Annotated in this window: 50 protein-coding genes and 1 pseudogene (2 of these 51 cut by a window edge); 25 read left to right on the forward strand and 26 right to left on the reverse strand. The window is 72.2% G+C overall.

Annotated elements, in window-relative coordinates; genetic code table 11:
- From ABKA17_RS06140 to ABKA17_RS06150, 3 genes are all read left to right on the forward strand, one after another.
- On the forward strand, positions 1-405 hold the 3' portion of the coding sequence (locus tag ABKA17_RS06140) for a purine-cytosine permease family protein (RefSeq protein WP_353690829.1). The gene continues 1,179 nt to the left of window position 1, outside the view; 405 of the gene's 1,584 nt are visible here — the last part of the coding sequence; its start codon lies beyond the left edge, outside the window; its stop codon occupies positions 403-405.
- Positions 406-486: 81 nt separating this feature from the next.
- On the forward strand, positions 487-1,656 hold the full coding sequence (locus ABKA17_RS06145; RefSeq protein ID WP_353690830.1) for a lactate 2-monooxygenase: 1,170 nt from the start codon (positions 487-489) through the stop codon (positions 1,654-1,656).
- The gene (locus ABKA17_RS06150; protein ID WP_353690831.1) at positions 1,653-2,630 is read left to right on the forward strand and encodes a 2-hydroxyacid dehydrogenase; all 978 of its coding nucleotides are present in this window, start codon (positions 1,653-1,655) and stop codon (positions 2,628-2,630) included. The genes ABKA17_RS06145 and ABKA17_RS06150 overlap by 4 nt, the downstream gene beginning before the upstream one ends.
- Here ABKA17_RS06150 and ABKA17_RS06155 read toward each other — a convergent pair.
- The 3 genes from ABKA17_RS06155 to ABKA17_RS06165 all read right to left on the reverse strand — a co-directional run bounded on the left by ABKA17_RS06155 (position 2,627) and on the right by ABKA17_RS06165 (position 5,358).
- Positions 2,627-4,228 (reverse strand): RICIN domain-containing protein, encoded by a 1,602-nt coding sequence (locus ABKA17_RS06155; RefSeq protein ID WP_353690832.1) that lies wholly within the window; start codon positions 4,226-4,228, stop codon positions 2,627-2,629. The two genes, ABKA17_RS06150 and ABKA17_RS06155, sit on opposite strands and share 4 nt — an antisense overlap.
- A gap of 503 nt (positions 4,229-4,731) precedes the next feature.
- On the reverse strand, positions 4,732-5,109 hold the full coding sequence (locus tag ABKA17_RS06160) for a toxin Doc (protein ID WP_353690833.1): 378 nt from the start codon (positions 5,107-5,109) through the stop codon (positions 4,732-4,734).
- 3 nt (positions 5,110-5,112) lie between these two features.
- Positions 5,113-5,358 (reverse strand): hypothetical protein, encoded by a 246-nt coding sequence (locus ABKA17_RS06165; protein ID WP_353690834.1) that lies wholly within the window; start codon positions 5,356-5,358, stop codon positions 5,113-5,115.
- Positions 5,359-5,515: 157 nt separating this feature from the next.
- Here ABKA17_RS06165 and ABKA17_RS06170 point away from each other — a divergent pair.
- Together ABKA17_RS06170 and ABKA17_RS06175 are read left to right on the forward strand one after the other, a co-directional pair.
- A pseudogene (locus ABKA17_RS06170) lies at positions 5,516-6,026 on the forward strand (methylated-DNA--[protein]-cysteine S-methyltransferase).
- A 23-nt stretch (positions 6,027-6,049) separates the two neighbouring features.
- Positions 6,050-6,772, forward strand: coding sequence for a 2OG-Fe(II) oxygenase (locus ABKA17_RS06175; RefSeq protein WP_353690835.1), 723 nt, complete (start codon positions 6,050-6,052; stop codon positions 6,770-6,772).
- Positions 6,773-6,855: 83 nt separating this feature from the next.
- Here ABKA17_RS06175 and ABKA17_RS06180 read toward each other — a convergent pair whose 3' ends face one another.
- Together ABKA17_RS06180 and ABKA17_RS06185 are read right to left on the reverse strand one after the other, a co-directional pair.
- Positions 6,856-9,099 (reverse strand): glycoside hydrolase family 9 protein, encoded by a 2,244-nt coding sequence (locus ABKA17_RS06180; protein WP_353690836.1) that lies wholly within the window; start codon positions 9,097-9,099, stop codon positions 6,856-6,858.
- 138 nt (positions 9,100-9,237) lie between these two features.
- Entirely contained in the window at positions 9,238-12,345 is a 3,108-nt protein-coding gene (locus ABKA17_RS06185) for a glycoside hydrolase family 2 TIM barrel-domain containing protein (protein WP_353690837.1), read from the reverse strand.
- Between the two features lie 263 nt (positions 12,346-12,608).
- On the opposite strand from ABKA17_RS06185, the gene ABKA17_RS06190 reads away from it, so the two are divergent.
- Complete coding sequence (locus ABKA17_RS06190) at positions 12,609-14,993, forward strand: SpoIIE family protein phosphatase (protein ID WP_353690838.1); 2,385 nt, start codon at positions 12,609-12,611, stop codon at positions 14,991-14,993.
- Between the two features lie 10 nt (positions 14,994-15,003).
- On the opposite strand, the gene ABKA17_RS06195 is transcribed toward ABKA17_RS06190, so the two are convergent.
- On the reverse strand, positions 15,004-15,615 hold the full coding sequence (locus tag ABKA17_RS06195; RefSeq protein ID WP_502994151.1) for an RNA polymerase sigma factor: 612 nt from the start codon (positions 15,613-15,615) through the stop codon (positions 15,004-15,006).
- Between ABKA17_RS06195 and ABKA17_RS06200 the strand changes: the two genes are divergently transcribed.
- The 3 genes from ABKA17_RS06200 (at position 15,596) to ABKA17_RS06210 (ending at position 19,033) form a co-directional block, all read left to right on the forward strand.
- Entirely contained in the window at positions 15,596-16,969 is a 1,374-nt protein-coding gene (locus tag ABKA17_RS06200; protein WP_353690840.1) for a serine/threonine-protein kinase, read from the forward strand. The genes ABKA17_RS06195 and ABKA17_RS06200 overlap by 20 nt on opposite strands.
- An 81-nt stretch (positions 16,970-17,050) precedes the next feature.
- The gene (locus ABKA17_RS06205) at positions 17,051-17,701 is read left to right on the forward strand and encodes a DUF4232 domain-containing protein (protein ID WP_353690841.1); all 651 of its coding nucleotides are present in this window, start codon (positions 17,051-17,053) and stop codon (positions 17,699-17,701) included.
- 75 nt (positions 17,702-17,776) lie between these two features.
- Positions 17,777-19,033, forward strand: a complete 1,257-nt coding sequence (locus ABKA17_RS06210; protein WP_353691600.1) for an arsenic transporter — start codon at positions 17,777-17,779, stop codon at positions 19,031-19,033.
- A 9-nt stretch (positions 19,034-19,042) separates the two neighbouring features.
- Here ABKA17_RS06210 and ABKA17_RS06215 read toward each other — a convergent pair whose 3' ends face one another.
- Together ABKA17_RS06215 and ABKA17_RS06220 are read right to left on the reverse strand one after the other, a co-directional pair.
- The gene (locus tag ABKA17_RS06215) at positions 19,043-20,887 is read right to left on the reverse strand and encodes a ricin-type beta-trefoil lectin domain protein (RefSeq protein WP_353690842.1); all 1,845 of its coding nucleotides are present in this window, start codon (positions 20,885-20,887) and stop codon (positions 19,043-19,045) included.
- A 353-nt stretch (positions 20,888-21,240) separates the two neighbouring features.
- The gene (locus ABKA17_RS06220; protein ID WP_353690843.1) at positions 21,241-22,155 is read right to left on the reverse strand and encodes a helix-turn-helix domain-containing protein; all 915 of its coding nucleotides are present in this window, start codon (positions 22,153-22,155) and stop codon (positions 21,241-21,243) included.
- Positions 22,156-22,218: 63 nt separating this feature from the next.
- Between ABKA17_RS06220 and ABKA17_RS06225 the strand changes: the two genes are divergently transcribed.
- A complete protein-coding gene (locus tag ABKA17_RS06225) occupies positions 22,219-23,025 on the forward strand; it encodes a phytanoyl-CoA dioxygenase family protein (protein WP_353690844.1) in 807 nt (268 codons plus the stop codon).
- 25 nt (positions 23,026-23,050) lie between these two features.
- On the opposite strand, the gene ABKA17_RS06230 is transcribed toward ABKA17_RS06225, so the two are convergent.
- Positions 23,051-24,019, reverse strand: coding sequence for an aldo/keto reductase (locus ABKA17_RS06230; protein ID WP_353691601.1), 969 nt, complete (start codon positions 24,017-24,019; stop codon positions 23,051-23,053).
- Between the two features lie 236 nt (positions 24,020-24,255).
- On the opposite strand from ABKA17_RS06230, the gene ABKA17_RS06235 reads away from it, so the two are divergent.
- From ABKA17_RS06235 to ABKA17_RS06255, 5 genes are all read left to right on the forward strand, one after another.
- Positions 24,256-27,003 carry a helix-turn-helix transcriptional regulator gene (locus tag ABKA17_RS06235; RefSeq protein WP_353690845.1) on the forward strand — a complete coding sequence of 916 codons (2,748 nt, stop codon included), beginning with the start codon at positions 24,256-24,258 and terminating at the stop codon, positions 27,001-27,003.
- Between the two features lie 97 nt (positions 27,004-27,100).
- Positions 27,101-27,925, forward strand: coding sequence for an alpha/beta fold hydrolase (locus tag ABKA17_RS06240; protein WP_353690846.1), 825 nt, complete (start codon positions 27,101-27,103; stop codon positions 27,923-27,925).
- 22 nt (positions 27,926-27,947) lie between these two features.
- Positions 27,948-28,781 carry an alpha/beta fold hydrolase gene (locus ABKA17_RS06245; RefSeq protein ID WP_353690847.1) on the forward strand — a complete coding sequence of 278 codons (834 nt, stop codon included), beginning with the start codon at positions 27,948-27,950 and terminating at the stop codon, positions 28,779-28,781.
- Between the two features lie 20 nt (positions 28,782-28,801).
- Entirely contained in the window at positions 28,802-29,599 is a 798-nt protein-coding gene (locus ABKA17_RS06250; RefSeq protein WP_353690848.1) for an alpha/beta hydrolase, read from the forward strand.
- A gap of 60 nt (positions 29,600-29,659) precedes the next feature.
- Positions 29,660-30,436, forward strand: coding sequence for an MBL fold metallo-hydrolase (locus tag ABKA17_RS06255; RefSeq protein WP_353690849.1), 777 nt, complete (start codon positions 29,660-29,662; stop codon positions 30,434-30,436).
- Here ABKA17_RS06255 and ABKA17_RS06260 read toward each other — a convergent pair.
- Together ABKA17_RS06260 and ABKA17_RS06265 are read right to left on the reverse strand one after the other, a co-directional pair.
- Positions 30,426-30,941 carry a flavoprotein gene (locus ABKA17_RS06260; protein WP_353690850.1) on the reverse strand — a complete coding sequence of 172 codons (516 nt, stop codon included), beginning with the start codon at positions 30,939-30,941 and terminating at the stop codon, positions 30,426-30,428. The two genes, ABKA17_RS06255 and ABKA17_RS06260, sit on opposite strands and share 11 nt — an antisense overlap.
- A 9-nt stretch (positions 30,942-30,950) precedes the next feature.
- Positions 30,951-31,409: a nuclear transport factor 2 family protein gene (locus tag ABKA17_RS06265; RefSeq protein ID WP_353690851.1), complete on the reverse strand. Its 459-nt coding sequence runs from the start codon at positions 31,407-31,409 to the stop codon at positions 30,951-30,953.
- A 95-nt stretch (positions 31,410-31,504) separates the two neighbouring features.
- Between ABKA17_RS06265 and ABKA17_RS06270 the strand changes: the two genes are divergently transcribed.
- Entirely contained in the window at positions 31,505-32,062 is a 558-nt protein-coding gene (locus ABKA17_RS06270; RefSeq protein ID WP_353690852.1) for a TetR/AcrR family transcriptional regulator, read from the forward strand.
- 29 nt (positions 32,063-32,091) lie between these two features.
- Here the strand turns inward: ABKA17_RS06270 and ABKA17_RS06275 are convergent, their stop codons facing one another.
- Both ABKA17_RS06275 and ABKA17_RS06280 read right to left on the reverse strand, forming a co-directional pair.
- Positions 32,092-32,283, reverse strand: a complete 192-nt coding sequence (locus tag ABKA17_RS06275; RefSeq protein ID WP_353690853.1) for a ferredoxin — start codon at positions 32,281-32,283, stop codon at positions 32,092-32,094.
- 12 nt (positions 32,284-32,295) lie between these two features.
- Entirely contained in the window at positions 32,296-33,483 is a 1,188-nt protein-coding gene (locus tag ABKA17_RS06280; RefSeq protein WP_353690854.1) for a cytochrome P450, read from the reverse strand.
- 302 nt (positions 33,484-33,785) lie between these two features.
- Here ABKA17_RS06280 and ABKA17_RS06285 point away from each other — a divergent pair, with 302 nt between their 5' ends.
- Positions 33,786-34,415 (forward strand): LysE family transporter, encoded by a 630-nt coding sequence (locus tag ABKA17_RS06285; RefSeq protein WP_353690855.1) that lies wholly within the window; start codon positions 33,786-33,788, stop codon positions 34,413-34,415.
- Here ABKA17_RS06285 and ABKA17_RS06290 read toward each other — a convergent pair.
- Complete coding sequence (locus tag ABKA17_RS06290) at positions 34,378-34,842, reverse strand: nuclear transport factor 2 family protein (protein WP_353690856.1); 465 nt, start codon at positions 34,840-34,842, stop codon at positions 34,378-34,380. The two genes, ABKA17_RS06285 and ABKA17_RS06290, sit on opposite strands and share 38 nt — an antisense overlap.
- A gap of 178 nt (positions 34,843-35,020) precedes the next feature.
- On the opposite strand from ABKA17_RS06290, the gene ABKA17_RS06295 reads away from it, so the two are divergent.
- Complete coding sequence (locus ABKA17_RS06295; protein ID WP_353690857.1) at positions 35,021-35,470, forward strand: nitroreductase family deazaflavin-dependent oxidoreductase; 450 nt, start codon at positions 35,021-35,023, stop codon at positions 35,468-35,470.
- A 78-nt stretch (positions 35,471-35,548) separates the two neighbouring features.
- On the opposite strand, the gene ABKA17_RS06300 is transcribed toward ABKA17_RS06295, so the two are convergent.
- The gene (locus tag ABKA17_RS06300) at positions 35,549-36,520 is read right to left on the reverse strand and encodes a cation diffusion facilitator family transporter (RefSeq protein WP_353690858.1); all 972 of its coding nucleotides are present in this window, start codon (positions 36,518-36,520) and stop codon (positions 35,549-35,551) included.
- A gap of 85 nt (positions 36,521-36,605) precedes the next feature.
- Between ABKA17_RS06300 and ABKA17_RS06305 the strand changes: the two genes are divergently transcribed.
- Both ABKA17_RS06305 and ABKA17_RS06310 read left to right on the forward strand, forming a co-directional pair.
- The gene (locus tag ABKA17_RS06305) at positions 36,606-37,613 is read left to right on the forward strand and encodes a glutathione S-transferase family protein (protein ID WP_353690859.1); all 1,008 of its coding nucleotides are present in this window, start codon (positions 36,606-36,608) and stop codon (positions 37,611-37,613) included.
- A gap of 18 nt (positions 37,614-37,631) precedes the next feature.
- Positions 37,632-37,934 carry a DUF4235 domain-containing protein gene (locus ABKA17_RS06310; RefSeq protein ID WP_353690860.1) on the forward strand — a complete coding sequence of 101 codons (303 nt, stop codon included), beginning with the start codon at positions 37,632-37,634 and terminating at the stop codon, positions 37,932-37,934.
- 75 nt (positions 37,935-38,009) lie between these two features.
- Here ABKA17_RS06310 and ABKA17_RS06315 read toward each other — a convergent pair whose 3' ends face one another.
- The 3 genes from ABKA17_RS06315 to ABKA17_RS06325 all read right to left on the reverse strand — a co-directional run bounded on the left by ABKA17_RS06315 (position 38,010) and on the right by ABKA17_RS06325 (position 39,721).
- Positions 38,010-38,402, reverse strand: a complete 393-nt coding sequence (locus ABKA17_RS06315; RefSeq protein ID WP_353690861.1) for a VOC family protein — start codon at positions 38,400-38,402, stop codon at positions 38,010-38,012.
- 80 nt (positions 38,403-38,482) lie between these two features.
- Complete coding sequence (locus ABKA17_RS06320) at positions 38,483-38,947, reverse strand: pyridoxamine 5'-phosphate oxidase family protein (RefSeq protein ID WP_353690862.1); 465 nt, start codon at positions 38,945-38,947, stop codon at positions 38,483-38,485.
- 66 nt (positions 38,948-39,013) lie between these two features.
- Entirely contained in the window at positions 39,014-39,721 is a 708-nt protein-coding gene (locus ABKA17_RS06325; protein WP_353690863.1) for a TetR/AcrR family transcriptional regulator, read from the reverse strand.
- A 165-nt stretch (positions 39,722-39,886) separates the two neighbouring features.
- On the opposite strand from ABKA17_RS06325, the gene ABKA17_RS06330 reads away from it, so the two are divergent.
- From ABKA17_RS06330 to ABKA17_RS06340, 3 genes are all read left to right on the forward strand, one after another.
- Complete coding sequence (locus ABKA17_RS06330) at positions 39,887-41,377, forward strand: APC family permease (RefSeq protein WP_353690864.1); 1,491 nt, start codon at positions 39,887-39,889, stop codon at positions 41,375-41,377.
- 18 nt (positions 41,378-41,395) lie between these two features.
- Positions 41,396-43,036 (forward strand): amidohydrolase, encoded by a 1,641-nt coding sequence (locus ABKA17_RS06335; RefSeq protein ID WP_353690865.1) that lies wholly within the window; start codon positions 41,396-41,398, stop codon positions 43,034-43,036.
- Between the two features lie 179 nt (positions 43,037-43,215).
- Positions 43,216-44,934: a hypothetical protein gene (locus ABKA17_RS06340; RefSeq protein WP_353690866.1), complete on the forward strand. Its 1,719-nt coding sequence runs from the start codon at positions 43,216-43,218 to the stop codon at positions 44,932-44,934.
- A gap of 70 nt (positions 44,935-45,004) precedes the next feature.
- On the opposite strand, the gene ABKA17_RS06345 is transcribed toward ABKA17_RS06340, so the two are convergent.
- The 5 genes from ABKA17_RS06345 to ABKA17_RS06365 are packed head-to-tail and all read right to left on the reverse strand — an operon-like array spanning position 45,005 to position 49,301.
- The gene (locus ABKA17_RS06345) at positions 45,005-46,255 is read right to left on the reverse strand and encodes a cytochrome P450 (protein ID WP_353690867.1); all 1,251 of its coding nucleotides are present in this window, start codon (positions 46,253-46,255) and stop codon (positions 45,005-45,007) included.
- Positions 46,252-46,857, reverse strand: coding sequence for a GTP-binding protein (locus ABKA17_RS06350; RefSeq protein ID WP_502994152.1), 606 nt, complete (start codon positions 46,855-46,857; stop codon positions 46,252-46,254). Before ABKA17_RS06350 ends, ABKA17_RS06345 begins: the two co-directional genes overlap by 4 nt.
- On the reverse strand, positions 46,838-47,209 hold the full coding sequence (locus tag ABKA17_RS06355; protein ID WP_353690868.1) for a DUF742 domain-containing protein: 372 nt from the start codon (positions 47,207-47,209) through the stop codon (positions 46,838-46,840). Before ABKA17_RS06355 ends, ABKA17_RS06350 begins: the two co-directional genes overlap by 20 nt.
- Positions 47,206-47,625 (reverse strand): roadblock/LC7 domain-containing protein, encoded by a 420-nt coding sequence (locus ABKA17_RS06360; protein WP_353690869.1) that lies wholly within the window; start codon positions 47,623-47,625, stop codon positions 47,206-47,208. Before ABKA17_RS06360 ends, ABKA17_RS06355 begins: the two co-directional genes overlap by 4 nt.
- Positions 47,626-47,630: 5 nt before the next feature.
- Positions 47,631-49,301, reverse strand: coding sequence for an ATP-binding protein (locus tag ABKA17_RS06365; protein WP_353690870.1), 1,671 nt, complete (start codon positions 49,299-49,301; stop codon positions 47,631-47,633).
- 330 nt (positions 49,302-49,631) lie between these two features.
- Between ABKA17_RS06365 and ABKA17_RS06370 the strand changes: the two genes are divergently transcribed.
- The gene (locus ABKA17_RS06370; RefSeq protein ID WP_353690871.1) at positions 49,632-51,200 is read left to right on the forward strand and encodes a PucR family transcriptional regulator; all 1,569 of its coding nucleotides are present in this window, start codon (positions 49,632-49,634) and stop codon (positions 51,198-51,200) included.
- Positions 51,201-51,222: 22 nt separating this feature from the next.
- On the opposite strand, the gene helR is transcribed toward ABKA17_RS06370, so the two are convergent.
- The 3 genes from helR to ABKA17_RS06385 form a co-directional block, all read right to left on the reverse strand.
- Positions 51,223-53,388, reverse strand: coding sequence for an RNA polymerase recycling motor ATPase HelR (gene helR, locus ABKA17_RS06375; RefSeq protein ID WP_353690872.1), 2,166 nt, complete (start codon positions 53,386-53,388; stop codon positions 51,223-51,225).
- An 81-nt stretch (positions 53,389-53,469) separates the two neighbouring features.
- The gene (locus ABKA17_RS06380) at positions 53,470-54,708 is read right to left on the reverse strand and encodes a glycosyltransferase (protein ID WP_353690873.1); all 1,239 of its coding nucleotides are present in this window, start codon (positions 54,706-54,708) and stop codon (positions 53,470-53,472) included.
- A gap of 143 nt (positions 54,709-54,851) precedes the next feature.
- On the reverse strand, positions 54,852-55,328 hold the full coding sequence (locus ABKA17_RS06385; protein ID WP_353690874.1) for a GNAT family N-acetyltransferase: 477 nt from the start codon (positions 55,326-55,328) through the stop codon (positions 54,852-54,854).
- Positions 55,329-55,412: 84 nt separating this feature from the next.
- Between ABKA17_RS06385 and ABKA17_RS06390 the strand changes: the two genes are divergently transcribed.
- Positions 55,413-55,732, forward strand: partial view of a DUF1304 domain-containing protein gene (locus ABKA17_RS06390; protein WP_353690875.1) — the 5' portion only. The gene runs 43 nt beyond the window's last position; 320 of the gene's 363 nt are visible here — the first part of the coding sequence; it begins with the start codon at positions 55,413-55,415; the stop codon falls past the right edge of the window.

Consider the following 55,732-nt stretch of genomic DNA (forward strand, 5'->3'; position numbering starts at 1 on the left):
GGCTTCTGGACCCGCCGCGGCTGGTACGACCCCGACGCCCTCCAGGTCTTCAACCGCCGTCAGCGCGGCGGCCGTTACTGGTTCGCGCACGGCTGGAACTGGCGGGGCATGACCGCCTGGTGGGTGTCGGCGCTGATCGGTGTGCTGTTCACCAACATCCCGGGCCAGTTCGTCGGACCGCTGGGCGATCTCGCGAGCGGCGTCGACATCAGCCTGCCGCTGTCGCTGGTGGTGGCCGCGGTCCTGTTCCTGACACTGCTCAGGCTCTTCCCCGAACCCCGGGCCGTGTACGGGCCCGAGGGCGCGCGCCTCGCCCGTACCGTCGACGTGCCGGTGCCGCCGATCACCGGACCGGGCGCGGAGTCGGGCGAGCCGGAGCCCGTCGCGGTGGCGAACGGGAGCTGACCCCGGTGTTCTGACCGGCGTTTACTCGCCAGTATCGTCGGAGCGCAACGCGTTCTCAGCGACGAGAGGCGGGACGTACGGATGGCGAAGCACTGGGCCGACTTCCAGTACGAGATCTATCTGAACGGCATGTCGGGCGCCGTCCCGCGGCTGCCCACGGATCTGACCCGGCTGGAGGAGCTCACCGAGCAGCGCCTCGGCCCCGGCCCGGTCGGGTACGTGGCGGGCAGCGCGGGCGACGGAAGCACCGCCCGAGCCAACCGGGCCGCGCTCCAGCGGCGTCGGATCGTGCCGCGGATGCTGCGGGACGTCCATGAGCGCGATCTGTCGGTCGAGGTGCTCGGCCGCGCCCTGCCCGCCCCGCTGGCCCTGGCGCCGGTCGGCGTGCTCTCGATCATGCACCCCGGTGCCGAGCCGGCCGCCGCCCGGGCCGCCGCCGCGCAGGGTGTGCCGTACATCCTGTCCTCGGCGTCCAGCACACCGATGGAGCAGGTCGCGGAGGCGATGGGGGACGCCGAGCGCTGGTTCCAGCTGTACTGGCCGAAGGACCCCGAGGTGGGCCTGAGCTTCCTGCGCCGGGCGAAGGCGGCGGGGTTCACCGCGCTCGTCGTCACCCTCGACACTCCCCTGCTCGCCTGGCGGCCGCGCGATCTGGACCAGGCCTACCTGCCGTTCCTGCACGGGGTGGGCACCGCCAACTACTTCTCCGACCCGGCGTTCCGGGCGGGCCTGGCCAAACCGGTGACCGAGGACCCGAACGCGGCCGTGATGCACTTCGTGGGGATGTTCGCGGACCCCGGCAAGACCTGGCCGGACCTCGCGTTCCTGCGCGAGAACTGGGACGGTCCGATCGTCCTCAAGGGCGTCCTGCACCCGGACGACGCCCGGGCGGCCGCGGACGCCGGGATGGACGGCGTGGTGGTCTCCAACCACGGCGGCCGTCAGGTCGCCGGGTCCGTGGCGGCGGCCGACGCGCTGCCGCGGGTCGCCGAGGCGGTCGGAGACCGGCTGACGGTCCTCTTCGACAGCGGGATCCGCACCGGCGACGACATCTTCAAGGCACTCGCGCTGGGCGCCAGAACGGTGCTCGTCGGGCGGCCGTACGTGTACGGCCTGGGCCTGGACGGACAGCCCGGCGTCGAGCACGTCATCCGCTGTCTGCTCGCGGAACTGGACCTCACCCTCGCCCTGTCCGGGCACGCCTGCCCGACCACCGTCGGGCCCGCCGACCTCATCGAGGACCCCGTATGACCGCCACGAAGAACGTGCTCGTCGTCGTCGCGCCCCACGTGGGCGGCCGACGTCCGGGTGCCGGGCTCGCCACGCTGTTCCCGGGCGAGGCGGACGTCACCGTCGTGGAGTCGGTCGACGAGGACCCGGCGGCGCTCCGGGCGGCCCGGGTGATCATCACGGCGCTCGCGCCGGTCACGGCCGAACACCTCGCCGACGCGGCGGCGTTGGAGCTGGTGCAGTGCGCGAGCCACGGGTTCGACTACGTGGACGTGGCGGCCGCGCGGGCCCGGGGCGTGGCCGTGTGCACCATCGGCTCCAGCGGCGCCGAGGCGCAGAACGTGGCCGAGCAGACCTTCGCCCTCATGCTGGCGCTGGCCAAGCAGTTGGTCCCGGCGCACACCGCGCTCGTCGAGGCCGACTGGGCGCTGCCCCGCCTCCAGCGCTCCCTGACCGAACTGTCGGGCAAGACGCTCGGCATAGTGGGGCTCGGGCAGATCGGGCGGGAAGTGGCCCGGCGGGCGGTCGCGTTCGACATGTCCGTCGTCTACGCCGGGCGGCGCCGGGTGCCGGAGGAGACCGAGGCACGCCTCGGCGGCGCCCGCCATGTCCCGCTCGAGGAACTGCTGCGGACTTCCGACTACGTCTCCCTGCACACGCCGTTGACCGACGGGACCCGCCATCTCCTGGACGCGGAGCGGCTCGCGCTGCTGAAGCCGACCGCGTTCGTGGTCAACACCGCGCGGGGCGCCCTGATCGACCAGGACGCCCTCGCCGACGCCCTGGAGAAGGGCGCCCTGGCCGGTGCGGGCATCGACGTCTTCGACCCCGAGCCGCCCACCCCGGCCCTGCGGTTGCTGCGCGCCCCGAACGTGGTGCTGTCGCCGCACGTCGGGGGCGTCACCCGCGAGACGGTGGGGCGGATCGCCCTGGCCGCCGTCCGCAACGCGACCGGCCACCTGGCGGGCGAACCGCCCCGCGACGTCGTGAACTAGACGGGCCCCCCGACGGACCGGGCGGACGGGGCGCCGGTGTCCGGGATCGAGAGCGCGCCGGCGCTGGGCGACACGGGGTCCGTCACCCAGCGCTGTCCGTCGGAACCGTCACGCACCTTGACGACGATGTCGGCGTCCGCCGCCCCGGTGGTGGAGGTCAGGGCGAGCTGCTCGTCCCAGCGGGTGAGGAACTCGCCCTGCACGGTGATGTCGTAGCGCACGTCGTCCACACGCCTGCTCTTGTCGTCCGCGCACGTCCCGAGGACGACCACACCGGCGTCCACGTGCGAGTCGAGGCAGAGATCGGGGTCCGCGGCGCTGCGCAACCGCCCGTCGGTCTCGTACGTCCACTTCTGGGTCTCCGCGTCCGAGCAGGTCTCCAGTTCGGTGCCGGCTCCCTTGCGCACCTCGCCGCGGATGTCGAGACAGAGGTCCGCGCCGACGTTCCGCAGCCGGGACTGCCTCGGCACGATCGGGAGTTGCGCGGTGCCGGGCGGTGAGGTGGACACGCCGCCCGAGGCCGACTCGCGGCCTCCGGACGCGCTCGTGGAGGCGGCCGGCTCGGTGCTGCCGTCGTCCGACCACACGTTCGCCGCCAGCATGCTGGCGAGGAGTCCCGCGGACGCGAGACCCACTCCGGTGAGCAGTACCCGTGAGGGCCTCGGACCCTCCGGAGGACGGCGGCCGGGAGTGGGGATACGGGACAGCAGGCGACGGCGGCCGGCGCCGTGCCGGGCGCCGCCCCGGCCGCGCGGGCCGGTCTCGGAGCGGCCGGGCCGGGAGTCGAGGTAGCGGCGGGCGCCCCAGCCGAGCACGGCCTCGGCGAGCAGCACCCCGAGGCCGCCCTCGAAATGGCTCAGTTGCTCGGCGGCGAAACGGCAGTAGCGGCACTCCGTCAGATGCTGCTGCACATCCGGCAGCAGGGCTCCGCCCCGGCGAATCGGGACATCAAGGAGGCGGTTGTAGAACCGGCAGTCCTTGGTCGGCGCGAGTTCCCGATGGGCATGTACACAACCCTCGCGGAATTTTTCCCGCGCCTGTTCGAGAGCGGCCGACGCGGTGTCGGTATCCATCGCCAGCAGCCCGGCGGGGACGGCAATGGACTCGGCCTCGACCTCGGTGTGCCAGAGCAGACAGCGGGCGAGTCCGGGCAGGGCCTGGAAAGAGCGCTCGGCGAGTTTCCGGTTTTCGGGCGTCATGGACTTCGCGGCCCGCATACCGCGGCCGCCGGCCGGTTTCCCGAGATCCGGCAGAACACCGGATATTCGCTCCTCGGCCGACCACTCGCGGACCGTGTCACGCGCCCGCACCAGAAGGCGCGGGCGCAGGGCGGTGGCCTGCTCGCCGAGCGCCAGCCGGTCCAGGACCTGGTGGAAGGCGGCGGCGGTCACCATGGCGGCGACGTCCGACCGGGCGGCGAGGCAGATCACGACGTATTCATGAACCGGCTGCCAGTGGCGCGCCATCAACAGCGCGGCCGCCTGGGCCGCCTCGCCGTCCGTACGACCCCTGAGCAGAGAGGCGAGGTCGTCGTCGGATTCCCCTGTAGCCCCGCCGGGCGGCGGGTAAGGAGGGCGAGGGGGGTGGGGGGTGGGCACTGAGCGGTTTCCTTCCCACGCGCAGGTGACTCTGAGAAGTTCTGCTCGCCGAAAAAGTCGGGGATTGGTGCATACCTTTTTGGCGAGGCGCGAGGAGTACGAATTCACCAACGACCCATCCGCCCGGGTTCCCCACCGGACGAAAGAAGACCCGGCCATTACCCCCCGCACGGGTAGTTCACCTTTGCACAAGCAGGTCATGACCAACAAGGCACTTGAGCAACATCCGTTTCGTTGAAAGATAGTCAGAAACGGTCGCGACGCAGGTCGCCCACCACGGCCCGCGGCATTTCAGGCGCCCCGTGTGAAACACGCGCACGCGCCGGAGCGACGCGCACGCTCCCGGCGCGCACCACCCCGTAGTGCACTGGTACCGGCCCCTCCAAGGCCACGCGCGGGACGGCGGCTCTCCTGCGCGAAACGGCCGCCGACCCCGATCCTCCCGCCCTCGGTCGGCGGCCCCGAGGGTGGGACGGGGTCGGCCCCGGCCCCTGTCTCTGCCCCTATATCTGCCAGGAGCGCAGCCGGTCGGCCGCGCCGTAGACGTCGGCCTTGCCGGAGATCAGATCGCGGGCCAGGTCCACGATTGCACCGTAGGGCGGGTCGATGCCGACGCCGCTGACGAACATGTACGCCACCGCCGTCGCACAGGCGAAGCGGGCGTTGGCGGACGGCAGGGGCTTGAGCAGGGCGAGGGTGTGCAGCAGGGCGGCGGCACGCCAGGCCGGGTCGGAGTCCACGCCGAGGCGGGGCGGGTCGACGCGGTGCCGGGCGACGGCTGCCACCAACGCGGAGAAGTCGTTGATCGTGGGCTGCTCGGGCAGGACCTCTTCATGCCGCTGGAGCAGCCAGGGCACGTCGATGTGGACGACGGGAGCCATGGGTCAGCCGACCCGCCCCTCGTCCTTGACGGCCGGTTCGTCGTCGGGGAAGGCGGCGGCGAACTCGTCGGCGTGGGACGCGAAGAACCTCCGGAAGGCCTCCGCGCCCTCCTGGAGCGCCCGGTGCCGCGCGATGTCCGCCGCGGCGGCCTCCCGCACGAGGGCCTTCATCGACGTACCGCGTTCCTTGGCGATCTGCCGCAGGTCCTCTAGCTCACGGTCACTGAACTCCACATTGAGAGCTGGCATGCCCTTCACGGTACCGCCGAGGTACTTACCCGTAAATACCTCCAGCTCAGAGCCGATGAACCCAGGTACCGAACCCTCCCAGCGCCATGTCCGATTCCCGCCAGCACGGACTCCTTCCGCGCAGCAGACTCGTCACGGACAGGAAGGGAACGGATCCATGACGACGTACACGACGCTTCAGAGCCCGCTCGGCGAACTGCTGCTGGTGGGCGGGGAGTCGGGGCTGGTCTCGGTGTCGCTGCCGGGGCAGCGCAGCGCGCCGCGCGTCGGCCCTCGGTGGCGGCGCGACGACGCGTCCTTCAGCGCGGCCGAGGAGCAGCTGACCGCCTACTTCGCGGGTCGGCTCACCCGATTCGAGCTACGGCTCGCGCCCGGCGGCACCGACTTCCAGCTGGGGGTACCCCCTCCGGGGGAGGGTGTGGCGGGCGCTCGACACCGTCCCGTACGGCACCACGACCACGTACGGCGCGCTCGCCGAGCGGCTCGGCGTGGCTCGGGCGGACACCCCGGCGGTGGGCGCCGCGCTGGGCGCCAATCCGCTCCTGATCGTGCGGCCCTGTCACCGGGTGATCGGCGCCGACGGCTCGATGCGCGGGTACGCGGGCGGGGTGGAGCGCAAGGTACGGCTGCTCACGCACGAGGGTGCCCTCCAACCGATGCTCGGATGATGACGACGACGGGAGGCACCGCCATGACACCCACCCTCACGCGGGCCCGGCAGCGCGTCGACCGGACCGACTGGGACGGGCTCGCCGCCGAACTCGACGAGCACGGCAGCGCGCCCACCGAGCAGCTGCTGACGCCCGCCGAGTGCCGTGACCTGGCCGCGCTCTACGAGAAACCGGAGCTGTTCCGGACCACCGTCGACCTGGCCCGGCACCGGTTCGGCTCGGGCGAGTACCGCTACTTCACCCACGATCTGCCCGCCCCGGTGGCCGCCCTGCGGGCCGCGCTCTATCCGCGCCTGCTGCCCGTCGCCCGGGACTGGGCGGCCCGGCTCGGCCGCCCGGCGCCCTGGCCGGACTCCCTCGAGGAGTGGCTGGAGCGGTGTCACACCGCCGGTCAGGACCGCTCGGCGCAGATCCTGCTGCGCTACGGCGCCGGCGACTGGAACGCCCTGCACCGTGACGTGTTCGGCGAGCTGGTCTTCCCGCTCCAGGTGGTGGTCGGACTCGACACCCACGGCACCGACTACACGGGCGGGGAGTTCCTGATGGTCGAACAGCGGCCCAGGGCCCAGTCCCGGGGCACCTCGACGGTGCTGCGCCAGGGCCACGGCCTGGTCTTCACCACCCGGGACCGCCCGGTGCGCACCAGTCGCGGCTGGTCGGCCGGCCCGATGCGGCACGGCGTGAGCACGGTCCGCTCGGGCCGGCGGCGGGCCTTGGGACTCGTCTTCCACGACGCGGCCTAGCGACACGTCCCGGAGCTCCCGGTGACGCGAAGGGGCTCCACGACCCCTTGGGAGGTCGTGGAGCCCCTGTCGACCGGTTCCGTCTACGCCTGGTCCGCCACGAAGGAGGCCATGCGGGTCAGGGCGGAGTTCCAGTTGATGGTGTGCTCGTTGGTCGACCAGGACTGGATGTCGTCGATGTAGCAGAACTGCCCGACGCAGCCCTGGAGTTTGCTCTGTGCGTAGGGGTCCTGGATGCTCGAGTTCGGGCCGCCGGCCAGGGTGCCCTTCGGCGGGTTCGGCTGGCTGGGGTCGAGCTGGTGGGCGTACCAACGGGCGTGCTGGTTGTGGGAGTTGACCTCGCCGTAGCCCGTCACGTACGACATGTTCAGCGTGTTGCGGCCGAACATGTAGTCCATGGTCTGCACGGCGCCGTCACGGTACTTGGCGCCGCCGGTGATGTCGTAGGCGGTGGCGATGACGATGCCGTTGTGCAGGATCTGATGGTTGGAGCCCCAGTCGTAGAGGTTGTCGGCGGGGGCGTACGGCATGCCGTAGGCCTGGGACTTCAGCGTGGCCAGGTAGCGGTCGGCGCCCTTGACGACCGACTGGCGCACCTTGTCGCGGCCGGGGAGTTTGCTGGGCACGGTGGCCAGGTCCAGTCGGGCCGCGGCGGCGGTGCGGGCCCAGTCGTAGCCGAGCGGGCCGAAGATGTCGGCGGTGTGCACGGGCGAGCCCAGCACGCGGTCCGCGTACGTCTTCTCCCCCGTCGTGAGATACAGCTCGGCCGCCGCCCAGTAGAACTCGTCGGTCACGTCGCTGTCGGGATAGGCGCCGCCGCCGGTGCCGTCGTTGGGGTCGGCGTAGATGTCCGGGTGGGCGAGGGCCGCGGTCCAGGCCTTGCGGGCGGCGGTGAGGGCCTTGGCCGCGAACGCCTTGTCGTAGGGCCGGTAGAGCCGGGCCGCCTGCGCGGCCGTCGCCGCCAGGTTCAGGGTCGCCGCGGTGTTCGCCGGATGCAGCTCGCGCTTCTGCGGGTCCTCGCTCGGCAGCAGGGGCAGGCCCGTCCATGCCTCGTCGTGGACCTTGTGGTGGGCCATGCCGGCCAGCGGCTGCCCGTCCGGCACCTGCATCTTCAGCAGGAACTCCAGCTCCCAGCGGGTCTCGTCGAGGATGTCCGGCACCTTGTTGCCGCTCTCCGGGATGGCGAGGGTGCCGTCGCCGAGCTTCGCGGGCTGTCCGGTGCGGGCGTGCAGGGAGCGTTCGTAGGTGCTCAGCAGCTCCCAGGTGGAGATGCCGCCGTTGACGACGTACTTGCCGTGGTCGCCGGCGTCGTACCAGCCGCCGGTGACGTCGAGGGTGTAGTCGCAGACGCCGGGCTGGCAGGGCACGTTCCCGTCGCCCTGGTTGGGCGCGACGTCGACATGGCCGGCGGCGCGGCCATAGCCCGGGCGCAGGTCGTCGCGGATCGCGATGCCGCTGCGCTGGGTGTAGTAGTACTTCGCCGCGTCCGTGCGCAGCTGCTCGTAGGCGCTCGCGCCGATGTCGAAGGGGCGGCTGGTCTCGCCGTCGGCGACCAGGGTGAAGCCCTTGCCCCGCTTCTTGTAGGCGCTGAAGTCGATCGAGTGGACGTTCTGCGCGGAGGACACGTCGGTGCCGCGCGGGGTGGTCGAGCCCTGGGCGACGACGGTGCCGGCGGCGTTCTTCAGCTGCCAGGGCAGCTTCGCGGTCGCGTCGGTGACCAGCGTGGCGTTCTTCGGCCCGGAGGGCAGATAGGCGACCTGGTTGACGCGTACCCGGGGCCCGGTGTCCGGCTCGTACACCTCGGGCGGCACCCCGCCCAGCAGCGAGGCGTCGTCCACGCAGAACCGCCAGGGGTCCGCGCTGCCGCCGATCTGGAAGCCGACCTGTGCCTGGGTGGCGTCGACGGGCGAGGTGAAGGTGTACGCGTAGGAGTCGCCCGAGACACTGAGCTGCGGACTGACCTCGAAGTAGGTGTCGTACGGCGCCACTTGGAGGCCCACGATCGCGCGGACCACATGGTCGGCGGGCGAACCATTCGCCTTGAAGGCGAACTTGTACGACTCCCCCTTGACCAGGGTGACGTCGTTCTGGCCGACGGCGGCGTCCCAGCGGTTGGTCGTGCCCCCCGGCACGTCCGCGCACAGCTGCCCGTCGGACAGGCCCGCGGTGACGTTGCTGGTCGCCCACCACGGTTCGGTGGTGGTGTCGAAGGTGCCGTTCTTGAGCTGTTCGACCTCCTCGGCGGCGGCCGGGGACAAGGGAGTGGCCACAAGTGCCGCTCCCAGCAGGGCCGTCAGGGACAACAGGGCGGTTCTGCGTCTTTTCACGTCCGGGCTCCTCGGTGAGCTGTGGGTGGCGCTCCCGATGGGAGCGCTCCCAATAGACGGTCGACCGCCATGCTTGTTGCAGGCATGACACCGCGTCAACGGTCCGGACGGGAACGGTTCCCGTCCGGACCGCGTGGCTCAGGCGGCCGGGACCTCCAGCCTGCTGATGCGGATCCCGCCCTGGACCTCGCCGGGACGGCCACTGGTCAGGGTCAGTCGCAGCCGGGAACCGCGGATCGCGTCGAAGGTGAGCACGGTGGGCTCGTCCGAAGCCGTCGCCCACTCGACGGCCGCACCTTGGACCTTCACATGGCGCTCGCCGTCCCAGACCTCGGCCTCGACCGAAGCCGGGAGGCTGTGCGTCGCGCTCAGCGTGAACGAGACCTCGACGCGGTCGAAGGTCCGGGTCCGGCCGAAGTCCACGGAGACCCAGTCCTCGGCCCTGGCCCCGTTGAACAGCGGCAGGAGGGCGGTGGCCGACTTGCTGAAGGCGTTGGACCACCCGGTGGCCGCGTCCCCGTCGAGCATGGCGGCGGGGAGGGTGTCGGGACGACCGGAGTAACTGGCGTCCGCGTGGGGGTGGTCGGGCGGCGCCGGGTGGTCCGGGGCGAACGCGGCCGGTGGGGTGGTCGCCGCCGACCGGGCCGGCTTGGCCCGCACGGTGACGGTGTCCCCCCTGAGGCCCTCCGCGCGGGCGGTCACCTTCAGCGCGCCCGGCTCCGCGCCCGACCGCACGATCGCGAGGGCCTTGCCGTGGAAGGCGGTCCGGGTGCTTGCCTGGTAGCGCTCGGCGCTCTCCTCGCGGCCGTTGTCGAGTCCGGCGAGCGAGCCGCCCTTCACCTCGAAGGAGATCAGGTTCTCGGCGTCGGGCACGACGACGCCGCGGGCATCGACGATGTCCGCGGTGACGAAGACCAGCGAACGCCCGTCCGCGGCGACGGACTTGCGGTCCGCGCTCAGCCGTACGGCGCGCGCCGGTCCGGCCGTGCGCAGCACGTCGGTGGCGACCACCTTGCCGCCCCGCCGGGCCACCGCCTTCAACTCGCCCGGCGCGAACGGCACTTTCCACGTCAGATGGAGCTTGCCCGCGCTGCCGTTGGGGCTGGTGTAACTGCCGGGGTAGGGACCGTCGGTGAAGGTCTTGTCGTCGCCGGTCGCCTCGGTGGTCTCCAGGTAGGGCCGGCCGTCGACGGTCTTCTTCGTGTCGAACTCCCTTGTTCCCAGGGACTTTCCGTTGAGGAACAGCTCGACGGCGGCGACGTTGGAGTAGGCCCACACCTCGACGGTGTCGCCCCGCGCGTGGTTCCAGGTCATCGGCAGCAGATGGACCATCGGCTCGTCGGTCCACTGGCTCCGGAAGAGGTGGTACATGTCCTTCGGGAAGCCCGCCGTGTCGACCGCGCCGAAGAAGGAGGCCTTGACCGGGAAGACGTCGTACGGCGTCGGCTCCCCGATGTAGTCGATGCCCGACCACAGGAACTGCCCCGTGAACCACTTGCGGTCCCGGTCCTTCTTGTGCCCGTACTCGCCGCTCATCGTCCAGGAGGCGAGGTTGTTGTCGTACGAGGACGTCGACCGCTTGCCGGGGGTGTGGTTCTCGCCGGTGTTGAGGTGTTCAGGCTCCTGGTAGGCGCCGCGGGTGGAGGTCTCCGAGGACGACTCCGACTCGAAGAGGAACAGGTGCGGGTAGCGGGCGTGCAGCGCGTCCACCGACTTGGCGGTGTTGTAGTTGAGGCCGAGGCCGTCGAGCTTGGCGAGGATCAGGTCGGCCGGGGTGCCGGGCGCGGGGACGCTGCGGTGCCGGTGGGAGCCGATGACGATCGGGCGGGTGGCGTCGAGCGCCTTGATGCCGGCGAGGAGACGGTCGGCGATGGTCAGGCCCGCGGTGGACGTGAACTCGGAGATCTCGTTGCCGATCGACCACATGATGACGGCCGGCGAGTTGCGGGCGGCCCGCACCATCTCCGCGATGTCCCGGTCTGACCACTCGTCGAAGAACCGGCCGTAGTCGTAGCGGGTCTTGGGGCTGCGCCAGCAGTCGAACGCCTCCACCATCATCACGATCCCCAGTTCCTCGCAGACCCGGATCATCTCCGGCGAGGGCGGGTTGTGGGAGGTACGGAAGGCGTTGACGCCCATCGACTTCATGATGGTCATCTGGCGGCGGATCGCGTCGACGCTGACGGCGGCACCGAGGGCGCCGAGGTCGTGGTGGAGGTCGACGCCCTTGAACTTGGCGTGGGCGCCGTTGAGGTGGAAGCCCTCGTCGGGGTCGATGCGGAAGGTGCGGATGCCGAAGGGGGTGCGGTAGGTGTCGACCGTCCGGCCGTCGCGGCGGACCTCGGTCAGCAGGGTGTAGCGGTACGGATCGTCGAAGTCCCACAGCCTGGGTTCCGGGACGGTCAGCTCGTGGGTCTCGGTGGCCTCGGTCGCCTGGTCGGTGAGGTCGACCGTGGTCGAGGCGCGGGTCACCGTACGGCCGCGGTCGTCCTTGACGGTCGACCTGATCTCGAGGGGGCTCGCGGTGCCGGACTCGTTCACCACCGTGGTCTCCACCCGGACCACGGCCCGTTCCTCGGTGACCTCGGGTGTGGTGACGTACGTGCCCCAGCGCTTCACGTGGACCGGCTCGGTGATCACGAGGCGGGCCTCGCGGTAGATGCCGCTGCCCGAGTACCAGCGGCTGCTCGGGAGCCGGTTCTGCACCTTGACCGCGATCACGTTCTCGGTGGTGCCGTCGGTGTGGAGCAGGTCGGTGACGTCGAGGGCGAAGCCGGTGTAGCCGTAGGGGTGGCGGCCCACCTCGGTGCCGTTGCAGTGGACGGAGGAGTCCATGTAGACGCCGTCGAACTCCACCGAGATCCGCTTGCCGGCGTAGGCGGGCGGCAGGGTGAAGGCGATGCGGTACCAGCCGAGGCCGCCCGGGAAGAAGCCGGTGCCGCTGGTGGTGCCGTTCTGGGTGGTGGGAGCGAGCTCGATGCTCCAGTCGTGCGGGACGGCGACCCGGCGCCACGCCGAGTCGTCGTAGGCGGGGTCGGCGGCACCGGCGTAGGCGCCGGTCGGGTCGGTGATCCCGCCCGGGTTGACCAGCGCGAAGCGCCAGCCGTCGCGCAGGGCGACCGTGGCGCGGCCCGCGGCACCCCCGGCGGCGGCCTCGGCGGCCAGGGCGGCCGAGGGGCTCAGGAACGCTCCGGACGCGGGCGCGGCGGCGGTGGCGATCAGGACAGATCTGCGAGTGACCGTCATGGTGTGCGGCTCTCTCCCTCATCGGGGCCCAGAAGTACTCACAACTGATCGTGAACACACAGATTCTGACGCCGCGCCACACAGGACCGTCAAGAGTGCGATCGCCTCCGTCCGTCCCGCGCGTCACAACGGCCGGTTGTCCCCTCTTGACCCGTGCCGCCCGGTGCCCGGGGGGTTCCCGTCCGCGCGCGAGCGTGACGGACTAGGCTGGAACTCAAGTGACGTGCCTGTTCACTGTGAGTGTCCGCGATGGAGTGGCGACGATGAGCCCGGACTACCCGTTCGACGATGCCGCGACGGCACGGGCTGTCATCGACGACCTCGGCACGGTCCGCGAGTGGAACGCCGGCGCCGAGCGTCTGCTCGGCCACCCCGCTCTCGAGGTGGTGGGCCGCCCCGCCACAGACCTGCTGGTCAGCGACGGTCCGGACACCGTCTTCACACCCGAGGGACCGCGCTGGGACGGCACCGTCACGCTCCGCCACCGCGGCGGCGGCACCGTGTCCGTCTGGCTGCTCGCCCACCACAGGCGCTCCCAGGACGGCGACCCCGGTCACTGGCTGGTGGTGACCCCGCTGGAGGGCGGCGGCCTGCGCTCCCCCGGCGACCCGCTGGCCACGGCCGCGCTCGTCCAGTCGCCCTGTGCCGTCGCGGTCTACGACGAGCGGCTGCGGCTGAGCCGCGTCAACGACGCCATGGCCGAGGTGATCGGGCTGCCCGAGGACCGCATCCGGGGTCTCAGACTCTCCGAGATCGGTGGCAAGCCGCAGAGCGCGGAGCTGGAACGGCACCTGCTGCGGGTGCTCACCTCGGGGCGGGCCGAGGACATCCAGACCTACATGCGCACCGGCGGCGAGGACCGGGCGCACGCCTGGCTGGCCCGGATGGCGCCGGTCACCGACGGCACCGGACGGGTGCGCGGGGTGTGCCTGGCGGCCCACGACTTCACCGAGAACTACCTGGCCCGCGAGCGGCTCCAACTGGTCAACGAGGCCAGCGTGCGCATCGGCTCCACCCTCGACGTCACCCGGACGGCGCAGGAGCTCGCGGACGTCTGTGTGCCCGCGCTGGCCGACTTCGTCAGCATCGACCTGCTGGACCCCCAGGAGAACGGCGACCCGCCCCCGGCGCTCACCGCACCGGTCGGACTGCGGCGTGCCGCACACCAGTCGATCAACCCCGGCTGCCCCGAGGCCGTCGTCAAGCCCGGCCAGCTGGAGCCGTACCCGGCCGGCTCGCCGCAGGCCGACTCCCTGGTGGCGGGGCGCACCATCGTCGCCACGGTGTCCTCCGGCGAGCTCGACCAGTGGCTGTCCTGGGACCAGGCGCGCGGCGAGCGGGTGCGGGAGTACGGCATCCACTCGACGATGTCGGTGCCGATCCAGGCCCGCGGCCTGACCCTCGGGGTGGCGGTGCTGACCCGGTTCCGGCGGCCGGACCCGTTCACGGCCGACGACGTGCTGCTGGCGGAGGAGGTGACGACCCGGGCGGCCGTCTGCGTCGACAACGCCCGCCGCTTCTCCCGGGAGCGGGAGACGGCACTCGCCCTCCAGCGCAGCCTGCTGCCGCGCAAGCTGCCGCGCACCGCCGCCGTGGACGCGGCCTCGCGCTATCTGCCGGCGGCGCGGGCCGGGGTGGGCGGCGACTGGTTCGACGTGATCCCGCTGTCCGGGATGCGGGTCGCGATGGTCGTCGGGGACGTCGTCGGGCACGGCATCCAGGCCTCGGCCACGATGGGCCGGCTGCGCACCGCGGTACGCACTCTCGCCGACATCGACCTCGCCCCCGACGAGCTGCTCACCCACCTCGACGACCTGGTGGTACGGCTGTCCGCGGAGGCAGGCGGCGAGGGCAGCCCCGGGGAGGTCGGCGCGACCTGTCTGTACGCGGTCTACGACCCGGTGTCACGGCGCTGCACGCTGGCCCGGGCCGGGCACCCGGCGCCGTTGATGATCGCGCCCGGGGGCACGCCCGAACTCGTCGACCTGCCGTCCGGTCCGCCCCTGGGCGTGGGCGGGCTGCCCTTCGAGTCCGCCGAGCTGGACCTGCGCGAGGGCACGGTGCTGTCGTTCTTCACCGACGGCCTGATCGAGTCCCGGGACCGGGACGCGGACGCTGGTCACACGCTGCTGCGCGAGGCCCTGTCGGGCTACTCCGAGTCGCTGGAGGAGACCTGCGACCGGGTTCTGCACGCGCTGCTCCCGGCGGGCGGCTCCGCCGACGACGTGGCGCTGCTGCTGGCCCGCACCCGGGGGCTGCCCGCCTCCCAGGTCGCCACCTGGCACATCCCCGCCGACCCGGCGCTCGTCGGCCCGATCCGCAAGCAGGTCGTCGACCAGCTCGGCACCTGGGAGCTCCTGGAGGCCTCGTTCACGGCGGAGCTGGTGGTGAGCGAGCTCGTCACCAACGCCATCCGGTACGGCGCGCACCCCATCCGGCTCCGGCTGATCCACGACGCGACCACGCTGATCTGCGAGGTCTCCGACACCAACCACACCGCCCCGCATCTGCGCCGCGCCAAGACCTGGGACGAGGGCGGCCGCGGGCTGCTCCTGGTCGCCCAGCTCACCCAGCGGTGGGGCAGCCGGCACACCACCGAGGGCAAGACCATCTGGGCCGAGATCGGTCTGCTCGAAGGGGACGACTGAGGTCTCGGGATCAGCTCCGGTCGGCCAGCCACGGTCGCACCCGCCTGCGTGCCTCGTGCAGCCGTGACTTGAGCGTGCCGAGCGGGACGCCGACCCGTTCGGCGGCCTCGGCGTACTCCAGCCGGCAGATGTCCCGGTAGACCAACGGGGCGACCAGGTGCGGGTGTTCGCGCTCCAGCCGCTCCAGCGCCTCCAGGAGGTCGACACGGGAGCCGGCGATGACACTGGTGGTGCGGGGGTCGACGTACCGAGCGGCCTCGACGGGGGCCGGCTGTTCGGCCGAACGGCGTTTCAGCTCGCGGTACTTCTGCCGGGCGCAGTTGGCGACGACCGTGTGCAGCCAGGTGCTGAAGCGGCTGCGGCCCTCGAACGTGCCGATCTTCCGGGCGACTTGGAGCAGCACGTCCTGCGCGGCCTCCTCCGCGTCCTCCCGGCAGGGCAGGAACCGGCCGCAGCGCCGGACGACTTCGGGCCGGATCGCCGCCAGCAGTTCGTCCAGAGCGGCTTTGTCACCGGCCGCGGCGCGCGGGGCGAGGTCTTCGGTCGAGGACGGCACGATGCGCTCCCCTCGGTGTGGATCGCGGGGCAGGCATGATAGTCGTATGCACTCCGTCGAGCGCATCGGCCGCTACCGGATCGAACGCCCCCTGGGCACGGGCGCGTTCGGGACCGTGTGGCTCGCGCACGACGACACCCTAGAAGCGCCGGTGGCCGTGAAGGTCCTGGCGGACAACTGGTCGCACCGGCTGGACGTCCGCGAACGCTTCCTGTCCGAGGCGCGGTTGCTGCGCCGGGCCGCCTCACGGCTGGTGGTTCAGGTCCACGACATCGGTGAACTCCCCGACGGACGGCCGTACTTCGTGATGGAGTACGCCGACGGCGGCACCGTCGCCGAGCTGCTCGACGACGGCCCGCTCCCGGTCCGGGAGGCGCTGCGGCTCACCGCGCTCGCGGCGCGTGGCGCGGCCGCGCTGCACGAGGCGGGGATCGTGCACCGGGACATCAAGCCGTCCAACCTGCTGCTGCGCACCGGCCCCGACGGCACCCGGCAGGTGCTGCTCGCCGACCTCGGGCTGGCCAAGACCCTGGCCGAGGCGTCCGGGCTCACGCTGGCCGCCGGTTCGGCGGGTTACCGGCCGCCGGAGCAGGCCGAGCCGGGCGCGGGCATCGACGCGCGGGCCGACGTCTACGGCCTGGGCGCGGTCGGCTACCACCTGGTCACCGGGACGGTGCCGGGCGCGCCGGGCAGGGTGATCCGCCCCGACCGGCTGCGCGCGGGCCTGGATCCGGGCGTACGGCGGGCCCTGATGCGGGCGCTGCGGCCGGACCGGGAGCGCCGCTGGCCCGGTGCTGCGGCCTTCGCCGAGGAGCTGGAGCGGCTGGTGTCAAAGCCGCGGCGCCGGTGGCGCCGGCGCGGGCGGCTGATCGGGCTGGGCGTGGGGGTGGCCGTGGCCGCGGCGCTGGCCGCCCTCGCCGCGGCCTTCGCGCCGACCGGCCACGGGTCCGCGCCGACCGCATTGCGGGTCCAGGACGCCACCGGCCGGGTGAGCGCCGAGGTACCCGTGGCGTGGAGCGGTCAGCTGCGTGACTCGGGGTGGGACCCGGGGACGCTCGGCCTGCCGGCGGGGCACCAGCCGGGGTTCGGTGTCGCGGACCACCTGGCCCGCTGGCAGGATCTCGGCGCGGATGTCGACGGCATGTTCGCCGGCCTGGTCGGGCCGGGCGACGTCACGGCGCTGGTGAACGCCCTCGCCCATCCCGGCTGTCACTACGCCGGTGCCCGCGACCACACCCTGTCCGGGTGGCACGGCAGGGTCCGCACCTGGACCGACTGCCCCGGCGGCGGTTCCGTGGTCGAGGCCGGGCTGACTCCGCCGGACGGCGGCGGGCAGCCGCAGGTGTATGTGCAGATCCGGCAGAACGGTGAGCCCTCGGACATCCGGCGCGTGCTGAGCTCGGTCCGGGTCCGGGGCTGATCGACACGAACTTTTCCGGCCGTGCGCGCATCGGACCTTCGTGACGGGGCACACCGCGCCGTACAAGGAGTGTGGACAGTCATGGCGAACACCTACCGGCCTGCCCTGCTGGTGAGCGCGGCCGCACTGCTGGGGCTGCTGACGGCCTGCGGCGACGGCGGCGACTCCGCGTCCGCCCCGCGGACCCTGCCCGGCACGGCCGCTCCGGCGACCAGTGACGGGACGACGGCCACGCTCTCGGCGGAGCCGACCGGCACGCCCTCGACGCCCTCCCCCCGCGGCGGCACGCCGGGCACCTCCGGCACCGGCGGCGGCACCCGCTGTCACAGCTCCGAGCTGGAGGCCACGCTCGGCCGCAACGACCCGGGGGCCGGACAGGAGAACTTCCCGGTGATCCTGACCAACACCTCCTCCCGTACCTGCACCCTCCACGGCTATCCGGGCGCCGCGTTCGTGGACGCCGCCGGCAAGCAGCTCGGGCCGGACCCCGAGCGCACCCCGGGCACGGCCACCACCGTGAAGCTGGCACCGGGCCAGAACGCCTGGTCGGGGATCACCTTCGCCAATCCGGAGATCAGCGGGGCGCGCACCGCCAACCCGGACGCGCTGCTGGTGACCCCGCCCGACGAGCGGGATCCGTTGAAGGTGGCCTGGTCGGCGGGTGAGGTGCCGGTGTCCGGCAACGAGTCCACGGTGTTCATCACGCTGTTCGACCGGGGGCCCGGCGCCTGACCCCGCACACAGGTTTCTTACCCGGGCCTGTTTTCATATCGGGGCACGGCACGACCACGCCCCGAAGGATCCCCGCTGAACACCCCGCTCGCCGAAACGCTGTCCATCACCCTCCTCGTCGCCGTACTCGGCTGGGCCGTCGTCCGCCCCAAGGGCCTGCCGGAGGCCGTTCTGGCGGTCCCGGCGGCGGGCCTCGCCGTCGCGACGGGGGCGATCTCGCCCGACCACGCGTGGGCGGAGATCGAACGGCTGGCCCCAGTGGTCGGCTTTCTCGCCGCGGTGCTGGTGCTCGCGCACTTCTGCGATGTCGAGGGGCTGTTCCGGGCCTGCGGGGCCTGGATGGCCCGTAGCTCCGCGGGGCGCCCCACCCGGCTGCTGACCGCGGTGTTCGCACTGGCCTCGGCGATCACGGCCGTGCTCAGCCTGGACGCGACGGTGGTACTGCTGACGCCGGTGGTGCTGGCCACCGCGGCGCGCGGCGGCGTCCGGGCGAAACCGCATCTCTACGCCTGCGCGCATCTGTCGAACACGGCGTCGCTGCTGCTGCCGGTGTCCAACCTCACCAATCTGCTGGCGTTCGAGGCGAGCGGGCTGAGCTTCATCCGGTTCGCGGCGCTGATGGCGCTGCCGTGGCTGGTGGCGATCGGCGCCGAGTACCTGATCTTCCGGCGGTTCTTCGAGGGCGACCTCAAGGCCGCCGTGGCCGAGCCCGATGCCGGGGAGGCGCCCGAGCTGCCGGTGTTCGCGCTCGTCACGGTGGGCTGCACGCTGGCCGGGTTCGTCGTGGCGTCCGCGGTCGGCGTGGAGCCCGCCTGGGTGGCCCTGGTGGGTGCGCTGGTGCTGGCCGGGCGCGCCCTGGTCCGCCGCCAGGCCACCCCGGTCACGGTGGTGCGGTCCGCCGCGCCGGGGTTCCTGGCGTTCGTGCTGGCGCTCGGCGTCGTGGTGCGCGCGGTCGTCGACAACGGTCTCGCCGACGCGCTGCGGCACGTCCTGCCCGACGGCTCGGGCCTGGTGGCCCTGCTCGGCATCGCCGTACTGGCCGCCGTACTGGCCAACCTGATCAACAACCTGCCCGCCGTGCTGGTGCTGCTGCCGCTCACCGCCGCGGCCGGTCCCGGGGCGGTGCTCGCGGTGCTGATCGGGGTGAACATCGGCCCGAACCTGACGTACGCGGGATCGCTCGCCACTCTGCTGTGGCGGCGGATCGTGCAGCGGCACGGGCACGAGGTCGGGCTCGGCGAGTTCACCCGGCTCGGTCTGCTCGCCGTCCCGGCCGCGCTGGTCCCGGCCACCCTGGCGCTCTGGGCGTCGCTCCAGGTCGTCGGGGGCTGACCCGCGCGGTCAGCGCCCGCCGTATCCGCCGTAACCACCGCCATAGCCGTAGCCACCGCCGTAGCCGTAACCACCGCCGTTGCCGTACTGGCCGTTCCACGAGCAGTTGTACGAGTACGGGTAGCAGGGCGTGCCGCTGGGGTACGGGCTCGTCGGGGTCGGTGAGGCGGTCGACGCGCTCGGGGTCGGGGTCGGGGTCGGCGAGGGCTGCTTCGACGGGGTGGGCGAGGGCGTCACGGCGGGCGCCTTCTTGGTGTTGTCGGCCTGCGCGTCCCAGTTGACCACCTTCATCTGGAGGTCGGTCCTGGAGGTGTCGAACACCCAGCGCTGGACGGCGATGTCGTCGCGGGTCTTCAGGACCACGGCGCCGGTGCCGTCGGTGGCGGCGGGCGCGAGGGCCAGGTCCTGGTTCCAGCGCGGCACCAGGTTGCCCTGGAGCGTGAAGTCGTAGCGGATGCTCTTGGCCTCCGCCTTGTCGCTGCCGGTGCAGGGCGCCAGCCGCACCGAGTAGCCGAGGTGGGAGTCGAGGCAGAGGTCCGGGTCCGCGACGCTGCGCAGCACGCCGTCGGTCTCGTAGGTCCACAGCTGGTCGGACTTCGAGGAGCACTTGGTGACCTCGCTCTCCGCGCCGTCGACGGCCTTCTCGCCGACGACGCCGACGCAGAGCCCGGAGTCGACGTTGTGCAGCCGGCCGCGCAGCGTGCCCTGTCCCTCCTCGCCCGAGCCGACCCACGACGAGTCGGACGTGGACTTGCCCGCTCCGGTGCCGGGCGACTCGGAGGCCTCGGTGCCGCCGGCCCGGGCGCTGTCGTCGCCGCTGTCGTGGGTGGACCACAGGATGAGCGGAAGCACGACCAGGCCGCTCACGGTGAGGACCGCCGCGGCGAGGTTGCGGCGCCTGGCGGCGGCGCGGCGGGCGGCCTTGCGGGCCGTGCGGGAGGGGCACGATCTTCGGGCGGCGGGCGAGGCGGGCTGGGCGGTGGGGGTCACGTCGAAGAACGGCTCGCCGGGGACGGCGACGGGCAGCGGCGGCGGAGGTGTCTCCTGCGCGGGCTCCTCGCGAGGGGCGCGGCGGGAGTCGGTGTAGGCGCGTCCGCCCCAGCCGAGCACCGCCTCGGCGAGGGCGACGCCGAGGCCGTCGGTGAACTGGTGCAGCTGGTCGGCGGTGTCCCGGCAGTGCTTGCAGCGGTCCAGGTGGGCGCGCAGGTCGGGGTCGACGTCGACGCCGCCGCGGCGGTAGGTGACGTCGAGCATCCGGACGTAGCTGCGGCACTCCTGTTCCGGGGCGAGCTCGCGGTGCACGTGGAGGCACTCCTCGCGCAACCGCTCGCGGGCCCGGCGCAGTTCGACGCCGGCGTCCTCCTCGTCCAGGCCCAGCAGGGCGGCCGGTGACCGCAGCGGCTCGGCCTCGACCTCGCAGTGCCACAGCAGGCAGCGGGCCGACTGGGGCAGCCGCTGGAAGGCGCCGGACAGCAGCCGTCGCTCCGCCGGCGGCAGCAGCCGGGCCGCGGCCCGCTCGCCGTCCTCGGACCCGGAGCGCAGTTCGGGGTGCAGCTGTTCGCGTCTGCGATCGGTGTCCCACTCGGCGGCTATTCGGCGCACGGTGACCAGCAGTTGGGGGCGCCAGGCGGCCGTCGGCCCGTTCTGGCGCAGCGTTTCCCCGAAAAGCCGGGTGAAAGCCGCGGTCGTGAGCATACCGGCGGAACGTGTTCCGTCCGTGCACAGCCGGGCATAGGCGAAGGCCGCTTCCCAGTGCCGGTCGAGGAGTTCGCCGACGGGATGGAGCGCGGGCGTGGCTCCGGTCCACTTCTTCAGCTCGGCGCTGAGTTGTTCGTCCGTGGCGTCGGCATTCACGCGTGCATTCCTCTCGGGGGCATACAAAAGCAAAGTCCATACCAAGGGGTATGCGGTCCCGACGGCGACGGCTCTTGTGAAGCGGGGGGACGTACGGGAGCGGTCAGGGGCGCGCGGGGACAATAATGTCTGCGCGCCGACAAGGCGTAACCTTTGCACAGGTCAGCGAGATGTAACAAGAGATCATTCAGTTTTGCGCATTGAGTGACTAGCGGTCCATATTGACGCCACGTCAATACCTGGATCTCGTCCAAGACGCCTTATCGACACGGTTATTGGGAACGAGTTTCAGCAGGGTTCGGCCCAAACCATTGAACAGCCACTCCACCGCGCGTACGGCTGGTCCAGGCACGTCACGCTCCAACCATTGGGCCGCCCGCACGGTACGCGCCGGGCGTCATACCGAATCGCTCGCGGAAGACACGGTGGAAATGGAAGGGGCTCACGAAGCCCGCTGCCGCCGTGACACGTTCCACAGACAGATCGGTGCCCTCGAGCAGCCGCGCGGCATGTTGCAGCCGCGCCTCGCGCAGGGCCCGCATCGGGGACTGACCGGTCTGCCGGGTGAACAGATGGGCCAGCCTGGAGGGCGACAGCGCGACGTGCGCGGCCAGTGAGTCGACGGTGTGCGGGGCGCCCGGATCGGCGACGAAGAGCTCCTGGATCCGGCGGACGCGGGGATCGAGGCCGGTCCGGGACACCGGTCGCCGCGCGCCGGCGGCGGTCAGCAGGACCACCTCCTCCAGCGCGCACAGGGCGAGTTCGCGGGCGGCGGTGTCGTGCGCCACCGTGATCCGGTCGTCCGGGGCGGACCTGGGCTCGGCCGCGTCGGGCCCCCGGGCGTCGGCGAGCATCCGGTGGAACGCGTCCCCGACCCGGTCGCGCGGCGTGGCCGGCCCCGCGGGGACGACGTACATGCCGTCGCCGGTGCCGTACGGGCTCAGCCAGGGCAGCCACGAGGGGCGGGCCTGGCAGTGCGCCCACCAGAACCGCCAGTGCCGCGCGCCCGGTTCGACGCCGTAGCCGTGCCCGACACCCGGCGCGAGCACGATCAGGTCCCCCGCGGCGGCCCGGGCGGTGGTCGTCCCCTGCCGCAGCCGCCCGCGGCCCGCGGTGGTCCAGGTGAACAGCCAACTCGCCGAGCCCTGCGGCCGGTTGACGTCGTACCCCGGCGCCTCGTCGAACTGGCCGAGCACCACCAGGCCCGGGGGTGGCGCGGGGTCGCCGGGCGCAGCGGTCTCGGGCAGTCCGGCAGCGGTCACGGGCATCCTCCTGAAGTGCGGGGCGGCCTAGCGTGACATGCCGAAGGCGTCTGAGCGAGGAGTGGACCGATGACAGTCACAGGCAGTACGCCCGTCCTGAGCGAGGCCGGGCTGCGGCAGTTCGGGGAGGACGGGTTCACCGTCGTGCGGGGGTTGTTCGGACACGACGAGATCGACCGGCTGTGCGGGGAGTTCACGGCCCTGCACGCGGCCGGGGCGGTGCCGGGGCACTTCGAGCCGCGGGGCGGCACGGACCCGCTGGGGGTGTACCCGCGCGTGATGCAGCCGCACGAGATCAACCCGCTTGCGCGGGACGTGCTGCTGGACGCGCGGCTGCGGGAGGTGCTGGAGACGCTGCTCGGCGAGGAGGCGCTGGCCGCGCAGAGCATGTTCTACTTCAAGCCGCCGGGCGCCCGGGGGCAGGCGCTGCACCAGGACAACTTCTATCTGCGGGTCGAGCCGGGGACGTGTGTCGCGGCCTGGGTGGCCTGCGATGTGATCGACCGGGAGAACGGCGGTCTGGAGGTCGTGCCCGGGACGCACCGGATGGAGCTGTTCTGTCCCGAGGAGGCCGACGAGGGCGTGTCGTTCGCGCGGGAGTACGTGCCGCCGCCGGCGGGGCTGGCCGCGGTGCCGGTGGACATGGCGCCGGGGGACGTCCTGTTCTTCAACGGGAGCCTGGTGCACGGGTCGAGTCCCAACCGGAGCGAGGAGCGGTTCCGGCGGTCGTTCATCGGGCATTACGTGGGGCGGTCGGCGGAGCGGATCGGGGCGTACTACCGGACGGTGTCCATGCGCGGGGAGCGGGTGGCACTGGCCGAGAGCGAGGGGGCCGGTCCGTGCGGCACGGAGTTCGCACCGCACGGACCCCACTGACCCCGATCGACCGTCCCACCGGCAATCAGTGGCCGACGATCGGGCGGGCCGTGTAAGGGCTCTCCAGCTCCTCGATCTCCTTCTCGCTGAGCTCCAGTTCCACCGCGGCCACCGCGTCCTCGATGTGGTGCGGTTTGGCGGCGCCGACGATCGGTGCCGCCACCGTGTCCTGGTGCAGCAGCCACGCCAGGGCCACCTGGGCGCGCGGCACGCCCCGGTCGTTGGCGATGCGGGTGACCGCCTCGACGATGGTGCGGTCGCTCTCCAGGTAGAGGCGGCCGCCGAAGTTGTCGCCCGCGCTGCGTTCGGTGACGGTGCCCCAGTCGCGGGTCAGGCGGCCGCGGGCGAGGGGGCTCCAGGGCAGTGCGCTCACGCCCTGGTCCGCGCACAGGGGCAGCATCTCGCGCTCCTCCTCCCGGTAGAGGAGGTTGTAGTGGTTCTGCATCGAGACGAACCTGGTCCAGCCGTGCCGCTCGGCCGTGTACTGCATCTTGGAGAACTGCCAGGCGTACATCGAACTCGCCCCGAGGTAACGGACCTTGCCCGCCTTGACCAGGTCGTGCAGGGCCTCCATCGTCTCCTCGACCGGGGTGTGCGGGTCGTAGCGGTGGATCTGGTAGAGGTCGACGTAGTCGGTGCCCAGGCGGCTCAGACTGTGGTCGATCTCCGTCATGATCGCCTTGCGGGACAGTCCGGCGGCGTTCGGCCCGGTCCGCATCCGGCCGTTCACCTTGGTCGCCAGGACGATCTCGTCACGGTTGGCGGACTCCCGCAGCACCTTGCCGACGATCTCCTCGCTGGTCCCGTCGGAGTACACGTTCGCCGTGTCGAAGAAGTTGATGCCGGCGTCCAGCGCCTGCCGGATCAGCGGCCGCGAGGCCTCATCGTCGAGGGTCCACTCGTGGACGCCCCGGTCGGGCAGGCCGTAGGTCATGCACCCCAGACTGATCCGCGACACGTCCAGGCCGGTCGAACCGAGCTTCACGTACTGCATCGTTGCTGCTCCCGCCTTCCGGATGGTCATGGAGGGGAGCGTACGGCGTGCGGTGCGCGCGGGGTCCGATGTGCTGCGAGTGCCTCGTCGGATTGCGCCACCGAGCCGCCGGATGACGGACGCGTCAACTCCCGTACCGTTCCCGGGACATGACTCGCCCCTAATTGGTTGAATGACCGAGCTTCACAAAAACTCCAGAGCACCCACACATCCGGGCCTTCCTGAAGGGCGTTCACATGATCCTCAAGGGGCGGGTCAGGGAACGGCGAGAACTCGAAGGCCTGGTGTCGGCGCTGCGGGACGGGCTGAGCCGGGTGCTGCTGCTGCGCGGTGACGCCGGCATCGGGAAGACCGCGCTGCTCGACCACGCGGCCGCGGCGGGCGCCGATCTGCGGGTGCTCGGGGTCGCGGGCGTGGAGGCGGAGGCCGGTTTCCCGTTCGCCGCGCTGCACCGGCTGCTGGTGCCGGTGCTGGAGGGGCTCAAGGAACCGGGGGCGCTGCCCGCCACCCAGCACGAGGCACTGCGGGTGGCGTGCGGGCTGGCCGACGGGCCGGCGCCGGACCGCTTCCTGGTGGGGCTCGCCACGCTCACCCTCCTCGCGGAGGCGGCGAAGCGGCGGCCGGTGCTGGCCTGCGTGGACGACGCCCAGTGGCTGGACGAGGAGTCCCTGGCGGTGCTCGCGTTCGTGGGCCGCCGGGTGCACGCGGAGGGCGTAGGGCTGCTGTTCGCCGCACGTACCGGGTTCGAGGCGCCCGCGGGGCTGCCCGTCACCGAGGTCGCCGGTCTGGAGGAGCCGTTCGCCCTGGAGCTGCTGCGGGAGACGGTCGACGGGCCGCTGGACGCACGGGTCGCCGCGCGCATCGTCACGGCGACGGCGGGCAACCCGCTCGCGCTCGCCGACCTCGGGCGGGAGCTCACCGCCGACCAGCTCTCCGGGTCGTTCGCACTGCCCGAACCGCTCCCGGTGGGCGCCCGGTTGGAGGCGCACTACCAACGGCAGGTGCGCGCGCTGCCGGTGCCCACGCAGACCTGGCTGCTGCTCTCCGCCGCCGAGCCGAGCGGCGACCTCGCCTACCTCACGGCCGCCGCGCGCCTGCTCGGGATCGGCCCCGAGGCGTCCGAGCCGGCGGAGGCCGCGCGGCTGGTGGTGCTGCGCTCCACCGCCGAGTTCCGGCATCCGCTGGTGCGGTCTGCGGTGTACGGCGGAGCCACCAGCGTCGAGCGCACCCGGGTCCACCACGCGCTGGCCGAGGTCATCGACCGGCCGGCCGACACGGACCGGCGGGCCTGGCACCTCGCCGCGGCCACGAGGGGGCCGGCCCCCGCCGTGGCCGCGGAGGTGGAGCGCGCCGCCGACCGGGCGGGCGCCCGGGGCGGAGTCGCGGCCCGCGCCACCTTCCTGACCCGGGCGGCGGAGCTCACGACGGAGGCCGGCCCGCGCGCCCTGCGGCTGCTCGCCGCGGCGGAGGCCGCGCTGGCCGCGGGAGCGCCCCTCCAGGCGGAGTCGCTCCTCGACGCGATCGACATCGCCCTCCTCGGCGACACCGAGCGGGGTCGGGCCCTGCTGGTCCGCTCCCACACGGTGTTCGCGCTCGGCGACGCCGGCTCCTTCGCCCGGGTCTCGGCACTGTGTCTGCGCGCCGCACGTCTCTTCGCCGGCCGGGCCCCCGAGCTCGCCCACGAAGCCCTGCTGCGTGCCGCCGACCGCTCCATCACCGCGGAGCACCTCATGAAGGACGCCACCCTGGACGACATCGCCCGCGCCATCGACGAGCTGCTGCCGCCCTCCACCGCCGTCACCGGACCCGATCTCGTGCTGCGGGCGTTCGCCGTCCTCGTCAGCGACGGCTACGAGGAGGCGGTGCCGCACATGCGGCGCGCGCACGCGTACGTGACGGACCCCCGCCGCACGGACGAGGAGGTGCTGCGCACCTATCAGCCGACCGTCACGCTGGCGATGATGCTGTGGGACGAGCAGGCGCAGAGCGCGGTCATGGCGCGGGCCGTGGACGCCGCCCGCCGCACCGGCGCACTGTTCCAGCTGGACAGCGCGCTGTACTGCACGGTGATGCACGAGACGGTCCTCGGCCAACTCGCCGTGGCCGACGACCTGTTCGCGCAGGGCAACCAGATCCGCGCGGCGATCGGCGCCAACGACGACATGTGGGCCCTGTACCGGCACCCGGAGCTGCTCGCCTGGCACGCCGACGCGGAGGACCTGGAGGCGGTCCTGCGCGGGTCGATGGAGTCCGGCACCTGGCTGGGCATCGGCGCGGTCGAGTCGATCGCCCGGATCGCCATGGCGATCCTCGCCCTGGGAAAGGGTGACTACGCCCGGGCCCGCACCCTCACACATGAACTGACCGAGCACGACGTGCTCGGCGTCCACACCCGGCTGCTCCCCCTGCTGGTCGAGGCGGCCGTCCGCTGCGGCGACCGGGTTCTGGCGGCGTCGGCTCTGCGCACGCTGAGCTCCCGGGCGACGGCCACCGGCACCCCGTGGAGCCTGGGTCTGCTGGCCCGCTGCGAGGCCCTGCTCGCCACCGCCGCCGACGCCGAGCCCCTGTACCGCAGGTCGATCTCCCTGCTGTCCGGCACCCGCGCCCGCTCCGACCTCGCCATGACCCACCTCCACTACGGCGAGTGGCTGCGCCGCCGCAAGCGCCGCAAGGACGCCCGTGAACAGCTGCGCACCGCCTGGGAGTCGTTCGACGGGATGCGGGCCACGGCATACGCGTCCCGGGCCGCCCAGGAGCTGGCCGCGACCGGGGAGAGCCCGGCCCACGCGAGCTCCGGGGAGACCAGCGCCCTCACCTCGCAGGAGCTGACCATCGCCCGGCTCGCCCGCGGCGGCGCGACCAACGCCGAGATCGCCGCGCAGCTGTTCATCAGCGCGAGCACCGTCGACTACCACCTGCGGAAGATCTTCCGGAAGCTCGACGTGCGCTCCCGGCGGCAGCTGAGGGAGACGCCGGGACTCTGAGGCCGGTCACGACTACGCGTTTCACGGGGTTCGGGAACACGGCGGACCGGACGAGGATCGGGGCGTCGGACAACGACTCACAGACGGGAGCGCTCCCATGCCGTATGTCACCGCAGCCGACGGAGCCGAGATCTTCTACAAGGACTGGGGGCAGGGCCGCCCGGTCGTCCTCAGTCACGGCTGGCCGCTGAACTCCGACAGCTGGGAGGCACAGCAACTGCACCTCGCCTCCCACGGTTTCCGTGTCATCGCGCACGACCGGCGCGGCCACGGCCGCTCCACGCAGACCTGGCACGGCAACGAGATGAACACCTACGCCGACGACCTCGCCACCCTGATCGACACCCTCGACCTGCGGGACGCCACGCTCGTCGGCTTCTCCACGGGCGGCGGCGAGGTGGCGCGCTACGTGGGCCGGCACGGCACCAGCCGCCTCGCCCAGCTGGTGCTGGTCTCCGCTGTGCCGCCGTTCATGCTCAAGACCGACGACAACCCCGGCGGGGTGCCCGTCGAGGTGTTCGACGGGATCCGCGCCGGTTCGCTCGCCGACCGCTCCCAGCTGTACCGGGATCTGGCCGACGGGCCGTTCTTCGGCAACAACCGGCCCGGCGCCGATGTCTCCCAGGGCGCTCGGGACGCCTTCTGGCGGCAGGGGCTCCAGGCCGGACACCGGGGTGCCTACGAGTGCGTCGCGGCCTTCTCCGCCACCGACTTCCGCCCCGACCTCGACGCCTTCGACGTACCGACGCTGGTCATCCACGGCGACGACGACCAGGTGGTGCCCTTCGAGGTGGGCGGCAAGGCGTCGGCGGCACGCATCAAGAACGCCACGCTGAAGGTCTACCCGGGCGCCCCGCACGGCATCACCGACACGCACAAGGACCAGTTGAACGCCGACCTGCTGGACTTCCTCAACTCCTGACACCGGAAGGAACTCCCCGCGCATGGTCTCCGAAAGCCAGTCCCGCCGTCGCGTCCTCGGCGGTCTCGTCGCAGCCGGCGGCGCGCTCACCGTCGGCACCGCGGCGACGCCCGCCTCGGCCGCGCCGGCCGCCTCCGGCAAAAGACCGACCGTCGTCCTCGTGCACGGTGTGTTCGCCGACGCCTCCGGCTGGAACGAGGTCAGTACCCGTCTGCTGAAGGCGGGTTACGACGTCATCGCCCCGGCCAACCCCCTGCGTGACCTCGCCGGTGACGCGGCGTACGTCTCGAGCGTCGTCGCCACGTTCCCCGGCCCGGTCATCCTGGTGGGCCACTCCTACGGCGGCGTGGTCATCACCAACGCCGCGCTCGCCAACCCGAACGTCAAGGCGCTCGTGTACGTGGCCGCGTTCGCGCCCGACCAGGGCGAGACCGCGCTGCAACTGGCGGGCCGGTTCACCGGCAGCCAGTTGCCGGGCGCGCTGCTCACCCGGCCGTACCCGGTCCCCGGCAGTACCGAGCCCGGCATCGACGGCTACATCGATCCGGCGAAGTTCCACGACGTGTTCGCCCAGGACCTGCCGCGCTCGCTGACCCGGGCGATGGCGGTGGCCCAACGCCCAGGCAGCCTGCGCGGGTTGGACTCCGGCAGCGGCGTACCGGCGTGGCGGTCCCTGCCGTCGTGGTACGTCGTCGCAGGCAGCGACCGGGTCATCCCGCCCGCCGCGCAGCGGTTCATGGCCGAGCGCGCCGGCAGCAAGGTCGTCGAGGCCAAGGGGGCCTCGCACGTCGTGATGATGTCCCGTCCGGACACCGTCGTCCGGCACATCGAGGCCGCGTACCGCGCCACCCGCTGACACCTCCGGAAGGAGGAGCCATGAGCACACCCGACACCATCGTCCTCATCCACGGCTTCTGGGTCACCCCACGGAGTTGGGAGCAGTGGGCGGCCCACTACGAGAAACGCGGCTACCGCGTGCTCACCCCCGCCTATCCCGGCTTCGAGGTGGAGGTCGAGTCGCTCAACGCCGATCCGACGCCGATCGAGAAGGTCACGGTCCAGCAGATCATCGACAGCCTGGAGACCCTGGTCCGCGGCCTGGACAAGCCGCCCGTCCTGATCGGTCACTCCGCCGGGGGCGTCTTCGTCCAGCTCCTGCTCGACCGGGGGCTCGGGGCAGCGGGCGTGGCCATCAACTCGGCGCCCACGGAAGGCGTCGCGGTGGTACCGCTGACCCAGATCAAGGCGGCCTTCCCGGTGCTGAAGAACCCGGCCAACCGGCACCGCGCGGTCGGGCTGACCTTCGAGCAGTGGCACTACGCCTTCACGAATACGTTCCCGGAGGAGGAGTCCCGGGCGCTGTACCAGCGCTACGCGGTCCCCGCGTCGGGGAGCATCTTCTGGGACAGCGCCCTGGCGACGCTGCGGCCCGGTCACCAGAGCACGTACGTGAACTACCACAACGACGACCGGGCGCCCCTGTTGTTCGTCTCGGGCGAGCTGGACCATCTGATGCCGCCCAAGGTGCAGCAGTCCAACGCCCGGCACTACAAGTCGAACACGGTCACCGAGGTCAGGGAGTTCGCGGGCCGTCCGCATCTGCTGCCCGCCGCGCCCGGCTGGGAGGAGGTCGCCGACCACGCCCTGGACTGGGCCGTCTCGAACGCCAAGTAGGCCACTGTCCGGGGCGGTCGACACCGTCGCCGCCCCGGACGTCCGGAAGGGGATCGTCGTATGACCGAGATCCGCGTCACGCACATCGGCGGTCCGACCACGCTGATCGAGGTCGCCGGCTGGCGGCTGCTGACCGACCCGACGTTCGACCCGCCGGGGCGCCGCTACTCCTTCGGCTGGGGCACCTCCTCGCGCAAGACCGTGGGGCCGGCCGTGACGGCAGCCGAACTCCCGCCCCCGGACGCGGTGTTGCTGACCCACGACCACCACGCCGACAACCTCGACACGGCCGGCCGCGCCCTGCTGCCGTGGGCGGGCACCGTCCTGACGACGCCCTCCGGGGCGCGCAGGCTCGGCGGCAACGCCCGCGGACTCGACCCGTGGACGACCTGGCGCCTCCAGGCCCCGGCCCGCCCCACCATCGAGGTCACGGCGACCCCGGCCCGCCACGGCCCCCGCTTCTCCCGCCCGATCGTCGGCGAGGTGACGGGCTTCGCGCTGACCTGGCCCGGCCAGGAACACGGGGCGTTGTGGATCTCGGGCGACACGGTCCTCTACGACGGGGTCCGCGAGGTCGCCCGCCGGGTGGACGTGGGGACGGCGCTGCTGCACCTGGGCGGTGTGCGCTTCCCGGTCACGGGCCCGGTGCGGTACACGATGACCGCGGCCCGCGCGGTGGAACTGTGCGACCTGCTGCGGCCGCACACCGTGCTGCCCGTCCACTACGAGGGCTGGTCGCACTTCCAGGAGGGCCGCCAGTCCGCCGAGAGGCTGCTCGCCGATGGCCCGCGCGTGCACTGGCTGCCCATCGGCGCCCCCTGGCAGCTCACCGTCTGAGCAGGTCCAGGGCCTGCCCCCAGCCGAAGTCCGCCCCCGGCTCCCCCGCGAAGGACGGACCGAACCGCACACCCATCCCCCGCAGCCGCGTCAGGCTGTCCTGGTACGCGGGATGGGCGGCCAACGCGTCGGCCACACACGGCAGTACGGCGATGGGGACCCCGAGGCCCGCCGCCTCGCACAGGGTGCCCACGGCGAGGGTGTCGGCCAGGCCGGCCGCCCACTTGTTGACGGTGTTGAAGGTGGCGGGCGCGACCACGACCGCGTCCGGCGGCGGGAAGGGGCGCGGGTCGGCGGGGGTGCGCCAGGCGGAGCGGATCGGACGGCCGGTCCGCGCCTCCACGGCGGCGGTGTCGAAGAAGCCGTTCATCGCGACGGGTGTGGCGATGACCCCGACCTCCCAGCCCTGTTCCTGGGCTGCGGTGAGGAGTTGACCGACGTCCGCGGCGATCCCGGCGGCGCAGACGACGACGTAGAGGAAGGGTTTCTCGGCCTGTGCGGTCATCCGGTGACCCTACTGAAGCGGGAAGGTCGCGCCCCGCTCGGTCTCGGGGCGCGGGCCGAGGACGCGGCGCTCCTTCTCCTCGATCGGTACGTCGTTGATGCTGGCCTCGCGGCGGGTCATCAGGCCGTGCTCGTCGAACTCCCAGAGCTCGTTGCCGTACGCGCGCCACCACTGGCCGTCGGCGTCCTGGCACTCGTACTGGAAGCGGACGGCGATGCGGTTGCCGTCGAAGGCCCACAGGTCCTTGCGCAGGGCGTACTCGCGCTCGCGTGCCCACTTCGCGGTGAGGAACGCGACGATCTGCGCGCGGCCGGTGACGAAGGTGTCGCGGTTGCGCCAGACCGAGTCCTCGGAGTAGGCGAGCGCGACCTTGTGCGGGTCGCGGGTGTTCCAGGCGTCCTCGGCGGCCTGCACCTTCTGGGCCGCGCTCTCGCGGGTGAACGGGGGCAGGGGCGGGCGGTCGGTCATGTCGTCCTCCGTGACCAGAAAGGGAGAACCAGCGTTCTCCCGGCTGCCTGCTACCGTAGGAGAACGTACGTTCTCGCGTCAAGGAGTGAGCCTGCATGGACAGCGCGACCGCCCGGGAGCAGGCACTGGACGCCGCCGAGGAGCTGTTCTACGGCCGGGGCGTGCAGTCCGTCGGCATGGACGACATCCGTGGCGCCTCGGGGGTCTCGCTCAAGCGGCTCTACCAACTCTTCCCCGCCAAGGAGCAGTTGGTGGAGGCCTATCTTGAGCGGCGCGACGTGCGCTGGCGGCGACGGCTCGCGGAGCACGTGGAGCGGAGCGCGGATCCCGGGGAGCGGATCCTCGCGGTCTTCGACTGGCTGGAGCGGTGGTTCGGCGAGGACGGGTTCCGCGGGTGCGCGTGGATCAACTCCTACGGCGAGCTGGGCGCGACCTCGGACCGGGTGGCCGCCCAAGTACGGGCGCACAAGCGGGCGTTCGGGGACTACCTCGACGCTCTCGTGGCCGAGGCGGGGCTGCCGGACGCGCTGGCCGGACAGCTGTTCCTGCTCGCCGAGGGGGCCATGGTCACCGCGGGCATCACCGGCGAGACCCGGCCGGCGGCCCAGGCGCGGGAGGCCGCCCGGACGCTGATGGCGGCCACCCGGCCGTGACGCCGGGCGGCCGCTCGCACCCTCGGTGATCAGCCGGAGGCCGTGATGGCTCCCACGGGACAGGCCCTGGCCGCCTCGCGGACCATCGGGTCACCGGCGCCGTCCTCCCGGCCCGGCAGCAGCTCGCTGAAGCCGTCGTCGTCCTGGGTGAACACGCCGGGGGCGGCCAGCGCGCACTGACCGGCGCCGATACAGACGTCCTTGTCGATGTCGATGTGCATGGGCGGAGCCTCTTACCAGGTCACGGGGAGTTCCAGCATCCCCTGGACGGTGTCGCCGGGCTTGAAGGGGATCTCGTCCGCCGGCGCGGCGAGGCGCAGCGCGGGCAGCCGGTCCAGGAGGGCGCGCAGGGCGATCTCCATCTCGGCGCGGGCCAGGTTCTGGCCGAGGCACTGGTGGATGCCGAAGCCGAAACCGACGTGGTGGCGGGCGGAGCGGTGCCAGTCGAGGGTGTCCGGGGCGGGGTAGACGCTCTCGTCGCGGTTGATGACCGAGGTCGAGAACACCACGCCGTCACCGGCCCGGATCGTCGTCCCCGCCAGCTCGATGTCCTCCACCGCCATCCGCAGCAGCCCGTCCGCGATCGACAGCAGTCGCATCAACTCCTCGACGGCGGCGGGCAGCAGCGCCGGATCGGCCCGCAACTCGGCCAGTCGGTCCGGGTGTTGGAGCAGGGTGTAGGTGCCCAGGGAGATCATGTTCGCGGTGGTCTCGTGACCGGCGACCAGCAGGATGGTCGCGAGGGCGATCAACTCCTCACGGTCCACCCCGCCCTCGTGGACGAGGTCGTCCAGCACCCCGTCGCCGGGCTCCCGGTCCCGCCGCTTGCGCTCGATCAGCTCGTCGAAGTAGGCGTCCAGCCGGTCGCGCGCGTCCAGGGTGTCTGCGGCCGTCGGCCCGCGCAGCAGCCGGCGCGACTGGCCCTCGAAGAAGTCGTGGTCGGCGTACGGGACGCCGAGCAGGGCGCAGATCACCATCGAGGGCACGGGCAGCGCGAAGGCGCTCACCAGCTCGGCAGGCGGCCCCTGTTCGATCATCGCGTCGAGCCGCTCGTCCACGATCCGCTGGATCTGCGGACGCAGTCCGGCGGCCCGTTTGAGGGTGAAGCCGGGGATCATCCGGCGACGCTGGGTGTGGTGTTCGGGGTCGTCGTAGCCCAGCAGCGCGGCCTTCCGGTCCTTGACCGCCGCGAAGCGTTCGGTGGGTGCCGGGAAGTCGGGGTGGGTGCGGTCGCTGGACAGGCGCTGGTCGGCCAGCAGGGCGCGGGCGAGCGCGTGTCCGGTCACCAGCCAGGCGGGACGGCCGTCGTAGAGCCGGATCCGGGCCAGCGGCCGGGACTCCCGCAGGGGGGTGTAGGCGGCGGGCGGGTGGTAGGGGCAGGTCCGGTCCTGGGGGAACGCGACGGGTTCCGTTTCCGTCATGGAAGACCTCGCAGACGAAGGGTGCCTCGTACTTGCCCTTATTCGATGCCCCGGGCATCTAGTTCTGGGACGGCAAGTTCGGCCAGATCCCCCGGATGCCCGATCTGGCCGGGGATCGACCCCGCGACACGGAGGGGGGCGGACCCGGCGCACCCCGTAATTCGGTTGTCGGTCTCCCCCGGCCGCGCCCACAATCCGGCCATGGCTACCTTCCTCGCCCCGCTGCCGCTGACCGCCGCCGTTCGTCCGGCGCGGTTCCAGCAGCAGTCCGGCCGACCGTGGGGGCCGACGCTTCGCAGGTCGTGACCGCCGCGCTCGTCGCGGGCCTGCTCGCGGGATACGGCATCGCCGTGCCCGTCGGGGCCGTCGCGACCTACCTCGTCTCCCTCACCGCCCGTACGTCCCTGCGCACCGGTGTCTGCGCCGCCCTCGGCATCGCGACCGCCGACGGCCTCTACGCCCTGCTGGCCGCACTCGGCGGTTCCGCCCTCGCCACCGCGCTGCGCCCGGTGTTCGGACCGCTGCGCTGGGCCTCCGCCGTGCTGCTGCTCGCGCTGGCGGCACGCGGCGCGGTCACGGCCGTACGCCAGTACCGCGGCCGCCGGTCCACCGCGCGCACCGAGCCGCCGCCACCCAGTCCCACGCGGGCCTATCTGGGGCTGCTCGGGATCACCCTGCTCAACCCGATCACCGTGATCTACTTCACGGCCCTGGTTCTCGGCACCCGTGCCACCGACCCGGTCCGCCCGCTGGAACAGGGCGTGTTCGTCGTGGCGGCCTTCCTGGCCTCCGCGAGCTGGCAGTTGCTGCTGGCCGGGGGCGGCGCGCTGCTCGGCCGGGCGCTGACCGGCGGACGGGGGCGGCTGGTGACGGCCGTGGTGTCTAGTGGGGTGATCACGGTCCTGGCGGTACGGATGATGCTGCCGGCGTGAAGGCTCGGGCGACGGCGAGGCTGTCCTCGTACACGTGGTGACGGATGATCAGGCCGCCCTCGACGGTCAGATGCAGGGCGAACCTGGCGCGATAGGGCCGCCCGGTCGCCCGCGCGGTCTGCCGGATCTCGCCGAGCACCACCGCGTCGGCGCCGTCGACGAGGACGCGCTCGATCTGTGTGGCCGCCTGTCCGGGGAGGTGATGGGCGGCCAGTTCGCGGTAGTGGGCGGCGGCGTCGGCCCGGGTGGAGCGGTGCCGGATCCAGGGGGTGGCGGGCCGGTCGTGCTCCTCCCGCGGCCAGTTCAGCTTCCAGTCGCCCTGGTCGGCGTAGAGCTCGGCGATCCGCTCCGGGTCGCCGGCGCCGATCCGCCGGAGCAGTTCCTCGGTCACGGCACGGGTCGTCGTCGCGGCGGTGGGGGTGGTCATCGGTGGTCCTCTCCTCGGGGCGCTCCCACTGTGCCCGCGCGGACCGGACGGGGGCGATTACCTCCGAGGTCATGGACCCGGCCGATCCGGCGCTCCGGAATGGATGAATCCTGAACGTCGCGGTGTTGAAGGACGGTGTCAGTCAGCCGCAGTACACGACGACGATGGGACGGATGTCATGCCACTTGAGGGCGAGTACGAGCCGAGTCCGACGGGGTGGGTGCGCGACCAGGTGGAGCTGTACGAGAGCTCCGGCGGCACCGAGGGGAACACGCTGATGGACACGGGGATGCCCGTCATCCTCCTGACCACCCGGGGTGTCAGGAGCGGCAAGATCCGCAAGACGCCGCTGATGCGGGTCGAGCACGAAGGCCGGTACGCCGCGGTCGCCTCGCTGGGCGGCGCGCCGAAGCACCCGGTCTGGTACCACAACGTCAAGGCCGATCCGCGGGTGGAGCTCCAGGACGGGCCGCAGAAGCGGGACATGACCGCCCGTGAGGTCACCGGCGAGGAGAAGGCCGCCTGGTGGGAGCGTGCGGTGGCGGCCTATCCGCCGTACGCCGAGTACCAGGAGAAGACGGACCGGGTGATCCCGGTCTTCGTGCTGGAGCCGGCCGACAAGGACTGATCCGGCGTCGCGTCCCCGGCCGGAGAAGAAATCTTCGGCCGGGGACGCATGAAGCTCCGTACGCCGGGCACCTGAGGCTCAGGCCCCGCCGCGTTCCCCCGTCGCGGCGGGGCTTTCTCCTGCCTCGCGGGCGGGCCGGTCGGTGATGTCGAGGAAGATCTGGTCCGCGTCCGGGAAGGTGCCGGCGACGGACCGTTTGATCCGGACGGCGACCTCCTCGACCCGTTCGCTGTCGATGCCCGGCACCAGATCGACCCGGGCCGCCACCAGGCACGACTCAAGCCCCGTCTGCATCGTGAACAGTGCCTCCACGCTGTCGATCTCGGGCTGTGCCGCCAGCAGCGCGCGGATCCGTCCGCTGGTCTCCGGGTCGGCGGCCGCGCCGATCAGCTGGTCACGTGCCTCGCGGCCCAGTCGGTAGGCGACGAAGACCAGGAGCCCCCCGATCGCCAGGGACGCGGACGCCTCCCACACGACCTGCCCGGTGACCATGTGCAGGGCCATGCCGACCATGGCGAGGGTGACGCCGAGCACCGCCGTGCCGTCCTCGGCGATCACCGTGCGCAGGGCGGGGTCGCGCAGACCGTCACCGGTGCCGCCCTGCCGGCGCATCTGGTACAGCGCGCGCACCAGGGAGGCGCCCTCGGCGAGGAGGGCGACGGCGAGCACGACCAGGCCCGCGACGTATCCGCCGAGTTCCTCCTCGGCGCCGCCCTTCAGGGCCTCGAAGCCCTGGAAGAAGGAGAAGCAGCCGCCCATGACGAAGATGCCGACGGCGGCCAGCAGCGACCAGAAGTAGCGCTCCTTGCCGTAGCCGAAGGGATGGCGCTGGTCGGCGGGGCGGCGACTGCGGCGCAGCGCGGCCAGGAGGAAGACCTCGTTGAGGCTGTCGGCCACGGAGTGCGCCGCCTCCGACAGCAGGGCCGGCGAGTGCGCGATCAGGCCGCCGACCGCCTTGGCGACCGCGATCACCAGGTTGGCCGCCAGTGCCACCAGCACGGTGATCCGTGTCCGTCGATCCGCCTTGTTCTCGTTGGATGTCCCACTCACCACCGCCGACTGCCCTGGGCGGGACGGCTCACACGCCGAAATCTGGGAACGCGGTCAGCAGCACATCCCGAAGGCAGGAGGCAGCATGCCGGGCAACCGCGCGTACGGCACCAAGACGTTCAAACGGTCCAAGGCCCATTTCGCCGACCGCATCACCGCGGACGGCCGCGACGGCTGGCCGGTGGAGGCCGGCCGCTACCGGCTGGTCGTCAGCCGGGCCTGTCCATGGGCGAGCCGGTCCCTGGTGTCCCGGCGGCTGCTCGGCCTGGAGAGCGCCCTGTCGCTGGCCGTCGCGGACCCGATCCAGGACGACCGGAGCTGGCGCTTCACCCTCGATCCGGACGACCGCGACCCGGTCCTCGGCATCCGCTACCTCAGCGAGGCCTACGAACGGCGCGAACCCGGCCACCCGGGCGGGGTGAGCGTGCCGGCGGTCGTGGACGTGCCGAGCGGCGAGCTGGTCACCAACGACTACCAGCGCATCACCCTGGACCTGGCCACCGAGTGGACCGCGCTGCACCGCGACGGCGCCCCGGACCTGTACCCGCAGCCGCTGCGCGACGAGATCGACTCGGTGATGGCGGACGTCTACGAGGACGTCAACAACGGGGTGTACCGGGCGGGCTTCGCCACCGAGCAGAAGGAGTACGAGGAGGCGTGCGCCGGTGTCTTCCGGCGTCTGGAGCTGCTGACGCCGCGACTGTCCCGGCAGCGCTATCTGGTCGGCGACACGATCACCGAGGCGGACATCCGGCTGTTCACCACGCTGGTCCGCTTCGACGCCGTCTACCACGGCCACTTCAAGTGCAACCGCTGGAAGCTGACGGAGAACCCGGTGCTGTGGGCCTACGTCCGCGACCTCTACCAGACGCCCGGCTTCGGTGACACGGTCGACTTCGACCACATCAAACGCCACTACTACCGGGTGCACTCCGGCATCAATCCGACCGGCATCGTGCCGCTCGGCCCGGACCCGGCGGGCTGGCTCACCGCGCACCACCGTGAGGAGCTGGGCGGCCGGCCGTTCGGCGACGGGACTCCTCCGGGGCCGCCGCCCGCCGACGAACGCGTACCGGCCCAGGAACAGTCGTAGCGAACAAAGGAGATCTACATGGCCAAGAAGAAGAAGCTCAAGCTGCCCCTCGCCTACAAGCCCGTCGGCTTCCTGCTGGGCTGGTCGAGCGGATGGCTGGCGGGGCAGGCCTTCCAGAAGACGTGGAAGGTGGTCCGGCACGAGGACGACGCGCCCGACGCCCTGGACCGGGATCGCGGCTGGGGGGAGATCCTGATCGCCGCGGCCGTCCAGGGGGCCATCTTCGCGGTCGTGCGCAGCGCGGTGGACCGCACGGGCGCGAAGGCCATCGAGCGGTCCACCGGGGTCTGGCCGACCGACGACAAGAGCGGCCGGGACTGACCGGACGCGACTGAGCGGACCAGAATGAGCGGACGGGCCGGCGGTAAGGGTCCGCCGGCCCGCTCGGTCGCGGTCTCAGCCTTGTTTGGGCGCCGTCGGCGGGACACAGCGCAGGGTGAAGGAGTGTCCCGCCGGGTCGGCGTACCCGCGCTCCTCGAACGGGCCCGAGGCGTCCTTGGTGTCCAGCGGGCGCCCGCCCAGTCCGACGATCCTGCGCTCCACCTCGTCCAGGTCCTCCACGACGAAGTCGAGGTGGGCCTGGAGGGAGTTCTCGGGGCGCGGCCAGCTCGGCGGCGTGGCGTTCACGTCCCGGCGGAACGCCAGCCGGGTCCCCTCGGCGCCCTGGATCTCCACGCGGTTGGCGGTCGCGTGGGTCTCCTCGCCCTCCAGCAGCTCCTTGTAGAACCCGGCGAGCTTTTCCGGCTCGGCGCAGTCGAGGACCACGAGGCCCGCTTTCACCAGTGCCATGTCTCCTCCGAACGGTCCGGGGCGCGGGACGTTCCGCCGCCCGCCGCCCTGTAACCCCCGGATATCCCGAACCGCCCGCTTCAGTCGGCGACCAGCCACTCCCCGTCCCGCATCAGCTCCCGCCCGGCGAGTTCGTTCACCTCCCGCCAGGCCTGCACCCTCGTCGGCCGGACCCGGAAGTACAGGTAGGGCGTGGTGAGTTCACGCGGCTCGAAGCCGGTCGCGGCCGCGAACCGGTCGCCCTCCTCCGCGCCGAGTTCGGCGGGGGTGTACGTGTCGACCGTGCCCTCGATCATCACGACGTCCCGGGTGGGCCCGAGGCCGAGGCGGGTCCTGCCGGTCGCCTTCAGGTTCCGGCCGGTCGGGCTGGTGGCCGGGGTGGCCAGCAGCAGGGTCGAGCCGTCCCAGGCGAAGGACAGCGGTACCAGGAACGGCACTCCTCCCTCGGCGTTCGCGGTGGCGACCCACACGTCCTCGTCGTGCTCCAGACGGTTCAGGGTGTCCTGCTTGCGCTGCTTGGCGGAGCGGGCGGGCGGATTGGTCATCGGTGAACGGCCTCCTGCCGGGGCGGTGTTGACGGACGTGGCCAGTGTGACCCGTAGGGCGGCCGGTCAGCCATGGATCTCCGCGAGCCGGGATGCCGCCGCGGTGAGCAGCATGTCCAGGGCGGCCGGATAGGAGCTGCGCGGCATGTCGGCGACGAGGTGGCGGGCGGTCGCGGCGATGTGCGGGTGGGTGTCGGCGGGCAGTGTGGCGTACGTGGCCCGCCAGACGCCCGCCTCCGCGTCCCGGGCCGCCTTGGGCAGCGCGGTGCTCGCCGAGTCGAGGGCGGCGAAGGCGAGGGCCTGGTCGACGAAGGCGTGGTAGATCCGCACCGCGTCGGGGTCGGGGAAGCCCGCGTCGCGGAGCACGCCGAGGATGGTCTCCACGGCGTGGATCTCGTGCCCGCGGCCGGTGACGCGATGCGAGCTGAGCACCGCGGCCCGGGGGTGGGCGAGCGCGCCGGCGTGCATCCGCAGGCCGAGGTCGCGCAGGTCGGCGCGCCAGTCGCCGGTCGGGCGCCAGACGCGCAGTGTCCGCCCGATGAGCTCGTCGGCGACGGCGAGCATCAGGTCGTCGGTGTGCCGGAAGTACCGGTACAGCGAGCTGGGGTCGGCGCCGAGGGCCAGGCCCAGGCGGCGCACCGAGAGGGCCTCGGCGCCGTGCTCCTCGATCAGTCTGAGGGCGGTCTCGACGATCAGCTCCTCGGACAGGACGACGCCGTGCTTGGTGGGGCGTCTGCGCCGCCGGGCGGCGGGCGGGACGACACGGTCGCTCATGGGTGCCTCCGTGGGGTGCCTCTGAGGAGGGCCTTCGAGGGGGACTGCGAGGGGGGCCGGTGGCCGCACCTTATGACAACACCGTTGACCTGTTAACCCCCGGGACAGTTTCATGTCGGCTCACCGGGGCCTGCCAGGCCCCCCGGTGCGAGCGGAGAACCGGCCATGCCCGACCACGCCCCCTCCTCAGGGCCCACCCTGCGCAAGTCCCTCGGCGTCCTCGACGGCGTCGCCATCGCCGCCTCCAGCACGGCCGCGACCACCAGCATCGGCATCGGGCTCGGTGTGACGGCCGGGGTCGTGGGCCTGCATCTGCCGGCGATCATGCTGCTGGCGTTCCTGCCGGTGCTCGGTATCGCCGGCGCCTACTCGCGGCTCAACCGCGTCGAGCCGAACGCGGGCAACGGCTATGTGTGGGTGGGGCGTTCGCTCAGCCCCTGGCTCGGCTTCATGGTCGGTTGGGTGAACATCGTGGCGACCGTGGCGTTCCTCGCCTACACCACGGCGGTCACCGGCTCGGCCCTGATCCAGCTGGCCGGGGACGCCGGAGTGCACCGGCTGGGCGGTCTCACGCTGGACCCCGGGTCCACGGCGCAGACGACGGCGATCGGCATCCTCGTCCTGGTGGCGGTCACGCTCACCGCCGTCACGGGGGTGCGGACCGCGGCCCGGCTCCAGGGCGGCCTGCTGGTCTTCGAGTACGTCGTGCTGCTGGGCTTCTGCGGATACGGCATCGTCACCGGCCCGCACCCCTTCAGCCTGAGCTGGTTCGACCCGTTCGCGATCCCGACGCCGACCACGCTGGCGCAGGGCATGCTGCTGTCGGTGTTCTGCTACTGGGGGTTCGAGAGCGCCTTCAGCGTCTCGGAGGAGGTGCGCGACCCACGGGACGCGTCCCGGGCGGGCCTGACCACCCTGGTCACCATGCTGGTGCTGTTCCTGATCGGCTCGGTCGCCTTCCAGCGCGTGCTGTCGGAGCAGGAGCTGGCCGGGCACGGCGCCGAGGGGCTGGCCTTCTTCGGCGACCGGCTGGCCTCGATGCCGCTGGCCGCGCTGCCCCTGGTGGCGCTCATGTTCTCCGCGGTCGCCTCGCTCCAGGCCGGGGTGATCCCGACGGCCCGGTCGATGTTCGCGATGAGCCGGGACCGTACGCTCGGCCCGGTGTGGTCCAAGGTCAGCCCCCGGTACGGCACTCCGGCCGCCGGCACCGTGCTGATCGGCGCGGTGGCGGCGGGGGTCGCGGCGCTCGCCCTGGCCATCCCCCGGCTGGCCGACATGATCATGGCGACGGTGAGCGCGGTCGGCATCGTGGTCGCCCTGTCCTACGCGCTGACGGCCCTCGCGGCGGCGGTGCGCTTCCGGGCGCTGCTGCGCGAGGACTGGCGGCAGGGCGTCCGGGCCGTGGTGCTGCCCACGCTGAGCGCGCTGGCCCTGCTCGGCCTCGGCGGCTATCTCGGCTGGTCCTTCTACACCTCCACCGACCACTTCGCACTCCGCGCGGACAACGGCTGGTTCCTGCTCAGCACCCCCGTGGTGATGATCGCGTCGGGCTTCGTCGCCGCCGCGTGGGCCAAGTGGGTACGCAAGTCCCCGTACTTCCGCACCGGTACGGGCACCGACGCCGACGCGCCCCAGCTGCTCGTCACTTCTCGATAACCCGTCAGGAAGCAGAACATGCACGCAGATCTCCTCTTCACCAACGGCCCCGTCCTCACCCCCGAGGGCCGCACCGCGACCACCGTCGCCGTCACCGGCGACCGCATCACCGCCGTGGGTCGCGACGAGGTGCTGGACCTCAGGGGGCCACGGACCGAAGTGGTCGACCTGGCGGGGCGGTTGCTGCTGCCCGGCTTCCAGGACGCGCACATCCACCCGGTGCCGGCCGGCCTCGAACTCACCCAGTGCGACCTGACCCGGGCCAAGACGGCCAAGCAGACGGTCGACGCCGTGCGCGCCTACGCCGCCGCGCATCCTGAGCGGGAGTGGATCACCGGCGGCGGCTGGTCGATGGAGGCCTTCGAGGGCGGTACGCCGACCAAGGAGCTGCTGGACGCCATCGTCCCGGACCGGCCGGTCTATCTGCCCAACCGCGACCATCACGGCGCCTGGGTCAACAGCCGCGCCCTGGAACTCGCCGGCGTCACGCGTGACACCCCGGACCCGGCCGACGGGCGCATCGACCGCCACCCCTCGGGCTCGGGCGAGCCGAGCGGCACCCTCCAGGAGGGCGCGATGCAGCTCGTCGGGCGCCTCACTCCCCCGGCCACCCCGGCCGACCGGCTCGCCGCCCTGCTGCACGCCCAGCGGCATCTGCACTCGCTCGGCATCACGGCCTGGCAGGACGCTCTCGTCGGCACCTTCCTCGGCATGGACGACCCCTCCGAAGCGTATCTGACGGCCGCCCGGGACGGCTCGCTGACCGCGCGGGTCGTCGGCTCGCTGTGGTGGGACCGCGAGCGCGGGGCCGAGCAGATCCCCGAACTCGTGGAGCGGCGGGCCGCGTTGAGTCACGGCCGGTTCCGCGCGAGTACCGTCAAGCTGATGCTGGACGGGGTCGCCGAGACCGGCACCGCCGCGCTGCTCGACCCGTATCTGGACAAGTGCGGCTGCGCCACCGCCAACCGGGGCACCAGCTTCATCGACCCGGGTCAACTGCCCAAGTACGTCACCGAGTTGGACGCGCTCGGCTTCCAGTGCCACTTCCACGCCCTCGGCGACCGGGCGGTGCGCGACGCGCTGGACGCGATCGAGGCCGCGCGGACCGCCAACGGGCCCAGTGACACCCGGCCCCATCTGGCACACCTTCAGGTGGTGCACCCCGACGACGTGCCGCGGTTCGCCCGGCTCGGCGCCACCGCGAACATCCAGCCGCTGTGGGCCGCGCACGAACCCCAGATGGACGAGCTCACCATCCCCTTCCTGGGCCCCGAACGGGCCGCGTGGCAGTACCCGTTCGGCGCGCTGCTGCGCTCGGGCGCCACGCTCGCCGCGGGCAGCGACTGGCCGGTCAGCAGCCCCGATCCGATGGAGGGAATCCATGTCGCGGTCAACCGCGTGGCACCCGACGCCGACGAGGCACCGGTGTTCCTGCCCGGTGAACGCCTCGCTCTCACCGAGGCGTTGACGGCGTACACGGCGGGCTCGGCGTACGCCAACCACCTCGACGACACCGGCCGGGTGCGGGCGGGGGCGCTGGCGGACCTGGTGGTCCTGGACCGCGATCCGTTCGAGCGGCCGGACACGGAGATCGCGCGGGCGAAGGCGGCGCTGACCTATGTGGGCGGGGTGGAGGTGTACGCGGCCCAACAGGCCTGAGCAGTAACGGAGATCACCATCTGGGCATGGCGTAGATCATTTACGCTCGGGGAGTCTCGTTCCGCTTCTCGGTTCAACTACTGGGCCGAGAAGGGCGGTTCGAGCGTACTGGCGGTTCCGTTCGACCGCCCGGTCGCAGGGGCGGGGGGCTCTGCGCGTCGTCTCCCGAAAGGAACCACATGCCCCAGGACGTCACCCTCGACGTGCCCGTCAGCAAAGATCTGGAGCAGCCGGACGCCCCGCCCCAGCCCTCGGAGGCGGGGACCGCACTGGCCCGCCTCCTGCTGGAACGCGTCAAGGGGAGCACGGAGCAGTACCGAATATCCCAGAACGCCGCACGGCAGCGACTGGACGCACTCGGACCCCGCCACGCCGGCACCACGCTCCAGGTCGAGGGAGCCTTCCGTCTGGCGCAGCCCGCGTTCCTCCTGCCCGACCAGGAGGGCCACGCCAGGCTGAGGCGCCTCGACACCGATCTGCGGCTGATCGAGGCGGCCTTCCCCCAGGTCCGCACGGATGCCGAGATCTGCCGGCTGACCTGCGCGATGCTGGAAGGGGCTTGGCGCAGCCGGGCGCTGACCCCGCCGCACGAGGAGGAGCCGGCGGTCGCCTGCGCGTGCCCGTTGTGCCGTCGGCTCCCCGCGCCTCCCGCACGCACCCTCGGTGACTACGGTTGGCGGCAGAGCGCCGGTCGCCCCCTCGCCGTCAAGACCTGGCCGCACCGCCGGGAACTCGACAGCGTCCTGACCGGCGGCTGGTCCTGGACCCGGCAGCTGAACGACCTCGAGCAAGACCTGGGCCACCGCCGCCGCTTCGAGGACGACATCCTCGTCTTCCACGAGTACAAACGCGTGATCGACACCATCGACACCGCGCGCCTCACCCAACACGTCGAAGACCGCCTGGCCGAGAACTTCAGCACCAACAGCGCACGGGCCCTGGTCAGCGGGCTCTTCGCGGCCCACAAGCGAACCGTCGACGAGTACTGGCTCCGGCAGCACGCCTCGGGCAGGGTCACGCTTCCCCAGGGCAACCCGCTCGGCCAGAGCACCTACTCGCTCCTTCAGATGCTGGACTGCCTGTTCTGGCACGTCGCACCCGACACCGAGCTCTGGCAGGAGGAGAACCTCGCCTCCCTGCTGCTGTGCCGCGTCATCGACGACATGACCGATGTCCGGGCCGACTCGCTCACCGGCGAGATCAGCAACTTCTGGCTCGCCGCCATGCCCACCCACACCAAGGCCCTCTACGCCGCCTGCGCCATAGCCCTCGTCAAGTACGGGTGCATGCCCGAGGCGCACGAGCCGATGTGGAACACCTGGCTGATGACCACCACCATCACCTGGATGGGGCTCACGGGCCGCCACGCCCTGTGGTTCGACGGCATCACCCAGGGCCTCCCGCCGGCCGAGGCGTGCCCGCTGTGCGATCTCCAGCCCGACTCGTGCAGCGGCATCCTCACCGACGGCACCAGCCTCACCATCGCCCCGCGGCCCACCGCGCCGTCGCTGAGCGCCCGGGCCGCCGAGCTGTCCGCACGCTGCCGGGACCGGTACCCCAGGGCATGGCCCCTCTTCGACTCCGAGCTCCACGCCTTCGAAGCGCTGCACGGCCCCTGGTACGGCAACGTCGACAGCGCGTGGGAGATCCTGCGCCGCACCTACGTCGCCGCCGTGGAGGCATCCAAGGCCGACGCGTCCCCGGCCCGCGCCCGTGAGGTCCAGGTGGACTCCGGCGTGGTGGGATCCGAGCAGTTCCACACCCTGCACGACGCCCGTACGGGCAGGGAGGACACCGCGCTGCTCGCCTACATGTTCGCGGGCGCCCACCCGCACTTCCTCTGGAACGCCACAGGATACCGTCCCTCCGGCGTCGAGGGCGACTGGCTCGACGGCTGACGCCTCGGCCCTGTCCCAGAGGCGGCGCTGCCCGGTCGGCTTCCGGCCGGGCAGCGGTCCCCGGTGTGGCCTAGACGGCGAACTCCACCGGCAGACTGTCCAGCCGGGACTCCCACGTGGAGGCGGTCGAGCCGAGTTCCTCCGGCGGTACGGCCAGCCGCAGCCCCGTCAGCCGGTGCAGCAGGACGTTCACACCGACCTCGACGATGGACTGGCCGATGCTCTGCCCGGGGCACTCGTGCGGCCCGGAACTGAAGGCCAGGTGCGACTGGTTGCCCTGCACCGCCATGCCCTCGTCGGGCCGTATCTCCGGGTCGACGTTGCCCGGGGCGAGGCCGAGGAGGAGCAGGTCGCCCTCCTCGATGCCGTGCCCGCCGAGCTCCAGCTCACTGGTGGCGAACCGCCCCGGCAGGACGGCCAGCGGCGGAGTGTTCCACATGACCTCCTCCACCACGGCGGACACGTTCAGCTGACCGCTGATCAGCCCGGACAGCCGCTCCGCGTCGCTCAGGACCAGTTGCAGCACCCGGGCCAGCAGATTGCTGGTCGTGGTGTGGGCGGCGATCAGCACCAGGCGCAGATGGCTGACGATCTCGTCCGCGTCCAGCGCCGCCGGGTGCTCCAGCAGGGCGGTGGTGAAGTCCGAGCCCGGCTCGGCCCGCTTGCGCTCGGCGAGTTCGCCCAGGATCTGCATGATGCGTTCGTTGTGTGCGAGGGCGCCCTCGCCGCCCTTGAAGACCTGGGCGCACGACTCGATCAGACGGAGCCCGTCCGCCTTGGGCAGGCCCAGGATCCGGGTCAGCACCAGCATCGGCAGAAGCTCGGAGTAGTCGGCCACCAGGTCGGCGCGCCCGGCGTCGGCGAACATGTCGATCTGCCGGTTCGCGAAGTACGTGGCGTGCCGCCGGATGCCGCGGCTGGAGGCGGCCAGCAGTCCGTCGGTGACCGCGCCGCGCAGTCTGCGGTGCGGCTCCCCGTCCTGGGAGACACAGTCGGGCCGCCAGCCCACCATCGGCACCAGCGGATGGGTCTCCGCTATCCGGCCCTCCCGCCAGTCCCGCCAGATGCGGGCGTCCCGGCTGAACTGACGGGGGTTGTCCAGCACCCGCCGGTTGTCGCGGTAGCCGAGCACCAGCCAGGCGGGCACGTCACCTTCGAGGAGCACCGGTGCGACGGAGCCGTGTTCCTTGCGCAGCCGCTCGTAGACAGCCTGCGGGTCGGTGGCCGCGTCCGGCCCGTACAGCCGCGTGAGTTCGGCTCCGCCGTGCGCGACGGGGCACCCGCGGGGTGCGTCGGGAGCGCTTGGGGTCTGCTCGTTCATCGGGACTCCAGAGCGACGACGGAACGATCCTTCAGATGGCGTATCAGGGCGACCAGTACGTCACGGCTGGAGGCCCGGTCGCGGGCGTCGCAGGAGACGACCGGGATGTGCGGAGGGATGTCCAGGGCGTCCCGGATCTCCTCGACCGGGTAGGCCCGGGAGTCGGGGAAGATGTTCAGCGCGACGACGAACGGGATGTTCTGCCGCTCCATCTCCTCGATCGCCCGGAAGCTGGTGGACAGCCGCCGGGTGTCGACCAGGACGACCGCGCCGAGCGCGCCCTTGAACAGGCCGTTCCACAGGAACCAGAACCGCTCCTGCCCAGGGGTGCCGAACAGGTACAGCATCAGGCTGTCGTTGAGGCTGATCTTGCCGAAGTCCAGGCTGACGGTGGTCTCAGCCTTGTCGGTGACGCCGATGAGGTGGTCGACGCCGGCGCTGGCCTGGGTGAGGGTCTCCTCGGTGGTGAGCGGCCTGATGTCGCTGACCGAGCGGACCATCGTGGTCTTCCCGGTGCCGAACCCGCCGGCGATCATCACCTTCACCGAGCGGATTGCGCCGGTGTGGGGCCGACCGGGACGGTCAAAGCCGTTCAAGTCCACTGAGTACCTCCTGAAGAAGCGCGAGGTCGGGCCCTCGGCGGGCGTCGTGCGCCGGGACGGGGTCACGGGCCTCCACGCGGTCCGCCTCCAGCAGGTCCGTCAGCAGCACCGCGATGATGTTGAAGGGCAGCCCCAGGTGGGCGCCGAGCTCGGCCACCGACAGCGGCTCGCGGCAACGCCGGAGAATCTCCTCGTGCTCGGGCTGCATCCCGGTGACCGGGGCGGAGCGGGAGACGATGAGGGTCGCCACGTCGAGGGTCGACGCCGAACCGCCCGGTCCGCTGCGTCCGCCGGTGACGACGTAGTAACGCTCCAGGCCGGACGGATCCGTGGGCCGGCGTTGAGCACTCATCCAGAGTGCTCCTCCAGGCGCGCGCTGGTGCCGAGGAGCTCGCCCATCCTGCGGGCCAGATCCCTCATCTGATGCCCGAGCAGCCCCTGGTCGAGTCCCTCGCGGGCGAGCACGCCGAGATACGTCTCCACACCGGCGCGTACGACGAAGAGGTGACCGCCGTCGACCTCGATCATCGCCAGCCGCAGCTGGCCGAGCCGCGCGCCGGGCCGGGCGAACTGCTCCGCGACCGGCTGGGCCAGCGCCTGGAGCCCGGCCACCACCGCGGCGAAGCGGTCCACGTCGTCGGGGTCCTCGGCGCCGAAGGAGGTGATGGCCTTGCCGTCGCTGGAGGCCACGAGCGCGAAACGGATCTCCGGGATGGACTCCACGAAGTCGCGGAGCGCCCAGCTCACGTCGGTTCCCTGCTGCGTCATGTGAACTAGTCGCTCTCTTCGGTGCGGTGCTCGGTGGACTCGTGGCCGTCGGCCCGACCGGCCTCCTCCTCGACCGCGCGTCCGGCGGCGGCGAAGGCGGCGAGGCCGGCGAAGGACGCGTCCGGCGGGACGGCGAAGACGGACGTCTCCGTGGTCGACCCGGCGTGCCCGGCCGGCTGCCGCCGCGGCTCCTCGGCACGCCGGCTGCGACGCCGGGGCAGCCCGTTGGGTGTGGTGTCCGCGGCTTCGGCCACCGCCTGCGGTGCCGGTTCTTCCACGGCGGTGGCGGTGGCGGGCTGGATCACCGGCGCGGCCGCGGGCAGCGGGCTGAAGTACTTGTGCGGGACCACGACGACCACCGAGGTGCCGAGCCAGGGCGAGTCGGCGAAGGTGACCCGGATGCCGTAGCGCCGGGCGAGGATGCCGACGACCCGGAGCCCGATCGTCGCGTCCTCCGTGACACCGCCGAGCCCGGGGCCTCCCGCGGTGCCGTCGAGGGCCTGCTCGGCCTCGCGTTTCTTCTCCTCGCTCAGGCCCTTGCCGGAGTCCTGGATCTCGATCCCGACGCCGTTGGGCACCTCCTTGCCGGAGACGACCACCGACTCGCTGGGCGGCGAGTAGCGGGCGGCGTTGTCCAGGAGGTGCGCGAAGATCAGCGTGAGGTGGTCCACCAGGGAGCCGTCGACGCCGAGTTCGGGCAGCTGGCGTACGTCGACCCGGTGGAAGTCCTTGATCCGGCCGATGCCGCCGCGGACCACGCTGAGCAGCCGCTGGGGCTCCTGCCACTGCCGGCCGGGCCGGTCCGAGCCGCCCAGCACACCGATGCTGGCGGCGAGACAGTCGGCGGGGCCGATCTCCTGGTCGAGCTCCATCAGACCGCGCGCCACGACCGGCAACCGGCCGTGCTCGCCCTGCATCTCGTGCAGCCGGCCACGGAGCTTGCTGGTCAGCACATGGATGCGGTTGCCGATGCTGATGACGGCCTGCTCGGCGGCCGTGGAGCGGTCGAACTCGCCCTCCACGGCGATCAGCGAGGTCCTGAGCACCTTGCGCAGCTCGGCCTGGAGCTCGGAACTCACCTTGGCGCACTGGTTGGCGCTCGGCAGCAGGTCGTCGATGGCGTCACCGGCCCGCAACTGCTCGATTGCCGCGGGCAGTTGCTCGTCGGCGAGCCGGGCGACCGCGGACAGCTGATGCGCGAGCTGCTCCTCCCAGATCTCGGCGCGGTCGACGAGCTGGGACTCGTAGGAGGCGGCCTGGTCGGCCAGCCGTGTCTCGTAGGCACGGGCCTGCTCGGCGAGTTGGGCCTCGTACGCGCCGGACTGCTCGCCCAGCCGGGTGTCGAGCGCGACGCGTTCGGCGGCGAACTTCCGCTCCAGACCGGCCACATGCTGCTGCCACTGCTGGGAGTGCTCGGCCTGCCGCTGGGCGTGCTCGGCCTGGGCTGCCCGGAGGCCGTCCTCCGCCTGCCCCAGCCGCTTGCGCGTGCCGATCAGGAGCCGCACGCACACGGAGCTCGCCGCGGTCGCGGCGGCCCCGGCGACGGCCGTGGTCACCTGCTCCGCGCTCATGAACGTGGCGGCAACCGTCCCGCCTCCCAAGGCCAGCGGCATCAGCCACCAGCCGTACCAGGCGACAGGGGCCCGCGCCGCCGGTGGCGGAGTGGCGAGTTCCATCTGCATCCTTCGCAGCAACACGATCGAACATGGGGGGTGTGCCAGGGGAAGCGCACCGAGCAGGACGCAGCACGGGACGACCGATTTCGACCGAGTCAACTCGTTGCGCCGGTGGGGAGCTTATCGGGTTTGAAGCCTGAAAGATCAATCTCACAGCCCTGCGGAGGTGAGGGTTCCGTCACTCTCAGCCAGCACACACAGATCGACAAATACCCATACTGAGCAGCACAGTTGCCCAGCCGAACGTTGTCCGTGAGTGACAAGACCGTCCACCGCGTCTGTCCGTGATTGATAAGCCCTGACGTGTTACCGACGGGTATCGTCACCGCCGTGCCGAAGAGAGCCGCCATGGTGAACACCGCCCCCGACGGGCCGTTCACGGAGTTGCCCCCGGGTCTGCACCACGACCTCAGACCGTTCTTCACCGACATCACCGAGGAGGTCGTACGAGCGATCAGGACCGAGATCCCCGAGTACGCGCGCCCCGCCGACGACACCTATATGCAGGCCGTGCACCGGGGTGTGGACCACGCGCTGCGGGGGTTCCTGGAGCGGATGGCCAAGCCGGACACCGACTGGGAGCCGGTCAAGGAGACCTACCGGCGTATCGGGCGCGGGGAGGCGGAGGAGGGGCGCAGCCTCGACTCGTTCCAGTCCGCGCTCAGGCTCGGCGCCCGGGTGACGTGGCGCCGGGTGAACGCGCTGGTCGACGCCGGGCTGTTGCCGCGCAACGTACTGGGCGCGTTCGGCGAGGCGCTGTTCCTGCACCTGGACGAGATGGCGGCCACGACGACCGCCGGCTACACGGAGGCGCGGCTGCACGCCGCCGGTGAGCTCCAGCAGCGGCGCGCCCGGCTGATCGACCTGCTCACCGCCGACCCGCCCGCCTCGCCCGAGGCCATCGCGGAGCTCGCCCACAGCGCGCGCTGGCCGGTGCCGCGGACCCTGGCGGTGATCGCGGTCGACGCCGCGGAGCCACCAGGCACCGGCCCGTTCGCCTCGCCGTCCGGGGACAGACCGGGCCCACGGACGCCCGAGACGGCACCCGTCGCGCCGGTCCCGTCACCACCGAGAGGCGGAGCGACCACACGCTCGGGAACGGGCCCGGCCCCGCCACCCCCGGGGGCCGGCCGTGGTGCCTCGACGACCGGACGCTCGTCCGCCACTCTGTCGTCCGGCGGGCCGCGCGAGGAGCCGACGTCCAGCACCGACCCGTCCAACCCGCTGCCGGGAGCCGATCCGCTCGCACGCCCCGGAACAGGCCCGACCCCGCCGCCCTCCCGCGCGGGGGCACTGGCACCACCGTCGGGACCCGGTTCGGCCTCACCGGCGGCAGGCCGCAGGCCCATCGTGCCGCCGGAGTTCCTCGCCCGGTTCGATGTGCGGCCCGGGGTGCTGGTCGTGCCCGATCCGGAGGGGCCGGGCCGGGCGCGGGCCGTCGCCGGGGCGCTTCAGGGACGGCGCGCGGCGATGGGGCCGACCGTCGCCGTCCAGGAAGGCGCGCGGTCGTTGCGCTGGGCGGGCGAGGCGCTGGACCTGATGCGCCGGGGTGTGCTGCCGGACACCGAACTGCTGCGCTGCCAGGACCACTTGGCCACGCTTCTGCTGCTGCGCGACGACGCCCTGGTCGACGCGATGGCCGAACGCCGGCTGCGCCCGCTGGAACAGGTGCGGCCACCGCAGCGGGAACGGCTCGCGGAGACCCTGCTGAGCTGGCTGAGCTCGGGGCACAACGCGAGCGAGGTCGCGGTGCGGCTCGCGGTGCACCCGCAGACGGTGCGTTACCGCATGCGCCAGCTGGACGAGCTGTTCGGTGGTCAACTGCACGACCCGACCGCCCAGTTCGAGATGCAGCTGGCGCTGCGGGCCCTGCGGCTGCGCGACGGCGCCGCGCCCTGAGAACGAGGGCGCGGCGCCTGTGTCAGCCGGTGAGGACGACGAGTTGCCGGGTCGCCCGGGTCATCGCGACGTAGTGGTCGACCGCGCCCTCGACGCCCTGGCCGAACTTCTCCGGCTCGACCAGGACCACCAGGTCGAACTCGAGCCCCTTCGACAGTTCCGGGGTGAGCGACCGGACCCGGGAACGGGCCCGGAACCCGGGGGCGCCGATGACACAGGCGACGCCGTCCGCGTTGGCGTCGAGCCAGGTGTCGAGGACCGACTCCAGCTCGGCGACCGATCCGTGGCGGACCGGGACACCACCGCTGCGGATGGAGGTCGGCACGTTGGCGTCCGGGAGCACGGCCCGGATGACCGGCTCGGCCTCGGCCATGATCTCCTCCGGTGTCCGGTAGTTGATGCTGAGCGAGGCCAGCTCGATCCGGTCGAACCCGATCCGCTCCAGCCGCTCGCGCCACGACTCGGTGAACCCGTGCCGGGCCTGGGCCCGGTCCCCGACGATGGTGAAGCTCCGGGACGGGCAGCGCAGGAGCAGCATCTGCCACTCGGCGTCGGTCAGTTCCTGGGCCTCGTCGACGACGACATGCGCGAACGGGCCGGCCAGCAGATCCGGGTCCGCGACGACCAGTTCGGACTCGTCGACCAGGCTGACCTGGGCGTCCTCGCCGCGCAGCATCGTCACCAGACCCTCGCCGTCGTCACCGTCGGCGCCCGAGTTGGACACGGCCTCGATCAGGTTGTCGACGACCCGCGCCATGTGCTCGCGCTGGACGGCGAGGACGGCCTGGTGCCGACGCTTGCGCCGGGCCGTCTCGGGGTCGCCGAGCCGCTGCCGGGCCGCGTCCAGGAGCGGCAGGTCGGACACCGTCCAGGCCTGCGCCTCCGCGCGCTGGAGCGTGCGCACCTCGTCGGGGTCGAGCCAGGGAGCGCACATCCGCAGATAGGCGGGGACCGTCCACAGGTCTCCGACGAGGTCGGCCGCCTCGAGCAGCGGCCAGGCGCGGTCGAAGGTGGTGCGCAGGTCCCGGTTCCGGTTCAGCGACTTGCGCAGCAGGTCGGGCGAGACGTCGCCCTCGTGCTTGTCGACCAGCAGGGTGAGCAGCTCTTCCCAGACCTGTTCGCGCGCCTCGTTGTGCGGGGTGCCGGGTTCCGCCGCTTCGAAGGCCACCAGCCAGTCCTCGGCGCTCAGCTCGATGTCGGACCAGTGGGTCGTGACCGTCATCCCCTTGGCGGGCGGCTCCTCGTAGAACCGGACGGCCTTCTCGATCGCGCCCACCAGCCGCGCCGACGACTTCAGCCGGGCCACCTCGGGGTCGGCCTCGATCCCGGCCGCGGCCCCTTCGGCGACGAGGTCGCGCACGATGCAGGTCTGCACGCCCTCCTCGCCGAGGCTGGGCAGCACATCGGAGACGTACGACAGGTAGGGCCGGTGCGGGCCGACGAAGAGCACGCCACCCCGACGGTGACCGAGGCGGGGGTCGGAGTGCAGGAGGTAGGCGGAGCGGTGCAGGGCGACGACGGTCTTGCCGGTGCCCGGGCCGCCGTCGACGACGAGGGCGCCGCGGGATCCGGCGCGGATGATGGCGTCCTGGTCGGCCTGGATCGTGCCGAGGACGTCCCGCATCCGGGCCGAGCGGTTGGTGCCCAGGCTGGCGATGAAGGCGGACTGGTCGTCGAGCGCGGCGTGGTGTTCAAGGCCGTCGGCGGTGAACACCTCGTCCCAGTAGTCGCTGATCCGGCCGCCGGTCCAGCGGTACCGGCGGCGGCTGGTCAGCCCCATCGGGTTGCCGTGGGTGGCGCCGAAGAAGGGTTCCGCGGCGGGTGAGCGCCAGTCGACCAGCAGTCGGCGGCCGGTGCTGTCGGTGAGGCCGAGCCGTCCGATGTAGAGGGGCTCGGGGTTGTCGGCGGAGACCATGTGTCCGAGGCACAGGTCGAGACCGAAGCGGCGCAGGGTGCGCAGGCGGGCGGTCAGCCGGTGGATCTCCGTGTCGCGGTCCATCGCGTGCCGGCCCATGCCGCCGGGTGCCCTGCGTGCGGCGTCGAGCTGCTCCGACACCTCGGCGATCGACTGCTCGAGGCACTCCGCGAGAGCCGCGAAGTGCTGCTCGTCGCCGGCGATCAGCGCCGGGTCGGCCTTGGACGACAGACGGTCGGGGAGGTCGAACGCGCTGGTGGGCAGGGTGTTCAAGTAATCAGCTCCGATATGAGGTCGGGTGCGGCCATGGCTCGCGGCGAGGGCGTGGGTGCCGGGTCGGCGATCACGCCTGGTTCAGGCGGACACGGTCGGCCCTTCCGTGCCCATGGTGTCAACAAGGAGCTTCGCGGCCGCCGTCGCCCCGTCCGTGCGGACGGTGTCGGCGACGGCCCGTGCTCTTTCGCGGGTCTCGGGGGCGAGGGCCGTGCCGAGCGCGGCCGACAGGGCGTCGAGGGTCGGGGTCGGGCCGTCGTGTGCCGCGCCGATGCCGAGTTCGGACACCCGCCCGGCCCAGTACGGCTGGTCCGCCATCTGGGGCACCAGCACCTGGGGCACGCCGGCCCGGGCGGCGGTCGTCGTGGTGCCCGCGCCGCCGTGGTGGACGACGGCGGCGAGGCGGCCGAAGAGTGCCTGGTGGTTGACCTCGCCGACGGCGAGGCAGTCGTCGTGGTCGTCGATCAGGGCCAGGTCGGCCCAGCCGCGCCCGACGAGGACGCGGCGGCCCTGCGCGCGCACCGCCTCCACGGCGATCCGGGCGACGTCCGTCCCGCCCATGGGCATGCTGCCGAAGCCGACGTAGACCGGCGGTTCGCCGGCGTCGAGGAACGCGGTCAGCTCCTGCGGCAGCGGGCGCTCGTCGGGCAGGATCCAGGCGCCCGTCTGCACCACGTCGAGGTCGGCCGGCTCCCGCCACGGCGCCAGGACCGGGTCGGCCGCCAGCAGCGGCCGGCCGGTGAGGACGTAGTCCCGGAAGTCGTCCACCGGCGGCAGGCCGAGCGAGGCCCGGTGGGCGTTGAGGCCGGTGCCGAACGCCTCGTTCATGAAGCGGGCGTCCAGGTCGTGCAGCGCTCGGATGTCGGTCACCTCCGGCGGGAACGTCTGGCCCGGCCGGGTGAGCGGCGGGAGGTACGGCGAGGGCAGGTAGGACGGGAAGAAGGCCACGAAGGCGTAGGGGACGCCCATCTGCTCCGCGACCACTCGCGCGCCCGCCGCGGCCGGGAGCAGGCCGGTCGCCACCACCGCGTCGCATCCCTCGGCCGCGGCGGCGACCGCCTCGTACTGCGCGGCGAGCATCGCGGCCGCGCGCTGGGCCAGGGTCGTCGGCGCCGGCGACGCCGCCCCCGTCACCACGGTGCGCACCGGGTCGGCGGCCGGTACCAGCTCCACGCCGACGCCGGCGAGCAGCTTCGCGAACTCCTCGTCGGCCGGCGCGCAGACCCGTACTTGGGCGCCGAGTTCCCGCAGCCGCACGGCGAGCGCCGCCATCGGCTGGACATCCCCGCGCGACCCGTACGTCGACAACAGAACACGCACTTCGCGACTCCCCGTTTCTCCGAAGTTTCCTGCTCAGGTCGGAGATTCTGCGTCACGACCGGGGCCTTGCCGCAAGCCCCCCAGTGCGCTATACATTGAATATGGCAAGGGAGTGACTACTCCTCTTGCCCTTTCTTTTTTGGTCAGAGCGTCTGCCGCAGCGTCACCAACTGCGGTGTGAACCCGCCCCGTTCGTAGAAGCGGATCGCGTCGGCGTTGGCCGTGTAGGCGGTCACCTCGGCCTCCTCGGCGCCCTCCCTTCGGGCCCAGGCGAGGAACTCCCCCACGAGCGCGGCCCCGGCACGGGCGCGCCGGTGTTCGGGGCGGACGTACATGCTGATCAGGGTGGCCGACTTGACCAGTCGCCTGTCCGTGGCCTCGGTCACCGAGCCCATCAGGTGTCCCACCACCCGTGTCTCGCGGTCCACGACGAGCACCAGGCGCGTCGGGTCCTCCAGCGCGGCCGCGAACGACGCCGCCCCGTGCTCGTGCGGCCAGTCGACGTTGATGGTCGTGTCCCGGGTGCCGCCGTCCTCCGCGAAGAGTCCGGCGCTGGAGGCGACGAGTCCCGGTATGTCCTCGGTGCGGGCCCGCCGCACGATCACGTCCTGATCAGTCATGTCCGAAGGCTAACGCGGGCCGCTGACATCATGGACACCTGTCCAGCTATAGTGGACGCCTGTCCAAGAAACCTGAGGGAGATCATGGAAGCGGTAGCGAACGTGCTGGTGGCCCTGGTGGCCGTGCTGCACGCGTACATCCTGGTGATGGAGATGTTCCTGTGGCAGAAGAAGCCGGGGATGTCCTTCCACGGCTTCGACCGGGACATGGCCAAGGCCACCGCGGCGATGGCCGCCAACCAGGGGCTCTACAACGGCTTCCTCGCGGCGGGCCTGGTCTGGGGTCTGATCGCCGCCGACCCGACGGGCTTCCGCGCCCAGGTGTTCTTCCTGTCCTGCGTGATCGTCGCCGGTGTGTACGGCGCGGTCACCGCCAACATCCGCATCCTCGCAGCCCAGGCCCT

Origin of the sequence: Streptomyces sp. RG80, assembly GCF_040446465.1 — a bacterium.
In the GTDB taxonomy this organism is placed as follows: domain Bacteria; phylum Actinomycetota; class Actinomycetes; order Streptomycetales; family Streptomycetaceae; genus Streptomyces.

Excerpts from the sequence above, each read along its gene's own strand:
- ABKA17_RS06145 (WP_353690830.1), top strand. The coding sequence starts at position 487 with ATGGCGAAGCACTGGGCCGACTTCCAGTACGAGATCTATCTGAACGGC.
- ABKA17_RS06150 (WP_353690831.1), top strand. The coding sequence starts at position 1,653 with ATGACCGCCACGAAGAACGTGCTCGTCGTCGTCGCGCCCCACGTGGGC.
- ABKA17_RS06160 (WP_353690833.1), bottom strand. The coding sequence starts at position 5,109 with ATGGCTCCCGTCGTCCACATCGACGTGCCCTGGCTGCTCCAGCGGCAT.
- ABKA17_RS06165 (WP_353690834.1), bottom strand. The coding sequence starts at position 5,358 with ATGCCAGCTCTCAATGTGGAGTTCAGTGACCGTGAGCTAGAGGACCTG.
- ABKA17_RS06175 (WP_353690835.1), top strand. The coding sequence starts at position 6,050 with ATGACACCCACCCTCACGCGGGCCCGGCAGCGCGTCGACCGGACCGAC.
- ABKA17_RS06185 (WP_353690837.1), bottom strand. The coding sequence starts at position 12,345 with ATGACGGTCACTCGCAGATCTGTCCTGATCGCCACCGCCGCCGCGCCC.
- ABKA17_RS06190 (WP_353690838.1), top strand. The coding sequence starts at position 12,609 with ATGAGCCCGGACTACCCGTTCGACGATGCCGCGACGGCACGGGCTGTC.
- ABKA17_RS06200 (WP_353690840.1), top strand. The coding sequence starts at position 15,596 with ATGCACTCCGTCGAGCGCATCGGCCGCTACCGGATCGAACGCCCCCTG.
- ABKA17_RS06195 (WP_502994151.1), bottom strand. The coding sequence starts at position 15,615 with ATGCGCTCGACGGAGTGCATACGACTATCATGCCTGCCCCGCGATCCA.
- ABKA17_RS06205 (WP_353690841.1), top strand. The coding sequence starts at position 17,051 with ATGGCGAACACCTACCGGCCTGCCCTGCTGGTGAGCGCGGCCGCACTG.
- ABKA17_RS06220 (WP_353690843.1), bottom strand. The coding sequence starts at position 22,155 with ATGCCCGTGACCGCTGCCGGACTGCCCGAGACCGCTGCGCCCGGCGAC.
- ABKA17_RS06225 (WP_353690844.1), top strand. The coding sequence starts at position 22,219 with ATGACAGTCACAGGCAGTACGCCCGTCCTGAGCGAGGCCGGGCTGCGG.
- ABKA17_RS06230 (WP_353691601.1), bottom strand. The coding sequence starts at position 24,019 with ATGCAGTACGTGAAGCTCGGTTCGACCGGCCTGGACGTGTCGCGGATC.
- ABKA17_RS06235 (WP_353690845.1), top strand. The coding sequence starts at position 24,256 with ATGATCCTCAAGGGGCGGGTCAGGGAACGGCGAGAACTCGAAGGCCTG.
- ABKA17_RS06240 (WP_353690846.1), top strand. The coding sequence starts at position 27,101 with ATGCCGTATGTCACCGCAGCCGACGGAGCCGAGATCTTCTACAAGGAC.
- ABKA17_RS06245 (WP_353690847.1), top strand. The coding sequence starts at position 27,948 with ATGGTCTCCGAAAGCCAGTCCCGCCGTCGCGTCCTCGGCGGTCTCGTC.
- ABKA17_RS06250 (WP_353690848.1), top strand. The coding sequence starts at position 28,802 with ATGAGCACACCCGACACCATCGTCCTCATCCACGGCTTCTGGGTCACC.
- ABKA17_RS06255 (WP_353690849.1), top strand. The coding sequence starts at position 29,660 with ATGACCGAGATCCGCGTCACGCACATCGGCGGTCCGACCACGCTGATC.
- ABKA17_RS06260 (WP_353690850.1), bottom strand. The coding sequence starts at position 30,941 with ATGACCGCACAGGCCGAGAAACCCTTCCTCTACGTCGTCGTCTGCGCC.
- ABKA17_RS06265 (WP_353690851.1), bottom strand. The coding sequence starts at position 31,409 with ATGACCGACCGCCCGCCCCTGCCCCCGTTCACCCGCGAGAGCGCGGCC.
- ABKA17_RS06270 (WP_353690852.1), top strand. The coding sequence starts at position 31,505 with ATGGACAGCGCGACCGCCCGGGAGCAGGCACTGGACGCCGCCGAGGAG.
- ABKA17_RS06275 (WP_353690853.1), bottom strand. The coding sequence starts at position 32,283 with ATGCACATCGACATCGACAAGGACGTCTGTATCGGCGCCGGTCAGTGC.
- ABKA17_RS06280 (WP_353690854.1), bottom strand. The coding sequence starts at position 33,483 with ATGACGGAAACGGAACCCGTCGCGTTCCCCCAGGACCGGACCTGCCCC.
- ABKA17_RS06290 (WP_353690856.1), bottom strand. The coding sequence starts at position 34,842 with ATGACCACCCCCACCGCCGCGACGACGACCCGTGCCGTGACCGAGGAA.
- ABKA17_RS06295 (WP_353690857.1), top strand. The coding sequence starts at position 35,021 with ATGCCACTTGAGGGCGAGTACGAGCCGAGTCCGACGGGGTGGGTGCGC.
- ABKA17_RS06305 (WP_353690859.1), top strand. The coding sequence starts at position 36,606 with ATGCCGGGCAACCGCGCGTACGGCACCAAGACGTTCAAACGGTCCAAG.
- ABKA17_RS06310 (WP_353690860.1), top strand. The coding sequence starts at position 37,632 with ATGGCCAAGAAGAAGAAGCTCAAGCTGCCCCTCGCCTACAAGCCCGTC.
- ABKA17_RS06315 (WP_353690861.1), bottom strand. The coding sequence starts at position 38,402 with ATGGCACTGGTGAAAGCGGGCCTCGTGGTCCTCGACTGCGCCGAGCCG.
- ABKA17_RS06320 (WP_353690862.1), bottom strand. The coding sequence starts at position 38,947 with ATGACCAATCCGCCCGCCCGCTCCGCCAAGCAGCGCAAGCAGGACACC.
- ABKA17_RS06325 (WP_353690863.1), bottom strand. The coding sequence starts at position 39,721 with ATGAGCGACCGTGTCGTCCCGCCCGCCGCCCGGCGGCGCAGACGCCCC.
- ABKA17_RS06330 (WP_353690864.1), top strand. The coding sequence starts at position 39,887 with ATGCCCGACCACGCCCCCTCCTCAGGGCCCACCCTGCGCAAGTCCCTC.
- ABKA17_RS06335 (WP_353690865.1), top strand. The coding sequence starts at position 41,396 with ATGCACGCAGATCTCCTCTTCACCAACGGCCCCGTCCTCACCCCCGAG.
- ABKA17_RS06340 (WP_353690866.1), top strand. The coding sequence starts at position 43,216 with ATGCCCCAGGACGTCACCCTCGACGTGCCCGTCAGCAAAGATCTGGAG.
- ABKA17_RS06345 (WP_353690867.1), bottom strand. The coding sequence starts at position 46,255 with ATGAACGAGCAGACCCCAAGCGCTCCCGACGCACCCCGCGGGTGCCCC.
- ABKA17_RS06355 (WP_353690868.1), bottom strand. The coding sequence starts at position 47,209 with ATGAGTGCTCAACGCCGGCCCACGGATCCGTCCGGCCTGGAGCGTTAC.
- ABKA17_RS06360 (WP_353690869.1), bottom strand. The coding sequence starts at position 47,625 with ATGACGCAGCAGGGAACCGACGTGAGCTGGGCGCTCCGCGACTTCGTG.
- ABKA17_RS06365 (WP_353690870.1), bottom strand. The coding sequence starts at position 49,301 with ATGGAACTCGCCACTCCGCCACCGGCGGCGCGGGCCCCTGTCGCCTGG.
- ABKA17_RS06385 (WP_353690874.1), bottom strand. The coding sequence starts at position 55,328 with ATGACTGATCAGGACGTGATCGTGCGGCGGGCCCGCACCGAGGACATA.